Source organism: Acutalibacter sp. 1XD8-36, from assembly GCF_009917525.1.
Classification (GTDB): domain Bacteria; phylum Bacillota; class Clostridia; order Oscillospirales; family Acutalibacteraceae; genus Acutalibacter.
This window is the reverse complement of record NZ_QZDU01000012.1, coordinates 1-48,502: the sequence shown is the minus strand read 5'-3', so window position 1 is coordinate 48,502 and position 48,502 is coordinate 1. Positions and strand designations below refer to the sequence as shown.

Here is a 48,502-nt window from a genome sequence, read left to right as displayed (position 1 = left end):
CGCTGAAAAAAAGTCAATCCCACCGCCTTAACGACCAGATAGCCGCAAAGGAAAAGGAATTGACCAGGATAACCCGCTACAAGCAGTCGCTGTATCAAGACTGGAAAGACGGGGAAATCACCCAGCAGGAGTACCGGGAAATGAAAGCCGATTATGAACGGCAGGCCGCTGGGCTTTCGGATTTGCTGGCCCGGCTGACGGCTGAACGGAAAGAGCTCTCAAACGGTGTTGACCAGCAGCATCCCGCGCTGGTAGCTTTTGCAAAATATCAGAACATCGAGAAGCTGACCCGCGAAATTCTGATTGAATTGGTAGACCATATCAAGGTTTACGAAAACGGCAATATCAGCGTTCACTTTAAGTTTGCGGACGAGTTCCGCCGGATTGCCGAGTACATTGAAATCAACTCCACTGACACCGCCGAGGCGGGCTGATACCCGCCAAAGCATAAAATCCTTTTGACAGTGTGTTTTCCTAATAAAACGCAATCTTATGTATGGTGGGATGGTAAATGCCCCGTCAAGGTACTCTGACAAGTCCCTTGCCTGCGACTTAATCATTGTTACATCACCGTACCGCTCAAACGGCTATTACCACTCCATTTTTGATGGCATGCCGCGATACCGTCAAGAGATAGACAGCTATCAACAGTTAGCCCGCAGAATTACACTGTGGCTTGAGATGAACGAGTGCTGCATCCACGGCTATATATACGACGGGAAGGATTGGTTCAACCCGATAGAAAAAAAGGGCAGGCCAAACCCGTATGCTTCCAGGGCACAGCCCGTTACACAAGACACAGATTCGAAGATGCTGTTTGATTCCATCGTAGCCAAGCCCGCAGGCTCAGCAGAGGGCACGGAAGCAGCGCCTCTTTGATGTGAATATTTCAAAATAGTCGGACAGCAAAACTACCGCCGCACTTAAATTGGGGGCTTGCGCAAGCCTCCAAAACCATTTATAATGAGTGCGGTGATAATCTTGCTTGCTGACGAAAGGAGTAAACACATGGCAAGCAAAAATACAGTTTCTGGCACTTTAGTTGATGATAAAGGCACGTGGACAGTGCGGGGGCGGGTAACTAACCCCATCACGGGCAAAGTGAGAAATAAGTCTAAAAGCACAGGCTATAAGGTGAAGGATAACACCAAGCGCAAGGCTCTACAGGTTATGGCTGAAATTCTCGCTGAGTGGGAGAAAGAGGCGAACGAGACTCTTCCCGACCATGATTTGACATTGCGGTATTACGTGGAAGCGTGGCTCCGGGACAAGGAGACCACCACCCGCCCCAATACAGTCAAAAGCTATCGGGACTATGCCAATCTCCATATACTTCCCGCCTTGGGGGATGTGTCGGTAAGAGACATCACTTGGCGTACCCTCCAGAGGCTCTATGAAGGGCTTCTAAAGACCCATAAGGTAGTGACCGTCCGCAAGTATGACATTGTGGTTAGCGGGGCCTTAGAGGACGCTGTACGCGATGATGTAATACCTGTCAACCCCGCCGCGCTGGTGAAATGGCCCAAGCGGACACAGCCCGAAGCAAGGCCCTTCGACCCGAGGGAAGTCGGTCAAATCCTCGCCATAGCAGAGAACGCCCCGGAACCTATGCACTCCGCTATTATCTTAGGGTTATGCTATGGTTTACGGCGTTCGGAAGTCTGTGGCCTGCGCTGGTTGGATATTGATTTTGAACAAGGCACCATGCACATACGCCACACTGTCACGCAAAACGGCAAAGTGCTGTTGGACGATGACCACACCAAGACCCAGAAAAGCAACCGCACGTTGGCGCTGATTCCCGATACGGTTTCCTATTTTAAGCAATTACGGGCCCGGCATGTACAATATGGCCTACCGCTTGACAAAGTAGTGGCTTGGCCTGACGGTCACAATTTCCGGCCTGACGGCATTACCCGGATGTTCAAGACCTTGCTGAAAAACAACGGCCTAGACCCCGCCATTCGTTTCCACGACTTACGCCACATGGCGGCTTCGGTACTTGCCAGCAGTGGGGAAGCCACCCCCAAGCAGATTCAAGAGTTCATGGGCCACGACGATATTTCCATCACTTATGGGGTTTACGTCCAGTCCGCAAAGGACAGCGGCAAGAAGACCTCGGCGGCTATGAGCAAGGCCCTTGCGGGCTTGATGGAAACCCCCGCAGCTTGTTCGGAAATTTGTTCTGAATTGCGGTTCGGTTAGGCTTTGGCAAAAGGAAAACCGCACTGTATAGGCCGTAAATGGCTCTACAATGCGGTTTTTTGGTCCGAGTGGCGAGACTTGAACTCACGGCCTCTTGACCCCCAGTCAAGCGCGCTACCAACTGCGCCACACCCGGACGACTCTTGTATTATACCTCATCCTGCGGCAAAATGCAAGAGTTTTTTTGTGTTTTTTCAAAGTTTTTTCAGGACTTATCCTTGCGCTGGAGGAGCACCGCGCCGATGATGATAGCGCCTTTAAAGGCCGCGCTAAGATAGGGGTCCACGCCGATAAGGTTCAGGAGGTTATTCATAACCGCCACTATCAGGGTGCCGAAGACGGTGCCCACAATGGAGCCCCTTCCGCCGGACATGCTGGTGCCGCCCACTATTACTGAGGCGATGGCGTCCATCTCGAAGCCGCTGCCCGCGCTGGCGTAGTCCATGGAGCCAATGCGGGAGGTCTGGATTATGGCTGCTATTGCTACCAGGAAGCCGGTGAGGGCGTATACCCGGCGCTTTACGGCCCGGACATTCACCCCTGAAAGGCGGGTGGTGCGCTCGTTGGAGCCGATGGCGAAGACATAGCGCCCGAAGGTGGTCTTCTTTGAGATAACGTACATGGCTGCCGCCAGCAGCCCCCAATAGAGGATTGGCATTAGCTGCTGTCCCCCTATCTCCAGCCTTGCAATGCTCTTATAGGCCTCGGGCAGCTCGGTGCGCTGGGCCTTCATAAAATACTGGGTCACGCTGCGGAGTATCTGCATGGAGCCAAGGGTGGCGATAAACGGCGGCATCCTGCCGTTTGAAATGAGCAGGCCGTTGCCCTCACCCAGCAGGCTGCCAAGGACCACGGCGCCTATCAGCCCAATAAGTATCGCCGGTATGCCGCCAAGCCCCGCCAGGGGCCCGCCGGTGTTCAGCACCACCATTATGAAAGCGCCCACTGTCACGTATACCGAGCCCACAGACAGGTCTATGCCCCCAGAGATTATTACAAATGTCATGCTCAGAGCGATTATGCCTATGCCCGCGTTGCCCCTAAGCAGCGATATCCAGTTCTGCAGCCAGCTCTGGGCCCACTCCCCGAAGGAGCTGAAGCCGGTGTTCATAGACAGGGCCACGGTCTGCACTATCACCATCACCAAAAGGGCCATGCCGGTGCTGAAAAGCGGGTTATTGCGCCACTGGTCCCGCAGCTTTGTAAGAAGCTGTTTTCCTGTTTTTTCCATTTTCTACTGCCCTCCTCTTATTCCTCACGCGCCGGTTGCAAGGCGCATTATCTCCTGCTCAGCCATCTCCCCGGCGGGGAGCTCGCCCTGGACTCTGCCATGGTACATCACTATGGCCCTGTCGCAAAGGCGTATTATCTCCTGGGCCTCGCTGGAGAGGACTATGACCGCGACCCCTCCGCCGGCCAGCTCCAGGATGGTGTCATATATGTCCTCCTTCGCGCCCACGTCCACGCCCTGGGTGGGGTTGTCAAATATGAGCACCTTCGGCCCGGCGTTCAGCCACTTTGCCAGCACCACCTTCTGCTGGTTGCCACCGGAGAGGCTGCCTATCAGGTCCTCCTCCGCCCCCATCTTTATTCTAAGGGTCTCAGCCTGCCGCCTGAAGGCCTCCTTTACCTGGCGCCAGTTTATCAGGCCGTATTTCGCGTGCCTGGGCCAGGTGACTATGGAGCCGTTTTCCAGGATGTCCATATCTTTTATAATGCCGTTCTCCTTGCGGTCCCGGGGGACATAGCCTATCCCCAGCTCAACGGCCTGGCGGGTGTCCCGGACGGTGACAGGCTTCCCCTCAAGGTAGAGCTGCCCCTGGTATTTCCCTCCGCTGCCGAACATCGCCTGGAAGAGCTCGCTGCGCCCGTCGCCCAGAAGCCCGGTAAAGCCCAGCACCTCCCCTGCCCTTACAGAGAAGCTGACAGACTCAAAGTGCCGCTCCTGGGAGAGCCCCTCGGCCCTCAGCACCTCACCGCCCAGCTCACGCTCCCGGCGCAGGGACTGGGTGCGCACCTCGTGGCCCACCATATGCTTTGCCAGCTCGTCCACATTGGTATCGGAGACGTTCCCATTGGCCACCATGGAGCCGTCCCGCAGGACGGTGTACCTGTCGCATATGTCCATGACCTCCCGGAGCTTATGGGAGATGAACACCATCGCCACCCCCTGGTCCTTCAGGGTGCGCATCATGTCGAAGACCCGGTCAATCTCGGGGTCCGTCAGGGAAGTGGTGGGCTCGTCCATAATGATTATCGACGCCTCCATCAGGAGGGCCCGGGCTATCTCAACTATCTGCTTATAGGAAGCGTCCAGGTCCCGGACCATGGCCCTTGGGTCCAAATCCACGTCCATGCGCTCAAAGACCCCGGCACAGCGGGCGCACATTGCCTTTGCGTCCAGAAGGCCCGCCTTGGTCTTCAGCTCCCGGCCTATGAACATGTTCTCATATATGCTCAGGTCGTTCACCAGGTTCAGCTCCTGGTGGATAAAGGCTATCCCGGCGGCAAGGGACTCCGCGGGGCTTTTAAAGGCGGCCTCCCTGCCGTCCAGAAGCACAGTGCCCCGGTCGGCTGGGAGCACGCCCCCCAGTATGTTCATAAGTGTGGACTTGCCCGCGCCGTTCTCTCCCAAGAGGGCGCATATCTCCCCCGGGGCCACAGAGAAGCTTATGTCCCGCAGCACGTCATTTGCGCCGAAGGATTTGTATATGCCGCGCATTTCCAGGGTCATACCCTAAACCTCCTCAATAATTTACAGAAAGGCTATGACGTGTGCGCCATAGCCTTCTGCTCAGGTCAAATAGATATTATTAGTAGGGGGACTTCTCGTCCAGGTAGTCCGCGCAGTTCTCCCGGTCCACAATGGTGGTGGGTATAATCTTCTCCACGTCGGGGCTCTCACCCTTCAGCAGAGCCACTGCCACATCCACAGCGTCCTTGACCATGTCGGGGCTGTAGAGGGCGGACTGAATCCAAATCTCCTCGTTCTCGGGCATCATGTTGAAGTACTCCTGGCACCCGCCGCCGCCGGTGACAACCTTGATGTCGGTACGCTTGGCCTCGCTGATGGCCTGGAGCACGCCAATGGAGGTCTCGTCGTCCATGGAGAACACGGCATCAATCTGGGGGTTGGCGCTGAGCACGTCGGTGAAGTCAGCCAGGCCAGCCTCACGGGTAAAGGCTGTCTCGTAGTACAGGAGCTCCATGTCGGGGGCAAGCTCCTTTATCTTCTCCTCAAAGCCCTTCTTGCGCAGCTCGGAGACGGAGCCGGAGGAGGGGACCTCCAGCACTGCAACCTTGCCGGTGGTGCCAATCTTGTCAACGATGTACTGGGCGCTCTGGGTACCCATATCCACGTTGTCGCCGGCTACATGGTACACGCCCTCAACGTCGATAACGATGTCGAAGTTCACCACGGGAACACCTGCGTCGATAAGGCCCTTAATGGGGTCCTCCATGCCCTCCCACTGGGGGAAGGCCACGACAGCCTGGGCGCCCCAGGTCTTGAGCTCGTCAATCTGGTTTGTCATCTCCTCGGCGTTGTTGCTGGTGAGCAGGCGGTACTCAACGGTGTCGCTCAGCTCCTCGCAGCGCTCCTGGGCGTAGTAGGCAACGCCCGCCACCCAGCCGTGGGTAACGGCGGGGGCCAGAATGCCCACCTTGAACTTCTCGCCGCCGCTGGTGTCGGTGGCGCTGGCCTCAGACGAGGAGTCCTCGGAGCTCTCCTCAGCAGTGGAGCTCTCGGATGACTCGCTGGAACTGTTGCCGGCCTCGCTGGAGCTGCCGGAGTCATTGCCGCAGGCCGCGAAGCAGCCCACTACCAGCATAAGAACCAGCAGCATAGAAATTACTTTCTTCATGTTTGTTTTCCTCCTTGGTACATAATTTACCCGAATTGGTTTACATGCGGCATCTTCCGCATGTACGCGCACATTATAGCACCCCTAAAAGAAAAAAGCAAGGGGGAATTTTTAAATAATTCTTTAACCCTTTCCTTTGCGCCGGGCCCTTCCCAGGCAGGCCCTGCCATACAATACGGCATATTTTACCCTCCTGCTCCTTGACATTACCGGCGCCGCGGGCCTATAATGGAGCTTGGGAAAAACTACTATTTAAGGAGCTGCAAAATGGAAAAGCAAAAGGTTGAAGTAATACCCTACCTGTCCTTTAACGGCAGGTGTGAGCAGGCTGTCTCGGCCTATATAAGCGCCTTCGGCGGGGAGGTGCTGCATATGTCCCGCTGGCCGGAGGAGGCCTGTGAGAGGCCCGAACATGCGGGCAAGGTTATGCACGCGGAGTTCATGCTGGGGAACACCCGGATGGCAGGCGGGGATTCCTTTTGCAGCAACAGTCCGAATACGGATATAAAGCTCATGGTGCATATGGAGTCAAAGCCCGAGGCCGAGAGCACTATAGCGGCCCTGCTGGAGGGCGGCGGCACGGTGCTCTGGCCCCTTCGACCCCACCCCGCCCCCGATGACTCCGGCTGCGGCTCCGGCACCAGGGACCCCTTCGGCTACACCTGGATAATCACCTGCCCAAACCCTGAATATCATAAGGAGGAAAACTAAAATGAAAGACCAGGTACTTCTGCCCAAATCCGGCCTGTACAAGGCCAATCTCCACTGCCATACCACCGTCTCCGACGGCAGGCTCAGCCCTCTGGAGATAAAGGAGCTCTATATGTCCGAGGGCTATTCCATCGTGGCATATACCGACCACCGGGAATACGTCTGGCATAAGGAGCTGGACGACGAAAACTTTCTGGCGCTCCCGGCAATGGAGGCCGACCTCACCGAGCAGCGGGGCTGCTGGCCCATTGAGCGTACCTTCCACTTTAATCTGTTCGACACCAGGCCTTCTAAGGACCGGGAGGGCAGGGACTTTATGCCCCACTGTGACTACCACGACAAGGCCGGTGTGAACGAGTACATAGCCAAGATGGTGGAGGAGGGGTTTTTAGTCTGCTATAACCACCCCTACTGGTCCCTTCAGGACGTGACAGACTACTGCGATTTAAAGGGGCTCTTTGCCATGGAGATATATAACCACGGCTCCCAGCTTGAGGGCATGTACGGCTTCGCGCCCCAGGCCTACGACGATATGCTCAGGAGCGGCCAGCGGATATTCGCCGTTGCCGCCGACGACAACCATAACGTGTTCCAAAAGGGAGACGTGGAGTTCGACGCCCTTGGGGGCTGCACCTATATCGCAGCGGAGAGCCTCACCCATGAGAGCGTGATAAAGGCGCTTAGGGAGGGCCGCTTCTACTGGTCCGCAGGGCCGGAAATGCTGGGGCTTGAGATAAAGGACAACACCCTGCATATAAACTGCTCTCCGGCAGAGAAGATTTTCGTGGTGCAGAACGGCAGGAACTATTACCGCAGCCAGGCGCTCCCGGGTGAAACCCTCACCGGGGCCCAGTTCCCGCTTACAGGGGACGAGGGCTGGTTCAGGGTGGAGATTCGTGACGCCCGGGGGCAGGCCGCAGGCAGCAGGGCATACTTTATCGATGAGCTCCTATAGCTAGTCGCAGCGCTTTGTCATTATCTCGAGAATCTTCCGGTCAGTCTCCCTCATGCCCTCCTTCGCAAGCACACCCACGTTGGCAATGGTCTCGTCCACGGTACGCGTAACTATGCCGTCGCCGCTTTTGAACTCCTGGCTGGACTTATACATATGGTAGCCTAAAATGCCCGCGTCCACGCTTGCGGCTATCTTTGCCGCACAAGAGGGCTTCGCGCCGTCGCAGATGGTGCCGCTGATAATGGCTACAGCGTTCACGATGGTGTGGGCCACCGCCGTGAAGCTGCCGTCCAGCATATAGGCTATCCCGGCCCCGGCCCCCACCCCGGCGCTTACCGCCCCGCAGTAGGCCGAAAGCCTGCCGATACCGCTCTTCTGCTGTATAGTGACAAGGTCGCTTACAAGCAGGGAGCGGTATAGTTTTTCCCTGTCAAGGCCGTAGTGCTCCGCGTACCTGACTACTGGCACGGAGGCGGTGATACCCTGGTTCCCCGAGCCCGAAAGTATGACCACCGGCAGCTCGCAGCCGCTCATTCTGGCGTCGCTGCCCGCCGCGGCCCAGGCCTTGGCCTCGTTCTTAATATCCTCAGGGTAGTCGTTCAAGAGCACCGAGCCTATATTGGCCCCCCAGTCACCCTTTATCCCCTCCCGGGCTATAGCCGTGTTGCAGTCCGCCTGCTGCTCCAAAAGGCACTCTATCCCCGAGAGGTCCACGGTGTCCGCAAACTCGATAATATCCTTCACGCGCATAAAGCCCCGGCCCGCAGTACCGTCCTCCAGACTGCCGCTGTCAGCCTTCTCCAGCAGCACCCTGCCGTCCAGCTCCTCCCGGACTATATTGCTGTGGCTGTCGGCTATCTGCACCAGGGCCCTATGGCCCCCCGCCCAGCCTGTAAGGCAGATGTCAAGGAGCCTTGAGGTATCGGCGCAGATTATGTCGATTGGGGTGGACTCCATGTATCTCCCTATGTCCTTATGCCTGTCCTCGGGCACGCAGGCTATCACCTGGAGCCTCAGCCCCGGGTCCCCTGCTACTATCCCCGCCGCTACAGCGGCCCTTATGCCCTTTCTGCCGCCGGTATTCGGCACAATCACGCTCTTTACATTCTTGATTATGTTCCCTGAGACCCGGGCCTCTACCCTCTCCGGGGCCTCCCCCAGCACCTCCCTGAGCCTTGCTGCACAGTAGGCCAGGGCTATGGGCTCCGTGCAGCCTGTAGCCGGGACAAGCTCCTCCCTCAGTATTGATATGTAAGCGTCCGCCATCTCCTTTTTAAGCATGACTTTACCCCTTCCCATTAAGTTTTCTACGTCCTATCCCATTCCGAGCATGCCCTTCAGCCAGGCCGCAAAGCTGTCGGCGCCGTATACCGCCAGCATTATAAGGGCCAGGAAGGCCGCAACGGACAGCACCTCGCAGGCAATCCGCTTTGCCCCCGGCCTGTTCCCTTCGCCGTCCTCCTCCGGTGAGCGCTCCAGCTCCACCTCTTTTGAGACAGCGGCGGCTATCTCGCCCGCCTTATCAATGTCAGCATAGGGCACGTATATATTCTGGTCCGTGGGGCTGGAGCTGCTGTCGAAGTTAAAATATGCGCTGCCCGCGCTCTCAAGCCTGCTCTCAATCCCAGCCTCTATAAGTGCCCCGTTAATCCTGCCCGCGGCGTACATGTCCGCGCAGCAGAGGAACACCTCGTCCCCCTCTCCTGCCGGGCGGAGCTTCCTGCTCCGGCAGCCGGGGCATTTTTCAATGCCCTCCACGCATACCCGGCGGCATTTTCCGCAATACTGCATATTCCCCCCTATATCAGCTCCTGGCCGTTTATAGCCAGCTTGAACTCCAGCCCCAGCTTCCCCGCCGCCTTGCGGCAGAGCATCATCCGGGCCATGAATATCTCGAAATATTCCATCACCGAGCTGAAGGCCGGGTCCACCTCAAGCTTCAGCCAGATGGAGCCGCTGTCCCTGTCTATCACGGTCCTTGAGTCTGTGACCGAGTAATTCACCCGGTCGTGAATGTCGAAGGTGTGGACGTCCTTACTGCGCACCCTTGTGCGGCGCACGTCGGACTTGTCCGCTATAATAAGCGCCGCGGCCTCGGGGCTCACAGGCACGCCGGTGCCCTCGTCGTGGTTGCCGATGGCTGTGGCGATAAGGGCTATCTCGTCGGGAGGAAAGCCCATATTGTCAAGGAGCCTGAAGGCCATCACCGCCCCGCTCTGGCTGTGGTCCACCCGGTTTACCAGGTTGCCGATATCGTGGAGGTACCCGGCTATCTTCGTCAGCTCCACCCGCCTCTCAGGGTAGCCCAGCTCCGAGAGTATGTCCCCCGCCACAGCCGCCACCCGGCCCACGTGGGCAAAGCTGTGCTCCGTAAAGCCCAGCGCCGCCATGGACGCGTCGGCCTCTGCGATATAGGTCTTAATGGCCCGGTCGTTCCTTATCTGCTCATAGGTTACCATTGCGCTCCCCCAATACTCATTTCAATACTCATTTATATTACCCTTTGAGTTTACCATATTTCCCGGGAATTATCAAGTCAAATCAGGCAGTATATGCCGTAAATCAGGAGCAGGTGGGCGGGGTAAAATATGTAAGAAAAATATCTCGGCAGCCGCCTGCCCCGCCTGCCGTTATAAAGGCATATGGGGACGGCCGCAAAAACCGCGTATATTTGGAACATGCTGCCGTGCTGCCAGCAGTACAGGCCAGTCAGAACTATAAGGCTCACGGCGCAGAGCCAGCGCCTGTCCCTGAATACACAGAAGAAAATACCCATCAGCACGCCGTATATGCCGTACATCGTGCCGAAGGCTTCAGCCAGTACCACAGAGAGGGCCGTTATCCCGTAAAAGGGCCAGCCCCTTTCAGCCGCGAGCTTTATCCCCCAGAGGGCCGTGAAAATAAGCAGCAGCTCGAAAAACACGTTGGACATAGGGTCCCTTATAAGGGATTCCATCCAGCGCCCGCCGCTTGTAAAGAGCTTATATGGTATCTCGGAGAGCAGGGCGAATGCCGCCAGGCGGGAAAGGTATTTCCCCCGGTCCGAGGTGCGGGCAAAGCCCTCGGTGAGCATGAAGACAAACAGCGGGAACGATACCCTGCCTATCATGCGCATAAGCTCTGTGCCGGGGAAAAGCCGGTAGCCGGCATGGTCTATTGCCATGGTCAGAAGGGCGGTAAGTTGCAGGAGGGCTGAGGACATCTAGTAAAACACCCCTTTTTTGTATTATATATTCTCTCTTTTCTCTTGTCAACTGTCGGAAATTGTAGTATTATTAGATAAAACATGAAAAGGACTGATGTAAATGACCACTCAGGAGCTTGCGATAAAGGCCGTTGAGTCCCTGAAGGCCGAGTACCCGGACGCCCTGTGCTCCCTGGACTATGAGGCCCCCCTTCAGCTTCTCATATCCGTGCGCCTTGCCGCCCAGTGCACCGACGCAAGGGTAAACCTTGTGACCCCCGCGCTCTTTGAGCGCTTCCCCACCCTTGAGGCCTTCTGTGAGGGTACCGAGGAGGAGATAGGGGAGCTGATACACTCCTGCGGGTTCTTCAGGGCCAAGGCCAGGGATATTTTAGGGGCCTGCAAAAAAATCCAGGACGACTTCGGCGGCAAAGTGCCGGACAATATGGAAGACCTGCTGAGCCTTCCGGGGGTGGGCAGGAAGACCGCCAATCTGATACTCGGGGACGTGTACCATAAGCCCGCCGTCGTGACCGACACCCACTGTATCCGCATATCCGGGAGGCTGGGGCTCACAAAGAGCAAGGCCCCCGAGAAGGTGGAGCGGGACCTGTGGGCGGTGCTTCCCCCAGAGGAGTCCAATAACTTCTGCCACAGGCTAGTGCTCCACGGCAGGGCCGTGTGCACTGCCAGGAAGGCCATGTGCGAGAAGTGCTGTATGAATGGGTTTTGCCCGAAGGCGGGGGTGGAATGAAAATGAAACAGTATGCTGATTTGCACGTACACACAAGCTTCTCGGACGGCAGCGATTCCGTTTCCCAGGCGCTGGCCCTGGCGGAGCGGAACAATGTCTCGCTCATCTCAATAACAGACCACAACACCCTTGCCGCCTATACCGAGGAGGCCTTTCTGGAGGGGGAGCGGCTGGGGGTAAAGCTTTTGCCCGGCGTGGAGCTGGACGTTATACACGAGGGAAAGCAGTACCATATGCTGGGGCTTGGCGTTGACTACAAAAACGGAAAACTGCTGGAGGCCTGTGCCCATAACGCCGGAGTGCAGGAGCAGTATAACCTGGACCTGCTCAGGCTCATGGAGCAGGACGGCCTGGGGGTGTCTGAGCCGGATTACCATAGGTATGAGATACCGGCAGGGCGGGGCGGCTGGAAGCTGCTCAACTACCTGCTGGATATAGGAGTCACCCAATCCCTGCTGGAGGGGCTTAAATACTACGACCAGTATGGGTTTAAGACCAATTCTATAAAATTCATCAGCCTCAAGGAGGCTATAGATACCGTCAGGGGAGCCGGCGGGGCGGCCATACTTGCCCACCCCGGGGAGCAGATACCTTACGACCAGTATGCCTCCGGCAACAGCCCCTTCTGGAGTGAGCTCGAGGGGCTTCTCAGGGCCGGGCTGGACGGCGTGGAATGTATACACCCACTCCACGGCTTCGGGCTGCAGGAGGAGCTTATCTCCCTCTGTCAGGAGCGGGGGCTGTTTATCTCCGGCGGCACGGACTACCACGGCAGCTTTTTCAGCAGGCAGAAGCAGGTTATCGGGGGGCAGTTCGTCCCGATGGAGCTTGTCAGTCCTGTTCTGAACAATAATATAAAAAACTAAAGGAGCGTATGCAAAATGAAGTATGATTTTGAGACCCTTGTGGACCGTTCTACCCACGGCAGCGGCAAATGGGACGACATGAAACGCAAGAAGCCCGAGCTCTCGTACAGCCCGGTGCCCCTGTCCGTTGCGGACATGGAGTTTAAGAACGCCCCTGAGATAGCCGAGGGCTTAAAGGAGTTTATGGACACCCATATCCTGGGATATACCGGGCCCACAGAGGAGTATCTTGGCACTGTCTGCGCCTGGATGGAGAAGCGCCACGGCTGGCATATAGAGCCCCAGTGGATTGTGGGCACCCACGGCGTTGTGGAGGCACTGAAGGTCTCTGTGAAGGCATTCTGTGAGCCCGGGGACGGGGTCATCACCTTTACGCCTGTGTACTACCCCTTCTATATGGCTATTGAAAACCACGGCTGCGAAATCGTGCGCTGCCCACTTGTCTACAAAGACAACGCCTATACCATCGACTTTGAGCTTTTCGAGGAGCTCTGCGCCCGGGAAAAGAATAAGATGTTCCTGCTGTGCAGCCCCCATAACCCGGTGGGCAGGGTCTGGAGCGCCGCCGAGCTTGGGAGAATCTGCGATATCTGCCGCAGGAATAATGTGCGCATTATCAGCGACGAGATACATTTTGACATTATCATGCCCGGGTTTGAGCATACGACCATACATAACGTGGCTGAGCCCTCGGACAATATAATAGTCTGCACCGCCCCCAGCAAGACCTTTAACCTGGCGACAATGCAGACCTCAAATATTATTATCCCGGATGATGAGGACCGCAGGCGCTTCCAGGAAGTCCTTGGCTTCGGCGGCCCCTCCGCCCTGGGGCTGGAGGCCTGCCGCATTGCGTATACCCGCTGTGAGGAGTGGGCTGACGAGATGATTCAGGTCATTGACGGCAACCGCCGTATGGCTGTGGACTTTATCGGGGAGAGGCTGCCTGAGATAAAGGCTGTTGAGCTCCAGGGCACCTACCTTCTGTGGCTGGACTGCACCGCCCTTGGGAAAACCAAGGAGGAGCTGGAGGCCATGATGGTGGAGGCCGAGCTGTTCCTTGACGAGGGGTATATGTTCGGGGACGAGGGTATCGGCTTTGAGCGGGTAAACCTGGCTGTGCCCAAGGACGTGCTCATGAAGGCCTTAGAGCGGCTGGAGAGAGCCGTTAAAGGCTAAAATCAGAGGCCGAGGGCTTCCCTTGCAAGGGAGTCCGCCATGTCGTTATATTTATCCCCCGAGTGGCCCTTCACCTTCACAAAGCTAAGCTTTATACGCTCCGACGCGGCCCTGCACTGGGCGGCGTAGTCCTTGGTCCCGGGCTTGTTGGCCTTCCAGCTGCCTGTGGCCCAGTGGGCTACGCCCTCATAGTCGTGGTGTATCTCAAGGGCCGGTATGCCATGCTCAAGGCAGTACCGTATGACCGTGAGGGCCCCCATTATCTCCCCCGCCACGTTGTGCATTGAGGAGAGGCCGGGGTCCGTGAAGCGCTCCGAAAAGGTGAGCTCACTGCCTTCGTAAAACAGGACGGCCCCGCAGGAGAAATCCCCTGTGAGCTTGTCGTAGCTTCCGTCCACATAGGCCACCGCGCCCTCGAAAGGGCCCTGCCCGCCATCGGGCTGTGCGCCGCCTGTACCGACTGCTTCCCCGCCCCCTATGAAGGCCTCGGCCTCCTGACGGGTGGGGAAGCTTTTGTATATGGCCCCTGCCACGCCGTGGACCTGGGCCCTGCACTTGTCCCAGGTCTCGTATATCCCTGCGCCGTCCCTGCCTATACGGACGGCATAAAATTTCTTTGCCATATGCTTACCTCCCGGTATTATTCTCAGTCTAAAGTATAGCGGAAATTCCCGTCAAAAGCAACCCTCTGGAAAATCGTGGGCAAATTAACAGTTTATTAAAAATAAATTAAAATATGAGGGGCAAAAGCGGTTGATATACGGCCCCGGATGATGTATAATACTAAGGAATGTATTGCGAGAATCTGGCATAAAGGAGCGCCTTTGCATATGGATAATCAGAACATGGAACATAGACCAGCACCTGAGCAGGCACAGAAGCCCGCCCCGCCCAGGCACGGTGAGCAGAAGCCCCAGTCCCAGCCGCCCGCCGCCCAGCAGGGTAATGGGCAGCAAGGTGCTGCACAGCAAAATGCTGCTCAACAACCGGCTGCTCGGCAGCATGCTGAGCAGCCGCCGGTCCAGCCCGCACAGCAGAATCCACAGCACATGCAGACTGCCGCTCAGCAAAATGCTGCACAGCCTTCCGCCCCCTATGAGGCGGCGCATATGGCGCCCAGGTCCACAAACCTGCCCATGCGCAAGCCCGCTGCCCGCAAGGTGGATAAGCGGCTCATAGCTGCGGGCGTTGTTGTGGCTGTGATTGCAATAGCCCTTTGCGTATGGTTTTTCTGGCTGAAGGGATACCTGGACGCGAAGAACGCGTCCCCTGTGTATGTGGCCCCGGTATCCTCCATCACCGGCGTGATGTCCGACACGGACCCCAGGTACTCCGGGCTGGTGGAGCCCCAGAAGGTGACAAAGGTAAACAAGGACGAGAGCCGTACGGTCTCCGAGGTGCTTGTGTCCGAGGGGGACCAGGTCTATATAGGCGACCCGCTGTTCTCCTATGACACCGGCGAGATAGACCTTTCCATCCGCCAGGCCGAGCTGGAGCTGGAGGGCATAAGCAACCAGCTGACTACCCTCCAGGAGCAGAAGACCCAGCTTGAAAAGGAGCAGAAGGACGCCAGCAAGGACGACCAGTTTAAGTATACCGTTGAGATACAGTCCGTGGAGCTGCAGATAAAGACCCAGGAGTACCAGCGGTCTGTAAAGCAGAGCGAGCTCGACAAGCTGCGCAGCTCCCAGGAGAACACCCAGGTCTTTGCCGAGGTGGAGGGCACCGTGCAGCAGGTAAACCTCACCCCCTCCACCGACGCCCAGGGCAACCCTCTGCCCTTTATAAGCATACTCTCCTCAGGGGAGTTCAGAATCAAGGGCACTATAACCGAGCTGAACACAGGGGCCATTGTGGAGGGCCAGGCCGTGACGGTCCGCTCAAGGGTAGACCCCAACGCCCGCTGGCGGGGCACCGTGGAGTCCATTGAGCACGAGCCCGTCCAGGATAATAACAATATGTACTACGGTCCGGAGTCGGGCGAAAAGGCCTCCAAGTACAACTTCTACGTTGTGCTGGAGTCCCCCGAGGGCCTTATGCTGGGCCAGCACGTGTATATCGAGCCGGACAGCGGGGCCTCCATGACCCATAAGGGCATGTGGCTGCCTGCCATGTACCTGGTGATAGACGAGGAGGACAGCGGCAGCGGCTTTGTCTGGTGCCGGAACGAGGAGGAGAAGCTGGAGCTGCGCCCGGTAATGCTCGGGCAGTACGACCAGGGCGAGGGCCTGTATGAGATTCTAAGCGGCCTTTCAGCCTCCGACTATATCGCCATGCCTGCCGAGGATCTGGTAGCCGGAGGGCCCACCACCACCGACGCCAGCGCCATTGTGACCCCGGATATGGACGGCTCCGACGGCACCACGGATATGGAGCCCGGTATGACCGACCCCGGTTATGACGAAGGCGGGACCGTGACTCCCGAAGGCGGCGACGGCGCTGATACCGGCGACGGCTATACCGAGGGCGGCGATGACACTTATACTGACGACAGCTTTACCGAGGACGGGGAATCCTCCCCCTCTGACGGCGCGGATATGATTATGCCCCGGTCCGAGGACGGAGCTGCTGGGGGTGAACCTGTAGAATGATGCTTGAGCTCAGAGACATCTATAAGACCTATCTGCAGGGGAAACTGGAGGTGCCGGTGCTGGGGGGTATTTCCCTCACCGTTGAGGAGGGGGAGTACCTGGCGATAATGGGCCCCTCCGGCTCCGGCAAGACTACCCTTATGAATATAATCGGCTGCCTTGACAGTGCCACCTCTGGGGAGTACATCCTTGAGGGGGAGGACATAGCCGGGGTCAGCGAGAAGCGCATGTCCGAGGTGCGCCTGCACAGTATTGGCTTTGTTTTCCAGAGCTTCTACCTGCTCTCCAGGCAATCCGCCCTTGACAACGTGGCCCTGCCCCTCCTATACGCCGGGGTACGCCGCAAGGAGCGCCAGGCCATAGCCCGCCGCGCCCTGGAGCGGGTGGGCCTTGGGGACCGCACGGAATTTAAGCCCACCCAGCTCTCCGGCGGACAGTGCCAGAGGGTCGCCATAGCAAGGGCCATTGTAAACAGCCCAAAGATACTTCTGGCTGACGAGCCCACCGGCGCCCTGGACACCCGCTCCGGCGAGCAGATAATGGAAATCTTCCAGAGCCTTAACGACGAGGGCGTCACCATAGTCATGATAACCCACGAGCCCGAGATAGCCGCCCATGCAAAGCGCACGCTGCATATCAGGGACGGCCTGCTGGTAAATTCCTCGGGAAAGCCCATAGCCTCAAAGCCCGCGGCAGGCCCGGCTGGGGCTGGACCAGCTTCATCTGTTGCAAGCCCTGCCCCAGCTGCGGCAAGCTCAGCACCTACTGTATCAAAGGCCCCGGCTCCGGCGGTAGACAGGACCGGGGAGATAGTCACACCAAGGGTCAAGGCCCCGAGACTGCCTAAGCTCCCGAAGCTGCCGAAGCCCGGGAAGCATAAGGCCCCCATCAATGCAGAGGAGGCTCCTGCAGCCCCCGCGCCTTCTGTGCCGTCGCAGCAGGCCCCGCAGGTCTCCGCCCCGGCGGCGCCGAAGCCCCCCAGAGAGGAGATAAGCGGGCAGACCATTATCGAGTCCCTTGAGCGCCAGCTTGAGGCGCTAAACAAAAAGCAGGACCCGTCCGGGCCCGCAAAAGGGGAGGGTCCCGCCAATGAATAAGAAGCTGAAAAAGCGCCTGATTATACTTGGGGTCACGGTCGTTATAATCGCCGGCTCCATTATCGGCGCCGTACAGTATATGAACTACCGAAACGACCAAAAGACCGTAGAGGTCCAGCCCATGGCCTATCTGACCACAGGCTACTGGGGCAGCGACACCTCTACCAGCGGCAACATCGTCTCGGACTATATGCAGGAGCTATTTCCCGACAGCTCCAAATCCATAAGCGAGATATTTGTTGAGGAGGGCCAGAGCGTCGCCATAGGCGACCCGCTCCTCCAGTATAACAGGGAGGCCCTGGAGCTGGACGTGGAGGCAAAGACAGTGGCCCAGCAGCAGGTGCAGGTGCGCATAGACGAGGCCAACCGGCAGCTTAAAAAGCTGCAGAAGACCAAGGCCTATGTTGAGCCCACGCCTACGCCGAAGCCGCGCGTCACCCCCACGCCAAAGCCCACCAAAAAGCCTACCCCCACCCCGACGCCTACGCCGAAGCCCACGCCCACCCCCTTCCCCACCCCGGACGTGAATGTTTACTCTGAGCTGACGCTGGACTCGGTGCCATACAGGGGCAGCGGCACCTCTTCGGACCCCTATGTGTTCCTCTGTAAGGACGGCTATAAGCTGACCCCGGACTTTATGAAGCTGATGATGGGCCTGCTGCCCACAGGCGAGCCCACTATGAGCCCGGAGCCCACTTTCACTCCGGAGCCTACAGAGACCCCCGCGCCGGAGCCGGGGCCTGATGAGACCCCCACTCCGGAGCCCACAGAGACTCCCACTCCAGCGCCTACAGAGTCCCCCACTCCCCCGCCCTTTAAGCTCATCTCCCCCTTTGCGGCGGTGTTTGAGGTCCGGGAGCACGACTCAAACTACGGCGGCCTTATCTCCAAGGTCACCATAGACGGCACAGGCTTCTCTGGCTCTGTAAACCTGCCGGGTATCATAAAAGGGGTTGCGGCCGCTACAGATGTGCTCACAGACGTTGTGAACTCCCCTGCCCAGGAGAAGGCCGCGGCTACGCCGACTCCTACCCCAAAGCCCACCCCGGAGCCGGATAACTATAACCACATGAACTACACCAAGAAGGAGCTGGACGACCTAATTAAGGCCAAGAAGCGGGAGATAACCAACCTCCAGCACGACATGAAGCAGGCCCAGCTCGACCTGGATAAAGCCAACAGGGCCCTGGAGAACTCCACGGTGCTCAGCACGGTGGACGGGCAGGTGCGCACGCTTATTGACATAGACACAGCCACCTCTGAGGGCAGGCCCTTCCTGGTGGTGTCCGGGGCCCAGCAGTATTATGTCAGCGGCACCATCAGCGAGTCACTCTTGGGGAGCGTGAATATAGGGGACCAGGTCACCGTGAACTCCTGGTCAAACGGCATGACCTACTCTGCCCAGATAGTGTCAATCTCAGACTACCCCACCGAGGGCAACTCCTGGTCCTCGGACACCAACCCAAATAACTCCTTCTACGAGTTTACTGCGGTGCTCATGGACGCCGACGACACCATACAGAGCGGCAGCTGGGTGGAGATAACCCTTAGTGTAAACGATACCAGCAGCATGGATGCTCTGTATCTTGAGAGAATGTATATACGCGAGGACGACTCCGGCTACTATGTGATGAAGGCCGGTAAGAACAACCGGCTCATGAAATCCTATGTCACCGTGGGCAAGAGCCTTGGCAGCTATGCCCTGGAGATAAAGTCCGGGGCCACCGGGGAGGATTTCATCGCCTTCCCCTATGGTCAGGACGTTAAGGAGGGCGTGCGGTGCGTGCTCCAGGAGAGCGGCGAGCCCCCATTCCCTGAGGGCAGCGGCGAGGATGAATCCAGCAGCGGGCTTGAAAGCCTCCCGGATACGTCCGGAGGCCTTGCGGATGGCGGCGGCACTATGGATGACGGCACAGGCGCCGTGGATGATATTGTAGACGGTGACGGCACCGCAGACGATACCGGCGACTCAGGGGATACCGGCGCTGCCCTGCCTGATGGCGGCGTGATAACCGGCAGGACCGAGGACGGCGTTACCTTTGAGACGGAAAACGGAGGGGGGATAATCCTTGATTGAGAATATACGCCTGTCATTCCAGGGCATTTGGGCCCATAAAATGCGCTCGTTCCTGACAATGCTGGGCATAATCATCGGCATTGCCTCCATTATCTCCATTGTGTCCACCATCAAGGGCACAAACGAGCAGATAAAGCAGAACCTTATCGGCGCGGGAAACAATGTGACCCGCATACAGCTTTACCATACCACCGACGGCAACTATCCCTATACTATCGACTATGAGGGAATCCCGGACGGCATACCACTTATGACCGAGGAAATGCTTGAGGCAATCGGGAGCCTTCCGAACGTGACGGCGGCGACGGCCTATACCAAGCGCCAGGACGGGTACTCCAGCACCTATTTCTACGGAAACGCCAGCCTCTCCGGCTGCTCCACCTACGGCATTGACGACAGCTATTTCGAGACCTGCGGCTATGTTATCAAAAAAGGGCGCATGTTCGTGCCCAATGACCTTAGCGGCTTCAGGCCGGTGGTGATACTGGACGATAACGCCGCAAAGAGCCTGTTCCAGGGCGAGGACCCCATCGGCAAGACAATCGAGTGCAACTCCATTGCCCTGGTGGTGGTGGGCGTGGTGGAGCTGGACACGAAGTTCGAGCCTGTAATCAACTCCATTGAGGACTACTACACCTATATGAACTCCAGGAACTCCGGTGCGGTCTTCCTTCCTGATGTGCTCTGGCCTGCGCTTTTCTCCTATGACGAGCCAAAGGAGGTTGCGGTGCAGGTGAGCTATACCGAGGCCATGTCCGCGGCGGGCAAGGCTGTGGCGGATTTGCTCAACACCTATAACACCAACACAAACGGTATCCAGTACAAGGCCGAGGACACCCTGGAGCAGGCCAAGGAGCTCCAGGACCTCTCTAACGCCACAAACCAGCAGCTTGTCTGGATAGCCAGCATTTCCCTATTGGTCGGCGGTATCGGCGTTATGAACATCATGCTGGTGTCCGTAACCGAGCGCACCCGGGAGATAGGCCTGAAGAAGGCTATCGGTGCCAAGAAAAGCCGGATACTCTGGCAGTTCCTCACTGAGGCGGCGGTGCTCACAAGCATGGGCGGCCTGCTGGGCGTGGGGACCGGCATAGGGCTTGCGGAGATTATCTCCAGGATAGCGGAGACGCCTGTAGCCATAAGCGTGCCCGCCATAATCTTCGGGGTGGTGTTCTCCATGATAATCGGCATTATCTTCGGGCTGATACCCTCGGTAAAGGCCGCTAACCTCAACCCCATTGACGCGCTGAGGCACGAATAAAAAGCCTAAACGGCATAAATTGACCCCCGGACCTTTAACGGTCCGGGGGTTTGCTTTTGAGCTGTATTAACTATAAATCCTGCCCGGCACTTAAATAGACAGCCTGGCTGAGACCCTGTACAGGTTCTCATCAAAAATCCTAGGCATATTCAGCGCCTCGGTGATGTCAAAATCAACCACCTGCTCGCCCTTGAGGGCCACTACACGGTTGGAGGCGCCGTTATACAGCAGCTCCACCGCATGATAACCCATGCGGCTGGCGACCACACGGTCCCTGAGGGTCGGAGAGCCGCCGCGCTGCACGTGACCCAGGACAGTGGCGCGGCTCTCAATGCCGGTAGCCGCCTGGATACGCTCGGTAAGCTCCTGGGTATGGCCCACGCCCTCGGCCACAACTATAATGTAATGCCGCTTGCCGGTCTGCTGTGCGGCCTTCATACGGTCAACAATATCCCTCTGGAAGTCGTAGGGCACCTCGGGCACCAGGGTGGCCATAGCGCCCACGGCAATGCCGGTATGCAGGGCGATGTCGCCGCAGCGGCGGCCCATGACCTCCACAACGCTGCAGCGGTCGTGGGACTCGGTGGTGTCGCGGATACGGTCAATCATCTCCATGGCGGTGTTCAGGGCCGTGTCGTAGCCGATGGTATAGTCTGTGCAGGCGATGTCGTTGTCGATGGTGCCTGGCACGCCGATGCAGGGTATCCCCGCGCCGCACAGGTCCCTGGCCCCCTTGAAGGAGCCGTCGCCGCCGATGACGACCACGCCCTCAATGCCCTTTTCCCGGCAGAAATCCGCCGCCTTCTGCACACCCTCGGGGGTGTTGAACTCAGGGCTGCGGGCGGTGAACAGGGACGTGCCGCCGTGCTGGATGATGTCTGAGACGCTGCGCATGTTCATCTCCTTAACGTCGCCGTTGAGAAGGCCGTTATACCCGCGCATGACCCCGTAGACGCTCATGCCGAAGGAGATGGCGCTACGCACCACTGCACGGACAGCCGCATTCATGCCCGGGGCGTCGCCGCCGCTGGTCAATACTGCTATTGTTTTTGCTCCCATATTTTTGTTCCCTCCAAGTTTTACCCGGGGGCGTGGAGCCGCCCGGTCATTAACTGTTTTACCCTTTAATTATACCAAATCTGCCGGAATTATCAAGGGGTTAGTTGATATTTTAGGGGGGCATATTTGCGTTTTAGCAATATTTTCGGCCTCCCCCTCAGCCTCCATCAACATACCGGGCGTTCCCGCTGCCCAGGAGCCTCCCCAGCGCCGTCATAAGCTGACGGCTGACCTCCACCCTGTACTTTGCCGGGGCGCGCGCCACCTTCCCGGTGTCCCTGAACATTATAAACACGTCGTAGCGCCCGCCGTCGAATATATCCACATACTGCATGGCCTTTTTAAGCCTCGGGTCCGCCTCCGAGTCCACCCGGAGGTACAACCCCGGCGTGGAGGATTTTTTTGTGCCCCTGGCCTCCCCGCCGGGCTTCGGCGGCTCCGAAAGCCTGTCGCACAGGAGCTCCGGCTCCTTATCCTCCTGGAAGCTCAGCCGCCCCTGGGCCTCCACCACCGCCCCCTCATAGAGCAGGTTGCCGTACTGCTCAAGGACGCTGGGGAATATCAGGCCCATTACGGCGCCGGACATATCCTCCAAAGTGGCAAAGGCCATGGTCATTCCCGAGCGGGTGTCCTTCCTGCGCACTGACGTGACTATGGCCAGCATTGACACCCGCTGCCCGTCGGAATAGACCGTATCCCCGGCCTCCTCCTGGGCGCTGAGCAGGATATCGCTGCTCCTTGCGTACCTGCCCCCGGCGTACAGCTCCGCGTAGGCGGACATGGGGTGCCCGCTCAGGTACATGCCGGTGACCTCCTTCTCCTGGGCCAGCTTCTCCAGCTGGGGGAAATCCTCGGCCCTTGTCAGCGGCTCCTCACCCTCCACGCCGGAGAGCTGGGGCGAGTCGAAGAAGCCCATCTGGCCCTCAATGTTCCGGCGGCGGTCCCCGTCCAGCTGGGCCAGGATCCCCTCGAGCCCTATGAGCATTTCCCGGCGGTTGTTCCCGAGGCCGTCCAGGGCCCCGCACTTTATAAGGCTCTCAATGGCCCTGCGGTTCATGTCCTTGCCGGTCATGCGCTTGCAGAAGTCCCTGAAGGAGGTAAACCTGCCGCCGCCCTCGCGCTCCTGCTCCATCCTGACTATCACCGAGCGGCCCAGATTTTTCACCGCCGCCAGCCCGAAGCGCAGGCTGTTGCCGTCCACCGTAAAGCCGACACCGCTGTAGTTCACATGTGGAGGCAGCACCGCCAGCTCCAGCCGCCTGCACTCCTCCATATACTCCGCCACCTTGCCGGTGCTGCCCAGCACGCTTGAGAGGAGGGCCGCCATATACTCCCTGGGGTACCGGCATTTTAAGTAGGCCGTCTGGTAGGCCACCACAGCATACGCCGCTGCGTGGGCCTTGTTAAAGGCATATGAGGCGAAGTCCTGAATCTCCCGGAACAGCGCCTCGGCTGTGGCCTCGTCCACGCCCCTGTTAACGCAGCCCTCCACCTCCCAGCTGCCGTCCTCCCGGCGCTGTCCGTGGATAAATATCTGCCGCTCCTTCTCCAGCACATCGTGCTTCTTCTTCGACATGGCCCTGCGCACAATATCGGCCCTTCCAAGGGAATACCCGGCAAGGTCCCGGAATATCTGCATTACCTGCTCCTGATAGATAATGCAGCCGAAGGTCACGTCAAGTATGGGCTTTAAAAGTGGGTGCTGGTACTTGACCTTCAAGGGGTCCCGGGTGTTCTCAATGTACATTGGGATAAACTGCATGGGCCCCGGGCGGTACAGTGAGATTATGGCTATCAGGTCCTCTATGCACTTTGCCTGGGACTGTACCACCAGCCGGGTCATGCCAGCGGACTCAAGCTGGAAGACCCCCACAGTGTGCCCAGCGGCAAGCATTTCAAAGGTCTCCCTATCGTCCGGCGGCACGCTTTCCATGGAGAAATCCGGCTGGGACCTTCGTATAAGCTTTTCGGCGTTGTCTATGACAGACAGGTTCCTAAGCCCCAAAAAGTCCATTTTCAGCAGCCCCAGCTCCTCCACCGTAGTCATGGTGAACTGGGTAACTACCACGTTGTCGTTCCTTGCCAGGGGCACATATTCCATCACCGGCCTGTCCGTTATGAGCACCCCCGCCGCATGGGTCGCCGCGTGCCGGGGCATTCCCTCCACCTTCATTGCCATGCCCACCAGGGCCTTTACCTGGGGGTCGGACTCACATCTGTCCCTGAAATCCCTGGAGGACTTCAGGGCCCTCCCAAGGGTCATGCCAAGGTCGGGGGGCACCAGCTTCGCCACCTGGTCTACCTTGTTAAAGGGGATAGCCATGGCCCTGCCCACGTCCCTTATTGCCGACCTTGCAGCCATGGTGCCGAAGGTGACTATCTGGGCCACGTGGTCCGCACCGTACTTCTCCAGCACATACTCTATTATCTCATCCCGGCGCTCGTCGCTGAAGTCTATGTCGAAGTCGGGCATACTCACCCGCTCGGGGTTTAAAAAGCGCTCGAAAATAAGGCTGTAGCGCACCGGGTCGATGTTGGTGATACCGATACTGTAGGCAGCTATGCTCCCCGCGCCAGAGCCCCGGCCGGGGCCCACTGGAATTCCCACGCTCCTGGCGTACCGTATAAAGTCCCAGACTATCAGGTAGTAGTTTACATAGCCCATCTGGGTTATGGTGCTTATCTCGTACTCCAGCCGGTCAATAAGCTCCCTGCCGGGGTTTTTGCCGTACCTGTTTTCAAGCCCCTCCCGGCAGATACGCTCAAAAAACTCCTGGTTCGGGGAGCCGTCGGGGGTGCTGAACTTTGGCAGCTTGGTCTTGCCGAACTCAAACTCCACATTGCAGCGCTCAGCTATTTTAACCGTATTGTCCGCGGCCTCGGGGTACTCAGGGAACAGGGCACGCATTTCCTCCTCGGTCTTTAAATACAGCTCCCCCGAGCCGAATTCAAGGCCGCCCTCCTCCTCGATGGTGCGGCCTGTCTGTATGCACATGAGCACCCGGTGCATTTCCTGGTCCTCGGGGGCGATATAGTGGCAGTCGTTGGTGACTACCAGGGGGATGCCTGTCTCCCGGGACAGCTTTATAATACTGGGGTTTACATAATGTTCATCGTTCAGCCCATGGTCCTGGAGCTCAAGAAAGAAATTCTCCGGCCCGAATATCTCCCTATAGCGCAGGGCGGCCTCCCTGGCCTCCTCATAGTCCCCCCTGAGAAGGGCCCGGGGTATCTCGCCGGACACGCAGGCCGACAGGGCGATAAGCCCCTCGCTGTGCTCCCGCATAAGCTCAAAATCTATGCGCGGCCTGTTGTAGAAACCCTCTATCCACCCCTTTGACACCATGGCGATAAGGTTGCGGTAGCCCGTCTGGTTTTCGCAGAGCAGCACAAGGTGGCGGTTTTCCCGGTCCAGGTCGCTGACCTTGTCAAAGCGGGTGCGCTTGGCCACATAGACCTCGCAGCCGATTATGGGCTTTATCCCCCGCTTTCCCGCCGCTTTGTAAAAGTCCACCACGCCGTACATATTGCCGTGGTCCGTTATCGCCACCGCCTCCTGGCCCAGCTCCTTCGCCCTGTCCAGAAGTCGCTCTATCCTGCAGGCCCCGTCAAGGAGGCTGTACTCAGTGTGCACGTGCAGATGTGCGAAAGCCATTTTCCCGCCACTCCCCTCTGTACCGTAATTTACATAACCTTATATAAAGCTACATAACTCCGTCTACGCCCTTCTCCTTCAGTATCTTCTCCCCCTGCTCCAGGAGCTTCTGTAGCCTATGGTTCACCCCGCTCCTGCTGACGCCCAGCCGCTCACCCAGCTGCCGCAGGGTGAGCTCGGGCTCGTTGAGCCTCAGCGCCGCCAGCTCCTGCAGGTTCTCCGGCAGGGATGAGAGGCCCACGGTGTCGCTGATGGCGGCTATTGCTGCAATCTGCCGGGCCGCGGCGGAGTAGGTTTTGTCCATATTCGCCGTCTCGAAATTGGTCTTGCGGTTGATATTGTTCTTTACCTCTTTGTACATCTTCACCTGCATTAGCTCCATAGAGGCCCCTGTAGCCCCCAGGAAGGTGAGCAGGTTTTCGATTTGCCCGCTGTCCTTCAGGTACACCCCATACCCTCCTGGGCGGCGCACCAGGCTGGGGCTGATTCTAAAGGCCTCGGCCTCCCCCAACAGAGCGTACAAATCGTTTGCAAGGTTTTTATAGGGGGCGGCAAATTCCAGATGATAGCCCTTATTGGGGTCGGTGGCGTTGCCGCAGGACAAAAACACCCCCCGCAGGAAGGCCACCTGGCAGCAGCTGTCCTCCAGCGCCCCGCGGTTTATGCGCAGGCTGGGCTCAAGGCCGCTGTGCCCGAACTCATTCACAAGCCTCCTGCGCTCCTGCTCCTCGGGCAGGGTCACCTTATAGGCCGGCTGCCTGCGGCGGCTCACGGCGTAGGTGAGCTGTGCCGAGGCCCCGGCCCCTGCCGCCGCCAGCTCCAGCATTCTGCGGGCCACGTGGGGGTTCTCTGTGGTATAGCTGCCCTCCTTCAAGGTGAAGCACTTGGAGAACAGCCATGCTCCATAGCACTCGGCGCGCAGGCAGCATGGCTTCTTCAGCTCTATTTTACATAATTCCGATTTTACCTGAGATGTAAACGACATATCCTTAAACCTGTTATTCAGTGCCTGAGCATGTCCCTATGGGTGACACTGGCCTTCACGCCCTTCTCCATAAGATATCCGCAGGTGTACTGGGCCAGGGCCACAGAGCGGTGGTGCCCGCCGGTACAGCCTACGGCCACCACCAACTGGCTCTTGCCCTCCTTCTCATATAGGGGCAGCAGGTAGTCGAGCAGCGCCGTGTACCTCTCCACAAAGCCCCTGGTCTCGCTGTTCTCCATCACATAGTCCCGCACGTCCGGGTCAAGGCCGGTCTTCGGGCGCAGCTCCGGGTCGTAAAAGGGGTTTGGCAGGCACCGCACGTCCATTACCAAATCCGCCTCCATGGGTATGCCGTGCTTGAAGCCGAAGCTTATACAGTGCACGGACATGGAGTCGCTGGAGCTTGTTAGGAACTGCTCGGCTATCCGGCCCTTCAGCTGGGCCGGGGACAGCCTGGTGGTGTCAATCACAAAGTCCGAGTTCTCCCGCACCGGCCCCAGCATGTCCCGCTCCAGCTTCACCGCCTGCTCTAAGGAGCCTGCCAAATCGTCCGAGAGGGGGTGCTTGCGCCGGGTCTCCTTAAAGCGCCGCACCAGCACGTCCTCAGAGGCGTCCAGGAACAGTATTTTATAGGGCCTGCCCTCCATCTTCAGGGCCTCCATAGCCGTGAAAAAGGACTTGAACAGCTCCCCGCCCCTTGTGTCCGACACCACCGCCACCCGGCCCATGGAGCCCTCGGACTTGGCGCATAAATCATAGAAAACCGGTATCAGCGCCGGGGGCAGGTTGTCCACGCAGAAAAAGCCGATGTCCTCCATGGAGTGCATGGCCTGGGTCTTGCCCGCGCCGGATAGCCCAGTGAGTATGACAAATTCCATTTTACACATCCCCTTCCCTTACTATTAGCCCCTCAGTTCTCCCCGATGACCCGCACCTCCGGCTCAAGCTCCGTGCCGGTCTCCTTGAGCACAGTCTCTCTGACTATTTCCATCAGTTCCAGCACGTCCTTACAGGTGGCCCCGCCGGTGTTCACGATAAAGCCCGCGTGCTTCTCGCTCACCTGGGCGCCGCCCACTCTCCGCCCCTTGAGCCCGCACTGCTCTATGAGCGCGGCGGCGTAGCCGGTCTTCGGGCGCTTGAAGGTGCTCCCGGCGCTGGGCATGTCGTAGGGCTGCTTCTCCAGGCGGCGGTCCTTGAGCTCCTTCATCTTCGCGGCTATCTCCTCTTTATTGCCGGGGGCCAGCTTAAACTCCGCCTGGGTGATTATCCTGCCGCCCTCCATAAAGGCGCTCCTTCTGTAGCCAAAGCCCAGCTCATCGCCGGTGGCGTCCAGAAGCCTGCCCTCCGTGTCCATGTACCAGACCCGGGTGATAACGTCCTTCATCTCCCCTCCGTAGGCCCCGGCGTTCATGTATACCGCCCCGCCCACTGAGCCGGGTATCTGCCAGGCAAACTCCAGGCCGGTGAGACTCTCTTCCTTGGCGTATGCACAGGCACCGTTCAGGCTCATTCCCGCCCCGGCATACAGTGTCACGCCGTCCTGCATTATGCCTCCATAGGTAAATTCCAGCTTTAGGGCCACTCCAGGATAGCCCTTATCCCCCACCAGCAGGTTCGAGCCCCTGCCCAGCACAAAGTATGGCAGTTCTATGTGGGCGAGGCCCCGGAGGATTCCCGAAAGGGCTCTATCGTTGAAAACAGTAATGAGCCTTGCGGCGGGGCCCCCTATCTTAAAGTTTGTGTGCTTGCTAAGCGGCTCGTCCCGAAGACTCTCACAGTCAAGCTCCGACACAAGCCGGTCCAGCTCCTCATATTTCAAAGCGTCCATACCGGGCCCCTTTCTGTTGTATATATTTTATATACTGTGTAATTCTACGGTCTGTGCAATTCTATGGTTATACAGTCCACTAAATATATGCGCTCCTCGGCTTATATATCCAAATCCATCTTCACATCCTTGGGCTGGAGCTCGTCGAAGTCCATGCCCATATTGGCGAGCAGCTCCTGGGCGGCGTTATAGCCCATCTCCTTCTGGCGGTTGTTCATGGCCGCTACCTCGATTATCACCGCAAGATTCCGCCCGGGCTTTACCGGGATGGTGATTACCGGCACACGTATGCCAAGTATCTCTGCGAACTCGTTCTCAATGCCCATGCGGTCGTAGGCCTTTGTGGCGTCCCAGGGCTCCATCTTAATGCAGAGCTCTATCTTCTGGCTGGGCTTCACCGCCCCCGTGCCGAAGATACGCTGGGCGTTTATCACCCCGATACCCCTCAGCTCAATAAAATGCCTGATATTGTCCGGCGCCGAGCCCACCAGGGATATGGCGGACACCCGGCGTATCTCCACGGCGTCGTCGGCAATGAGCCTGTGGCCCCGCTTGATAAGCTCTATAGCCGCCTCGGACTTGCCAACGCCGCTGTCCCCCACCAGGAGTATCCCCTCGCCGTAGACCTCCATAAGCACGCCGTGCCGGGTAATGCGCGGGGCAAGCTCCACATTCAGGTAGGCCACCAGGCTGGCGACGGCCCCCGAGGTAGTGTCCCTGGAGAGCAGGAGTGGTATCTCATAGCGCTCCGCTGCCTCCAGCATGGCGTCCCAGGGGTGCATGCTCCTGGCAAGTATCACCGCCACCGGGTGCAGGGCGAAATAGCGCTCTATCACCTCTGTGCGCTGCTCCTCCCCGAAGCGGTTCAAAAGGCCCATCTCCGCCCGGCCCATTATAGCCACGCGGTTGGTGTCAAAATACTCGTAAAACCCGTTGAGCTCCAGCCCCGGACGTATCACGTCCCTGGAGCGCACGATAATATTCTCCGGGTCCCTGGGCATATAGAGGGGCTCAAGCTCCTCATGCTCTATTATTTTGGATAGGGGCAGGGTATATTCTTCCATCATGGCTTTTTCATCCTCCTATAATCCTTCATGTCCTTTGCCGGATAAGGCCCGGAAATGCCAATATATTATACCACAAATCTCGGATATTGGAAAGCCCATTTGTAAAAACTTTGGTCCCGGAAAATTTTTTCTAAAAATTTGAGAAAAGGGCTTGCAATTTCCTTTCAGGTGTAGTATAATAACTAAGCTGTCAGTTTGAGGCGGCTTATATCGCGGGGTGGAGCAGCTCGGTAGCTCGTCGGGCTCATAACCCGAAGGTCGCAGGTTCAAATCCTGCCCCCGCAACCAAAAACCCCCGGAAACACTAGGGTTTCCGGGGGTTTCATTTTGCATTTTCCCTTTGTTTCCCTTACCTGACCCATGCGCTGACCCATACGGGGAAACGACCGGGTACTTCTAAACGCTGCCGGATAGTAAGTTGTCCATCGTCTTGGCTGCCTCTTTCTGTGCGGCGGTGGTGACGTGTGCGTAGGTATCCAGAGTAAATCCTGCGCTGTAGTGGCCCAGCATACCCGACACCGTTTTGATGTCTACTCCATTTTGGAGTGCCAGCGTTGAAAACGTGTGCCTCAAATCATGAAAACGCAAGGGTGGCAATCCGGCTCTATCCAGTACCCGGTGTAGCATATGCAGGACACTGTCCGGCGAAATTGGCCCGCCGTTGGGCGAGGGAAACACATACTCGCCAGCCACTTTGCTCCTCTGCTCTCTAAGAATTTCTATCGCGTCTGCTCCGATGGACAGCGTGCGGTAGGAATTTTTCGTTTTCAACGGAGCCTCCACCACTTCCCCATCGATCCTGGCTACCTGCCGTTTCACTTGGATAACACCTATGTCCAGGTTGATATCGTCCCACTTCAGGCCCAGCAGTTCGCCACGGCGCAAGCCTGTTGCCAGCTCCAGGTAGTACATCTCGAACACGCCGCTGTTCTTAGCCTCGCGGAAGAAAGCGGCCAACTGGTCAGCGGTCAGTGTTTTCATCTCCTGGTGTTCAACCTTTGGTAGGGCACAACCGTCTGTGGGATTGCTTAAGATAAGTTTCTGGCTTTTGGCAAGTTCCATTGCGGACGAAATCACCTGGTTTATATTCCGTACCGTTTTTGCGCTCAAACCTTTGGGCTGCTGTTTGGATTCCGTCCGCTCTACCCTACCGTTGGTGAGCAACTTTCTGTAAAGTGCCTGCACTTCCAGCGTAGTCAGCTTACTGAGCGGGATTTTGCCGATGCTTGGCTTAATGTGATTTTCAATATAACCTTTGTATGTTTTGTGTGAAGATGGCCGCACCTTGATTTTGGCGTAGTTCTCAAACCATACGTCCATCCACTGCCCTACCGTGTACTGACTCGCTTTAACGATATCCAAGCCTTTGTTGTCCTCAATGGCCCTGGCCAGTTTCTCCTTGACCTCTGCTTGAGTCTTACCAAGCACGTTCTTGTAAATCACCTTGCCGGACTCCGGATCACGGCCTGCAGTGTACCTGCCCTCCCAGCGGCCGTCCTTGCGCTTGCGTATATTGCCCTCGCCATTTGCTCTGCGTTTCGCCATATCTTGGCCCCCTTTCTGACTACCAACACTACCACACAGTACCCGCCTATGTCCACTGACATTTTTCTTACTTTTTCTGGTTTTTCCCAAACCGTATTCTTTGTTTTGCACCGCAAAATTTGAGGTAACTACATCCTCATCCCAAAAGCCTCATCGTCATCCATATCCTGTTGGATACTGCGCTCTGTTTTCAATCCATGGGCCACCTTCTTCTGCTCTATTTTACTTCTGAGCTTGCTATCTATCTGAGTATTCAGCCGCTCTATCTTTTTGCCATAGCTCTTTGAAATCAGCTTGCATAGAGCACTGACCACTGACTGAATCGAACCACCCACATCATACGTTTGAGAGTGTTCCGCCTCCATAATCTTCATTGCTAGCGTCGCGCTCCGTACGATAATGTTCTTGATACTGCGGAACTCAGGGTTATCCTCCAGGGAAATGTCCGCCCCCTTCTTCTCAAAATAGAGTGATAATTTCTCCCGGTTAGCCTTATTCCACTCCGAATTCAACTTTGCGATGTCATCGCCTTTTGCAAGTTCAGCCACAATTCTGTTGACCGTGTCCTTTATATCTTTCGGCAGATAGCCGTACTGTTTGCGCCCCTTGCAGGTCTTTAGCTGGGAAACCAGCTTCAGAAACAGCACCTCCACTTCAGAAGTGGGCGCATATGACTCACGGATTTTAGCAAGCAGCCTTTCAATTTCCTCTCGGCTCTCCTTCTTCAGCCGGTCACGGAAGTCTGTTTCCATCGTGAGCAGCTTGTACTGCTCCAGCCGAAAGATGTCGTTGCCCAGCGCACTTCGCAACTCCTCGATCCCCTTTTTCGTCAGCCAACCCTGCCTTATATCCTTGGAATAGACCAGCAGGTGCATATGAGGGTGGTGTGTGGTATTGTGAAATGCTCCATACCATTGCAGGTTTGTGAGATTAATTTTCTGCGCCTCAGCCAGTTCGGTGACGTTGCGCCGTACCAATTCTCGCCATGCCTCAGCCTTGTTATAGCCCAATCGCTCCGCGTCCTCACGGTGCAAACTGATAACGTGTGTCCAGATGATCCCCTTGTGCTGGCCTACTTCCTCGGCAACCGAATCCAAATCTATCTTGCCATCGGTCTGGCTGAACAGCCCATGCGGACCCAGTTTCTCCACTCCCGGGCGCTCCGCCATGTAGCTTACCAGCTTATCCAACTCACCGATACGGTCGGCGTTGCGCTCTATGAAGGCGTCTATAAACTCGCTGGCGTTGCTCTTGGTGGGAGAGCTTTCGTAGTCATGGTACTCGCCATAGTCTTTGGCAGACGGGTCAAACTTAATGATGTCCTGCACCAACCTCTGCTGGCGGACGGTGGCCGGAGCGTTGTCAACACCATCAGCCACCTTCTCAACCCCCTCGCGGGTGCCCATATACTTCACCAAGTTCGTCGCGGAACGCTTTGGTGAGTTCCGCATATACCTGCTGGTAACAATTATTTTCGCCATAATCACTCACCCCCGTTCTGCCACTCGTTAGCGTCCTCGAAGGTCAAAATCCCATTCATCCTCGCTATCTCTTGGGCGACATTGAGCCGTAATGCGCCCAGAAATTCATCAGAAATATCATTGACCGCCGCCGTGATATTGCTGTTGATTCCAATTTCTACTGCCAGCTTGAACAGCATTTCACACACATCCTTGCCGAGGGAACGCACCTCGCTCTTGATTGCTCCTGCTAACATCGGAGCCAAGAAATTAATATTTTTCTGCTGCCTGAGATAACCAATGTAGAACTCCACCGCCTTGCAAACAAAATCTCCTTTCGACATAGCGTTCGCCTCCGGCAGCATTTCCTCAATCTCCGCGACCATCGAAGGCCGCATCCAGTACGCATATTTTTGCTTTTTCTCGCTCAAAAGCGCTCCTTTCCGACCGACCCCTGATTTTGGAGGCCGGTAATTCCTGATTTTTCCCTAACGACCGGCTCTGCCGGACGATGTGAACCGCGCGGTAGACTCCGCGCTTTAACCTGCTTGTCTTTTTGACCGCTTTCTGCATCCTGCTCTGGCGGATAAAGTTGCAAACATTTGCATATTTGGGGCGGTTTCCGTCCCCGTGGACACCGCCCTCACAAATCGCCACAAATGCCCCACACGGCTGTTCTAGGCCGGTTGCCGCTAAACTCCCTCGACCTCCGGCTCCAATCGCCCGACACGGCCCTCACAGGGGCCACAAACGGGTCATTTCCACAACTGGCACTCGTTGTGGTACTCGATTGCTCCCTGGATGGGTAGAATCGTAAAAATCAAGTTGCCGTTCCGCACCTGACCGCTGGCGCTTTCATACTTTGTAGGTTCCGTGAGAATTAGCGTTTTGTACTCAAGCTCCCGCACATATTTCCTCACTGTGTTCTCGCTCATACCCACCGCTCTGCCAATAGTTTTGTAGCTCGGCCAGCATTGATGCGACTTCCTGTCCTCGCAGTACATAAGGTAAGCATAGACTGCCAGTTCACCTGTTGACAAACCTAAACTGAAAATTGCATTTGGCAGAGGAAAGAAATTCTTTGCTCCGCTGCATGATGCTCTCAGAAAACTATTCACGCTATATACCTCCCGTCTGACTCTCGACCCACGAGAGAAATTGTTCCTTGGGAACCACCAGGCGCGAACCGATTCTCAACACCGGGAAGTCTTCCTGATGCAACAATTCGTAGGCTCCCGCAACTGAGATCCCTAAAACCTCTGCCACTGTTTTCGCGTTGAGAAACAGTGGCAGTTCTTCATAATGCTTGAACTTGGATTGAACCACTTGGCACCTCCTAAAAAATGTCTTGACTTTTCCGTTTCCTTGTTGTAGACTTACTCTTAAAGACAGTTTGATTTGCCCGACTGTCTTATGGTAACATATGGCTATACATTTGTCAAGGACAATTTCAAAAATATTTTTAATTTGTGAGGGAGAACGGTTAACATGGCGGCTTATGAGTTCTACACCTACTTTGCGGAGGGCCGGGAGTATTTCGTCTACAAAGATTTGACGCTAGAACGCCCAAGGACAATAGAAAAAGACTTCCCATTTCTGGAAAGCCTCTTGCGTTTCACCTATCTGGACATCTGGCCGATGGAGGATCTGTTTAAGAAAATGGATGCCGCTCTGCTGAACTTTTATCAGAAATCCGACTTCGATTCTCAGGCCGTTGTGATGAGCACGTTGAAAAAGCTGGCGAAAGAGCACATCTACTTCGAGTTTCTGCGCCTTGACTGGCAGTCGCGGTTCCGCTATATTGAGCAGCACCCTGACAAGGATATCCAGAAGCATCTGCCCCACAAGCAGCTGCGGCACATCCCTAGTGACATCGACACGCTCCAAAAACAAATCATGCGTCTGTTTGAGGATGTGCTGGATATCGACGACGGCAAGAAGAAACCCGTGAAGGAAAAGCTGAAAGCTTATCTCCAAAGGGAGAAAAACCAACCGCTTTATGCTTACAAGTTCCAGCCTATTTCCACCACCTATGAGCAAACTGGCGAGGGAACCTTTGCAGAAGTTTTGCACCCAACCTCCATCTATAACATGGTGGAGTTCTCAATCCGCGAGTGCGTCAAGCGCGAACAGCGTATGCGCATCTGCTCCTACTGCGGAAAGTATTTCGCAATCCCCCGGCGCAACACGGCGGAGTTCTGCAACCTTACCGTAGATGAAAACGGTTACACCTGCCGGGAAGTCGGCGCGAGGAAACGCTGGGCAGAAAAGAAAAACTCAGACGAGCTGTTCAAGGAGTACCGCCGGGAATACAAGAAACGCTTTAACTGGATTAAGGCGGGGAAAATCAGCCCCGGCACATTCTATGCTTGGAGCTCCACTGCCAAGGGCAAGCGCGATGAGTGCGCCTCTGGTAAAATGTCTTTTGATGAGTTCAAGAAGTGGCTGGCTGAATCGTGAACCGCTTTTCTTTGTTTTGCAGTGCAAATTTTGACACTGCTATAAGTTTCTAAAACAAGTACCGACTATTCATCCTCCCTTCCCAACAGCACGATTGGCTCTATGCGCAAGCCATGATAAACCATAATCACAGAAAGCCCCCACAGCCAATAGAACCCCAAACGGCAAAGTAATGTAAATCACATTCTGAATTGGACTCTCGCTGCATTCGAGATAAACATTAGCTTTGCTATCGCCGTTCTTACAAGTAATATAAGCGCTAAATGTAAAGTTGTGCTAAAGCCCTACACACATTGCCTTACACCCACAATGCTTCGCTCAGAACTTTCTGTCCTTTGACATCTTCAATACATACCATTTTTACCAGCAGCCATGCTCTTTCTTCTTCTGTCATTACGGTTATTTTTTCCGCGGTTTGAGAACCTTGCAAATTACGAATAATGTTATCCAGACATTCTTCTTTGTATTTCGCAGAATCTATTGCTTCCTGCCATGCCTGCCGTTTCTTTTCAAGCATTTCAAGCAATGGTGTTTTCGATGTTTTCCCATCAATGATCATCTTGATCTCATCAAGAGAAAAACCTAGTGCTTTTAACTCTATCAGTGCATTTAACTGCTGAACCTGTTCTGCTGAATAGTAGCGGTATCCATTCGTGGTATCTACTTTCACCGGCTTAATAATACCTTTCTTTTCATATAAACGCATTGCCTTTCTTGAAATTCCAAAAAAGTCTGCAATTTCACCAATCAACATGAGTTCATTTTTCATAAAATCCTCCTCTTTTAAGTATTATTTATGCGCCTATTCTTCTAATGTATTAATTTGTGAGGCTTCTGGTATGATAGCGGGCAGCCTGCACGGGAAAAAAACAGCTGTTTTCTTCATATTATACGTTCCTATTAAGCATTCTGATTTTCATACCACTGTGCCTGTGACATGAACAAAACATAATATGTGCCTTTTTTATGAATCAGCTCATCATGGGTTCCGATTTCTGCAACACGACCATTCTCCATAACAACGATTCTGTCTGCAATTCGGGCACTTCCGAGTCTGTGAGTTACAAGCACCGTTGTTCTTTCATCGGATATCTCTTTGAACTTCTTATATATCTTTGTCTCCTCAATGGGATCGATTGCGGCAGTAGGCTCGTCCAACACGATTACCTTACTGTCTCTGTTGATACCTCTTGCAATAGATACCCTCTGCCACTGTCCGCCTGAAAGGTCGACGCCGTCAAACTCACGGGAAAGCATGGTTTCCAAACCATCGGGATAAGACTGTGATTCCATATCCACATCTGCTTTCTTTAAGATTTCCAGCAGAGTTCCGTCTTCCCTTTCCGCATCAAGATTGCTAATCCTAACGTTTTCACGAAGAGTCATCTGATATTTCTGGAATTTCTGGAACACACCGGACATAAGTCCGTAAAGGCTCGATGACTTAATATCCTTTGTGGGTATGCCGTCTATTGTTACACTGCCACCGGTGGGCTGATATATACCTGTAATCAGTCTCACGAGAGTTGATTTTCCGGCTCCGTTATGTCCCACAATTGCAATGGTTTCACCCTTATTAATTGTCAGATTAACATCTGTCAGAGATTCCTCTTTCGCTCCCGGATATGTAAAGGAAACATTCTTAAGTTCAATCTTTTCACAGAAATCATGTACCTTTGTTTCACCGTCTGTTTCGGGCATATCTATGAAATCAAGAAGATTGTTGATTGAACCGCTGTTTTTACCTATATCGCCCACAAGATGAATCATTTCTCCGACCATTTCCTGCATCTTTACGATTGCCGTGAATATGGCGGCAAATGTACCCGCCGTAATATCACCTGTAAGCAATGCTTTCACAAAAAGCAGAAGGACAACCAGATAACCTGCAAGGCCGATTCCTTTTCCCGCAAGATCAAACAGACAGGCTCTCTTTGCCACCTTAAGGCTTCTCTTATTCAGAACAACCATTGTGTCATAATAAAGCTTCTTAAAATAGTTCGTTACGCCCAGGATTCTCGTTTCCTTGAAATATTCCTTGGAGCAGATGGTGCTCTCATAATAATCATAAGATCTTCTCAGCGGAGCAATCTCATCCTCAAGATTCGCGTACATACTTACCTGCACAAGCTTTGTCAGAAGACAGGGCACCATGGAAATAACAATTACGATTGCCAGAATCGGCTTAATAGTAAAAATCCATATTCCCATAAACAGCACATAGGGCAGGAAAAATGCCATCATCATGATAAATGAAAATACCATGTTGAAGATATGATTAATTCCCATCTCGGCCTTGTTGATGCTGTCCAGAGTTGACGCATTTTCATATTCGATGGCTCCAATTTTAGATATCTTAAGATGAACCTTCTGCATCAATTTTCCGATAACCTTCTGGTTAAATGGCAGATACAGGAAATTGTTAAGTGCGTTAACAAGCTCTGCCAGAATAATAACCACGCCGTACACAATAAGAGAAATATATATGGTTTTTATGCTTCCGCTTGTATTGATTACTTCACTGGTAGTATTATAAAACTTCTGCAGAAACAAAATCTTTACTGCCCATGACAAGCCATGGAGTATTGTAATTACAATGAACAATCCAAAAAAGAAAGGCGTTGCCTTACATACAAGAGGCGTTATTCTCTTAAGTATCTTAATGGGACTTATTTTCTTTTCACTCATTGATACCACATCCTCTGACTGTCATACATCGTATAGTAAAGCTGCTTTGCGGCCATTAGCTCGTTATGCGTTCCCTGTTCCTCTACATGTCCGTTATCAATTACGTAAATATAGTCTGCCAGCTTAACCGAGCCCAGTCTGTGACTGAAGAACAATGTGGTTCTTCCTTCACAAAGCTTTGCAAATTCACTATAAAGGTTACTTTCCGCAATGGGATCCAACGCGGCTGTGGGTTCATCCAGTACACGAATCGGTGTTTCACTTACAAAGCATCTTGCAAGGGCGATTCTCTGCCATTCACCGCCGGAAAGATCCTTGCCTTCTTGTGCCAGCTTACCCAGCAATGTATCCTTACCATCCTCAAGGCTTTCCATAACCGAGTCCAGTTTAAGGGCAGTTATGGCATTGTTGATTGTTTCATCATCCGCTCCGCCAACGCATCCTATGGCGATATTATCCCAGATTGAAATGGAATACCTTGCAAAGTCCTGATAAACAACTGAATAAAAGGCTTTAAGCTGAGCTGCCGTATATTCTCCAAGGTCCTTTCCGTTAATAAGTATCCTGCCCTCATAATCCTGATAAAGGCCTGTCAGAAGTTTGGCAATAGTACTCTTTCCCGCTCCGTTTGCTCCAACGAAGGCATAATGCCTGCCGGCTTCTATCTTCATATTCATATCCTTAAGAATATAGGTTTCTGTACCGGGATATTTGAAAGTTACATTCCTGAATTCCAAAGACTTAAATTCTATACCGCCTTCAGGTACAGCATCCGCATTATCATACTGTTCAAATGCTGCAAACTTTGTAATCTCCTTAAGGTATTCGATATGTGTGGATACAGCCTCGATTAATCTTGTGAGTGACCATGACATGGTGTGTACAAGCTCAAAGGTTGCATTTATCAGTGAAAAGAACATACCGATTGTAATAATTCCCGCTGCGACAGGGTTGATAAGCATTGCTGCAATAAAGGTACACAGAAATGCTGTTATCACACTTCCGGATTTAAGCTTTACAAACCATTTGGCACGTGTTCTTGTTTCCATTTTTCTGGAAATCTCATACTGCTCAAACCACTTGTCGTTCAGCTTTTCGTTATATCCGAATACCGTTCTCTCATCAACATTTTCTCTTCCCGTCATTACGGTAGTGAGATATTTGTATCTTCTCTGATATTTGGTAATCTCTTTATTGGCCTCATAGGTTGCCTTTCCGCTTATGAACGAAAGATAGAGAAGCGGTATGGCAACAGCTATAATAATCAGTGCAACCCAGGCAATCTGTGTAATAAGGACAATAAGAAGTCCCGTAATTGTCATAAACAGCGATATCAGATTGACTGCATTTGTAAAGCCGTCGATAAACTTATGCTCCATTGTGTCGGCAACACGGTTCATTAAATCCATACTGTCCGTATTTTCAACATACTTAAACGCAATCTTTGAACATTTTTCAACATATGCGCCCTTGAGACCGACCCTCATATCCATCTCGATTTTGTTGGCAAGATATGCCTTTATGGGCTCAACAAGCCATTGATATGCTATAATCCCGATAACGATCGCCAGTGAAATATATACCGCTCTTTTTGTTGCGGAGCCGTCTATAAGTCCCAGCGCATTATCAATAAATCTTGCATTAACAATGACCTGGTAGGTTGGCAGAATTGCAACAGCAAGAGACAGGATCAGATACAATACCGTACACACGGGTGAACTGATTATAGAAAATCTCAGGGAGTCCCAATATGTATACTTTTTCTTAACAAAACGCACTTTCATCATTTTCTTCTCCTAAATTAAGGCAATACCGCACAAAGATTGTGAATGAGAAGTTGCGCAAGAGTTAATCTTCGATTAACTCTTCAGATTATTTCGTCAGAGTGCACAGGCTGAGTGTAGGCAATTTGACAATTGGTAAGCGAAAACTGTGTGCTCCGAGGGAAAATATGTAAGCAAATCGTATGCAAAGGCAGTAGGCCGGTCTTTGTGCAGTGTTGCCCTAAGTTTCTTATAGTATAAACCATGTCCCAAGGTCAATGTCAAGTGGAAAAAATTAATATCTGAGGCTGTCCCCTAGACTGTGCGATAAATTCCAGCTTGTAGAGCAGTTATCCATCACAGATACTATCACAGCTATTTGCAATCGGATTCAATCACTTTGCGCAAAACACAATATTACCATCAATAAACTTGCTACTTCATTAGACTTGCCGCCATCTTCCATCAAAAATATCTTGTATGGAAAGAGCATGGACCCGAAAATTTTGACCATCAAGAAGATTTGCGATGGTCTAGGTATCACGCTGATCGATTTTTTTGATTCGCCTGAATTTGCCGAATTGGAGCAGGAAATAAAGCCCACACCATTAGCAGGTATCCATCCTGCGTATAGGGGACAGTTCCAGCTGCCACCGCATAGACCGGCTCGCCGTAGCAATTAGCAAATGAAATGTCGATACCGTTGTGACCTGAGTAAGTGTCCCAGGTATGGCCGGGAAACGGATATGCAAACCGTCCATCTGCGCTAGCGCTGGCATCGCCCATACCACCCACGTTACGTGTCCATATACTACTCCGGCGCCGAGGCCGCCCGGGAGCGGTCGCGGATTTACTACCCATTGGGTGAGTATAAGCAAAAGCTGAAAGAGGAATATGAACAGGTGACATTGGGGTTCAGATGTTTTGGATAGCTGCGTGGCAAAATGAATATGCGCTTTCTTTGTTTATGCAGCGCAAATTTTGACTTTAAAAAAACCTTTCTTTTTCGTATACCTTGTGGTATACTATGAGCAGTAAACTGGACTTTGCGAGGCTTTTCAATGAATGAATTTGCAAAAACAGCATATTGGCTGGACTGCGCGGATTATGACCTGCAAACAGCAAAAGCGATGCTGCAAACAAAACGCTTTCTATATGTGGGATTTATGTGCCACCAGACGATTGAAAAGGGGTTGAAGGCAGTTTTTGTCCATCGGGAACCTGACGGCGAATTGCCATATATCCACAGCCTGGTGCGCCTTGCCAACCTGTCGAAGATTTCCACTGAAATGTGCGAAGATCAGCTTTCGCTTTTGGATGTTCTAAGCCCGCTAAATGTGGAGGCAAGGTATCCCCTCAATAAAGAAAAGCTCTTACGTTCCCTAACCGAATCCCGGTGTGAAGATTTGATCCGTAAAACGGAGGAATTATTGTCATGGATAAAAACGAAGTGTTAAAGCTGGCAAAAAAGTATGCTGACGGGGTCCGTGAAGAACTCAAGGTTCAGTCTGTTGTCCTTTACGGCTCTCAGGCAAAAGGGACTTCCAAAGAAAATAGCGATATTGATATTGCCGTTATTGTTGATGATATTCCAGGCGACTACTTGGACAGTGTCGCTCTGTTATGGAGGCTTTCCAGAAAAATCAATGCGGATATCGAGCCTGTCCTTTTGACTGCTGCCGATTCTGACAGCGGCTTTTTCCATACTGTCCGTGAAACCGGGATCGCTGTCTGACCCATAAGCTGACCCAGAACCGGAAAAACTCAGTGGACTGGACAGGGTCAGACCTTCGGGTTTTGGCCAGAAAATCGAGCAAAAAGGGGCAGAAACGCCTAGAAATGGCTGGAAAGATCGGTTCACCACAGCTCATAACCCGAAGGTCGCAGGTTCAAATCCTGTCCCCGCAACCAAATTTCCCCGGAACTTCTAGGAGTTCCGGGGGTTTATTTTTGTGTTTTCCCTTATTTCCTCTTGCCTGACCCATTGGCTGACCCATACGGGGAAACGACCGGGCACTTCTAAATACTGCCGGAGAGCAAGCTGCCCATCGTCTTGGCAGCTTCTTTCTGTGCGGCGGTCGTGACGTGGGCGTAGGTGTCTAGGGTGAATCCTGCTGAGTAGTGGCCCAGCATCCCGGATACCGTCTTAATGTCTACACCATTTTGTAAAGCCAGGGTCGAAAATGTGTGCCCATAGGATATAATAAAGACAAGTCGGAAATCCCTAGGAAAATCAAGGGAAATCGGGTTTGTCTTTATTCTTTTTCCAGTAAAAAACGAGTGGTAAAGTCTAGAAAAAGAGTTCAATAAAAAGGGTGATGTCACATTAACGACAACAAGTTTGTAGTTCAAACAAATCCAGTCTGTCAAGGGAAAGGAGATATTCTATGGATAAAATAATTGCAATCTGCAACCAAAAGGGCGGGGTTGGCAAGACCGTCACCACCGTAAACCTAGGCATTGGCCTAGCCCGCCAGGGCAAGCGCGTCCTGCTGGTGGACGTTGACGCGCAAGGCTCCCTGACCGCCAGTCTGGGCTGCCAGCACCCGGACCAACTGGAAGAAACCCTTGCCACTGTGCTGGGAAAGGTCATAGAGGACAAGCCACTGGAAACCGGCGAGGGAATCCTACACCAGGAAGAAGGGATAGACCTGCTTCCCGCCAACATCGACCTAGCCGCCATGGAGGTCACACTGGTGAACATTATGAGCCGTGAAACCATCCTTCGGGAATACCTAAACACCGTCCGCGACCAGTACGACGTGATTATCCTGGACTGCTGCCCCTCGTTGGGTATGCTTACCATCAATGCCCTGTCTGCGGCAGATGAAGTCCTGATACCCATGCAGGCCCACTTCTTGTCATTGAAAGGCATGGAGCAGCTCATGGGAACAATCGGGAGAGTGAAACGGCAGATCAACCCCATGCTCACAATCAGCGGCATTTTAATCACCATGGCAGATATGCGGACTACCTATTCGCAGGGAATCGTGGAACTGCTGCGGGGTACATACGGCGACCGGCTAAGAATTTTCGACACCATCATTCCCCGCTCCATCCGCGCGGCTGAAACCAGCGCCGAGGGCAAAAGCATCTATCTACATGACCCGTCCGGCAAGGTATCAGCGGCATATGAGGCCCTGACCTTGGAGGTCGCGTCATGAAAGGGAGCGCGGCAAAAATCCAAATGACCAGCCTGGACGCGCTGTTTGGCGGAACTGTGGCCCAAGCTGCTGGCGGCCAGATTCAAGAAATCCCGCTGACAGAACTGCATTCGTTCAAAGACCACCCCTTTCATGTGATGGATGATGAAAAGATGCAGGAGATGTCTGAGAGCGTTGCTCTATACGGCGTTCTGGTGCCGGGAATTGTCCGTCCCAGGCCAGAGGGCGGCTATGAGATTGTAGCGGGCCACCGTCGCAAGAGGGCCAGTGAACTGGCGGGAAAACAAACTATGCCGGTCATTGTCCGAAATATGGACAATGACGAGGCTACCATTATCATGGTAGACAGCAATTTGCAGAGGGACAAGATTCTGCCCAGCGAAAAGGCTTTTGCCTATCGGATGAAACTGGATGCCATGAAACGTAAGGCGGGCAGGCCAAGGAAAGATAATTGTGTGCCAGTGGCACACAATTTAGCCGGGAAGAAATCGCGGGATATTCTTGCGGAGCAGGTTGGTGAAAGCCAAGACCAGATACGCCGCTACATCCGCCTAACATACCTAATTCCTCCCCTGCTCCAAATGGTGGATGAAAACAAATTGGCGCTGCGTCCAGCCGTGGAACTGTCATACTTGACACGAGAGGAACAGGCGTTATTATGGGAGGCAGTGGGTAGGTGGGAAGTCACGCCCTCCTTGGGGCAAGCCCAGCAGCTAAAAGAGCATAGCAAAAACAAACAGTTAAATGGGGAAATAATGGAGGATTTGCTTTCCAATGGGAAAGCTGCCACGATACAAGTCACGCTTAAAGGAACGCGCCTGCATCAATTTTTCCCGGAAGACTACACCCAACAGCAGATAGAGGACATCATCCTTTCCCTGCTTAAAAACTGGAAATCCCAACAGAAAGGAGCCGTGCCAAATGACCACGATGGCTAAAGCAATCAGTGTGAAAGATACCGCTTTCGGACAGGATATGCTGGAAGTCTTGGCAGAACGGCAGTTAGAAAGGATAGGGTATCGAGAGCTGGACATGGCCCATTCCATTCAGACCTTAAAGGAGTATCTGATTAAGAAACTCAGCCACGGAATCATTCGGCCAGCCCCCGGCCTGTGCCAGCCGGAACTGCGCTGCCTATACCCCGTCTACTTCGATTCTGTGCGGGTTCTGCTGGCAGAGTGCGTGGCAGAGTTCTTCCAGACCGGCAAGGTTTACATGGCTGTGCTGGACATCTCCCGCATGGAGTACGTGGAGCATGAAATCCGGCGGCTGGTACTCACGCCAGAGGACACGGCAGCACTTCTGCGGGTACTCCGCAAGGTGCAGAACCCGGCTCATGACCTGATAGCCAGATGGAAAGACCCTGCCGACCGTGGGCGATGGATGGAGCATATACGGGCGCTCTATCAGACCATAAGCCAATTACAATAGAATACAACCTTTGGCCCCAATTACTTTTGTGATTGGGGCTATTTTCATGCCCATTTTTAGGAGGTATTGACAACGAAAGACTTTTATCTTGATATTTGCAACTGCCCGGAGTGCAGTTATTTTGATATGGACAAGGCTCATTGCTGCGGCCTGCCGGAGCGGATAACTCAGCGGGATGTTTCACGTATCAAAGACACCATACAGAGCTGCCTTTGTGTGAACCCCACGCTCTGGCGGCATTATGAGAGCTTGGAGGTGAGCTAGTGGCGGATGATGTACGCGCCCCGGCGGACGATATTGCGGATGGCAAAATGTACCTGGGGCTTGCGGAAGATATCGAGCACCTGATAGAGGATTTGAAACTTCGGCATAAGGCCACCCACGACCTGGGGACTTATTACCGGATACAGGATTTGAGAAGAATCCAGCGGGAGCACCGGAGAACAGCGCGGCATTTGCTGGAACGGGGCGAGCGCAGGATAAGGGAGAAAGGAGAGATTGATTGAGCGATTTTCATGTAGTTTCTGTTTCAGGAGGCAAGGATTCTACCGCCATGCTCCTGCTTATGCTTGAGCGTGGTATGCCCATTGACGCTGTATACTATGCTGACACAGGCATGGAGTTCCCGGAAATGAAAGAACATATGCAAAAGCTGGATGAGCTGCTATTCCGGGAGCGGGGCCTGCATATCACCACCCTGCGGCACCCCAAAGGCTTTGAATGGTTCCTTTACGATACCCCCCTAACTCGAAAAAAGGCCATCGAACGGCGTGTTACCAAAGAGCTGCCGGTTATTGGCTACGGCTGGCCCGGCCCCAGGGCGAGATGGTGTACTGGACACCTTAAAACAAAACTGGTGGACAGGGCTTTGAAACAGGTAAAAGAGAAATGCAGCGCTATACAGTATGTGGGAATCGCAGCAGATGAATCCCATCGATGCAAACAGGACAAGGACAAACGATACCCTCTAGTGGAATGGGGAATTACCGAGGCCCAGGCTCTGCAAATCTGCTATGACAGGGGCTTTGACTGGGGTGGACTGTATGAGATTTACAACCGCTGTTCCTGCTGGTGCTGCCCGCTGCAGAGGATTGGAGAACTGCGAAAGCTGCGGCAGCACCACCCTGACTTGTGGCGGCGGCTCCTGGATATGGACAAGCGGGCCATTGCAATGTTTGGTGATAACCCTTTGGGAAGATTCAGAAAGAATTGGACCGTGAAGCAGTTGGACCAAAGGTTTGCAGAGGAAGAAAGGAAGCAGGCAAATCTTGATAAGGAGGTGACCCGGTGAACTTCAGGAAAAACGCAGGCTATATCATCACGGACTCTATCCATGTAGGCGAGATAGAGTTTGTTCTTGGGGTGCATAGCGAGGCCCCTTTTCAGTTTGTGACCTGGGCTTGTAAAGACGGAAAGGATTATTATTGGGGCCACAATCATTCCGACCTGATGTCCGCCACAAAGGACCTGATAGGACGTGCAAAATGGGAGCTGGAGTTCTGCATGAGGCGCAGAGAACAGGCCCAGGCATCCAAAAAGGGGCCGGAGGATATGTGCCTATGATGATTAGTAAATGTGTCTGCAAATCGGGTTTGCCCGATTTGCAGACCGGCAGCTATGCCGCCGGTCCGAATCGGACCACATTAACGAAACTTCTGCTGGGCGGCTCGCCCTGCACCCATTGGAGTATCGCACAGTCCCGCCACAGAGAAACCAGGCCAGAGGGACAGGGCTGGGAGCTGTTCCGCAACTACCTGATTGCCAAGGCGCGGTATCAGCCGGATTACTTTCTATATGAAAACAACAAGAGTATGGCCCCGGCTATCCGGGAGCAGATCACGGCAGAATTAGGCGTGGAGCCTATCCTCATAAACTCCGCGCTGGTGTCAGCGCAGAGCCGCCAGCGCTTGTATTGGACAAACATCCCCGGCGTGGAGCAGCCGGAGGACCGGGGACTGGTGCTGCGGGATATTCTGGAAAGCGGCCTGCCGCTGCGGGAAAAGGGCTACACCCTAAAAGCAAACTATGCCAATGCAAGTGCCGCAAACGCCAGCGGGCATTTCCCTGCGACTATGGCAGCGGAGCCAGTCAACAAGAGAAATCTAACGCAGAAAGGATGGTATCATGAACGGAAATTTTGATTTTAGCCAGTATCTTGCCTACCAGAAAAAGCTCCGGGAGGAAACCGGCAGGCTGACCGCCGAAACCGTGGAGGGGGTTTGGGGCGATATGGAGCAGTTCCCCCGCCTGCTGGACGTGGTGGAGCGGTTTAACCTTGCCAGCGGGACCCTGGGCGGGGGCAGCGCCAATGCCCTGCTGATTTACGCCCAGTGTCCGGGCGCGACACGGCTGGGCTCCTTTGAGGACTGGAAAAAGGAGCAGGCGTACATCCGCAGAGGCGAAAAGGGCATACGCGTTTACGTCCGCTCCCCCGGCAAGGAGGATTCCAAGACCCACCGGACAAAGTATTACTACAATGTGGAGCACCGCTTTGACATCAGCCAGACCACGGCCCGCTCCCAGCCAAGGGAAGTGTTCTGGACCGAGCCCATGGACATTATCCGGGCCATTTCCCTGGCCGCTGACTTCAGCATTGAGTACGATTCACAGATTCCTGACGGTGTGGACGGGACCTATATCCCCGCCCTTAACGAAGTGCGCGTCCGGGAGGGACAGGACGCGCAGCGGATGTGCTTTTCCCTGCTCAAAGAGTTCTGCCACTATGAGCAGCACAAGTTCATGGGCAAGACCTATGAGCGCAATCCTGTGACCAACTTTGTGGCCCTCTGCGGTGGGTATGTGCTGGCGCGGCGGTTCGATATCAGCACCGAGAATATTCTATTCCAGCGGGAGGTGTTCCCGGAAATCCCCAGCGGCAATGAGCAGGAGAGGTGCGGCGCTGTCCGGGATTTGCTTTCCAGCGTTATCCGGGCCAGCGGCATGGCGGGGCAGGAGATTCAGAGGGGGATTGCGGAGATGGAGCGGCTCCTGGGCCTGTATGTTTCCAGCCCACGGTACAGGCCGGAGGATGCAAGGGATAATACCCTGGCGGTATGAAACCCGGACAGAACAGACTGCCCGCCATAGTGGTGGGCATAGCCGGGGGGCTTGTGGCTGTCTGGCTGGGTATTGCCCTAGCGCCGGGAATAAACAGCGGGCTGGCGGGGATGTTTTCCGCTCTCAACAGGGCTATGGCAAACCCGTTCCGGTTTCAGCTTGTGCCGGACACCCCGCGCTGTGTGCTGGTGTGCCTGTTCCTCTATGGGCTGGCAGTGCTGCTCTTTGTGTCCTCTGGCATGAACTTCCGGCGCGGAGAAGAATATGGCAGCGCCAAGTGGGGCAGTCCCCGTGTCATTGACCGGAAGTACCGGGACCGTAAGAATCCCAATTCCAACCTGATAATGACCCAGCACGTTGCCATTGGCAGCTCCCAGGAGAGCATGTACAGGCACCGGCGAAACCTTAACACCGTGGTGATCGGCGGCAGCGGCTCCGGCAAGTCTACCACTCATGTACTTATCAATCTCTTGCAGGCCAGCCACTCCTATGTGGTGCTGGACCCGTCCGGCGAAATGCTCCGGGCCACCGGGAACTATCTCAAGGAACACGGCTATACCATCCATGTTCTCAATCTGGTGGAGCCGGAGCGCTCGGACAGGTACAATCCCTTTGTATTCCTGCGCAACGATGACGATGTAGACAGGATGGTGGAAAATTTCTGGAAAGCCACGGCGGTGCAGGGTGCGCAGAAGGGAGAACAGATTTGGGACGATATGGCGAAGGAGCTGCTTTCAGCTCTCGCCTATTTTTTGTACTATGAGGCCCCGCCGGAGGAACAGAACTTTCCCACCATCCAGTTTCTGCTCCGCAATATGGCCCTGGTGGAGGGGAAAAGGATTCAAGCCCCGTGGAGCAGATATTCACGGAACTGGAACAGCGGGAGCCGGAGCATATCGCGCTCAAGCATTACCGGGCCTACCACTCTGGCGCGACCAAGACCTTGCAGAGTATACAAATCACCCTGCTGTCCCGGCTGGGGAAGTTCAACCTGGAATCCATTGAGCGGCTGTCCACCACCAACTCGGACGATCTAGGGCTGCTGACCGCGCCGGAAGAAAGGACGGTGATTTTCGCGGTCACGCCAGTTGCGGATTCGTCCTTCAACTTTTTCGTGAGCCTGCTCTATGGACAGCTCTTTGAAATCCTCTATGACTACGGAAACCGTCATGGCAGGCTCAAAGTTCCCATGCACATCCTAATGGATGAGTTTGGGAACATCACGCTCCCAAAGGATTTTGAAATGCGACTGGCTACGTTCCGCAAGTACGGTATCTCGGCATCCATCATCTTACAGGACATGAGCCAGCTCAAGGCCCTCTATGAAAAGCAGTGGCAGGCCATGATGAACAATGCCGACCTGCTGCTCTACCTGGGCGGCAACGAGAGCGGCACCCATGAGTATCTCTCCAAGCTCCTGGGCAAGCAGACCTATCCGCACCAACACCTTTGGGCAGTCCAAGGGGCGCTCCGGGAGCTTTTCCAAAAACGAGCAGCAGTTAGGCCGGGAGCTGTTGACCCCGGACGAGATTCGTATGCTGGATAATAAGCTGGCTTTACTGTTCGTGCGCGGGGAGCGGCCCATCCTGGACGGAAA

Annotated in this window: 48 protein-coding genes, 2 tRNA genes and 3 pseudogenes; 29 read left to right on the top strand and 24 right to left on the bottom strand. The window is 54.6% G+C overall.

Translation table 11 applies throughout. The features are described from left to right. The 3 genes from D5270_RS14545 to D5270_RS14535 all read left to right on the top strand — a co-directional run. Positions 1-434: DUF4368 domain-containing protein (locus D5270_RS14545; protein ID WP_166544771.1), on the top strand; the 434-nt coding region annotated here is incomplete at its 5' end. A gap of 70 nt (positions 435-504) precedes the next feature. Continuing rightward, positions 505-879 carry a hypothetical protein gene (locus D5270_RS14540; RefSeq protein WP_166544770.1) on the top strand — a complete coding sequence of 125 codons (375 nt, stop codon included), beginning with the start codon at positions 505-507 and terminating at the stop codon, positions 877-879. Positions 880-1,008: 129 nt separating this feature from the next. Further along, on the top strand, positions 1,009-2,205 hold the full coding sequence (locus D5270_RS14535; RefSeq protein ID WP_166544769.1) for a site-specific integrase: 1,197 nt from the start codon (positions 1,009-1,011) through the stop codon (positions 2,203-2,205). 60 nt (positions 2,206-2,265) lie between these two features. On the opposite strand, the gene D5270_RS14530 is transcribed toward D5270_RS14535, so the two are convergent. The 4 genes from D5270_RS14530 to D5270_RS14515 form a co-directional block, all read right to left on the bottom strand. Then, a tRNA-Pro gene (locus D5270_RS14530) sits at positions 2,266-2,341 on the bottom strand. A gap of 69 nt (positions 2,342-2,410) precedes the next feature. Continuing rightward, positions 2,411-3,436 (bottom strand): ABC transporter permease, encoded by a 1,026-nt coding sequence (locus D5270_RS14525; protein WP_166544768.1) that lies wholly within the window; start codon positions 3,434-3,436, stop codon positions 2,411-2,413. Positions 3,437-3,460: 24 nt separating this feature from the next. Next, positions 3,461-4,939: a sugar ABC transporter ATP-binding protein gene (locus tag D5270_RS14520; protein WP_166544767.1), complete on the bottom strand. Its 1,479-nt coding sequence runs from the start codon at positions 4,937-4,939 to the stop codon at positions 3,461-3,463. Positions 4,940-5,018: 79 nt separating this feature from the next. Then, complete coding sequence (locus D5270_RS14515) at positions 5,019-6,068, bottom strand: ABC transporter substrate-binding protein (RefSeq protein WP_166544766.1); 1,050 nt, start codon at positions 6,066-6,068, stop codon at positions 5,019-5,021. Between the two features lie 267 nt (positions 6,069-6,335). Here D5270_RS14515 and D5270_RS14510 point away from each other — a divergent pair, with 267 nt between their 5' ends. Beyond that, positions 6,336-6,779: a VOC family protein gene (locus D5270_RS14510; RefSeq protein ID WP_166544765.1), complete on the top strand. Its 444-nt coding sequence runs from the start codon at positions 6,336-6,338 to the stop codon at positions 6,777-6,779. Between the two features lies 1 nt (position 6,780). After that, positions 6,781-7,734 (top strand): CehA/McbA family metallohydrolase, encoded by a 954-nt coding sequence (locus D5270_RS14505; RefSeq protein WP_166544764.1) that lies wholly within the window; start codon positions 6,781-6,783, stop codon positions 7,732-7,734. Here the strand turns inward: D5270_RS14505 and D5270_RS14500 are convergent, their stop codons facing one another. The 4 genes from D5270_RS14500 to D5270_RS14485 form a co-directional block, all read right to left on the bottom strand. After that, positions 7,735-9,015, bottom strand: coding sequence for an L-cysteine desulfidase family protein (locus tag D5270_RS14500; RefSeq protein ID WP_166544763.1), 1,281 nt, complete (start codon positions 9,013-9,015; stop codon positions 7,735-7,737). It lies immediately after the preceding gene. Positions 9,016-9,048: 33 nt separating this feature from the next. Continuing rightward, on the bottom strand, positions 9,049-9,525 hold the full coding sequence (locus tag D5270_RS14495) for a hypothetical protein (RefSeq protein WP_166544762.1): 477 nt from the start codon (positions 9,523-9,525) through the stop codon (positions 9,049-9,051). Positions 9,526-9,533: 8 nt separating this feature from the next. After that, positions 9,534-10,193, bottom strand: coding sequence for an HD domain-containing protein (locus D5270_RS14490; protein WP_166544761.1), 660 nt, complete (start codon positions 10,191-10,193; stop codon positions 9,534-9,536). A 77-nt stretch (positions 10,194-10,270) separates the two neighbouring features. Next, positions 10,271-10,936: a TraX family protein gene (locus D5270_RS14485; protein WP_166544760.1), complete on the bottom strand. Its 666-nt coding sequence runs from the start codon at positions 10,934-10,936 to the stop codon at positions 10,271-10,273. 103 nt (positions 10,937-11,039) lie between these two features. Between D5270_RS14485 and nth the strand changes: the two genes are divergently transcribed. Genes nth through D5270_RS14470 form a run of 3 tightly spaced genes read left to right on the top strand, consistent with a single transcriptional unit; the run spans position 11,040 to position 13,717 of the window. Then, positions 11,040-11,672: an endonuclease III gene (gene nth, locus D5270_RS14480; RefSeq protein WP_166544759.1), complete on the top strand. Its 633-nt coding sequence runs from the start codon at positions 11,040-11,042 to the stop codon at positions 11,670-11,672. Then, positions 11,669-12,538: a PHP domain-containing protein gene (locus tag D5270_RS14475; RefSeq protein ID WP_166544758.1), complete on the top strand. Its 870-nt coding sequence runs from the start codon at positions 11,669-11,671 to the stop codon at positions 12,536-12,538. The genes nth and D5270_RS14475 overlap by 4 nt, the downstream gene beginning before the upstream one ends. A gap of 15 nt (positions 12,539-12,553) precedes the next feature. Beyond that, on the top strand, positions 12,554-13,717 hold the full coding sequence (locus D5270_RS14470; protein WP_166544757.1) for a MalY/PatB family protein: 1,164 nt from the start codon (positions 12,554-12,556) through the stop codon (positions 13,715-13,717). 2 nt (positions 13,718-13,719) lie between these two features. On the opposite strand, the gene D5270_RS14465 is transcribed toward D5270_RS14470, so the two are convergent. Beyond that, positions 13,720-14,340 (bottom strand): ribonuclease H1 domain-containing protein, encoded by a 621-nt coding sequence (locus tag D5270_RS14465; RefSeq protein ID WP_166544756.1) that lies wholly within the window; start codon positions 14,338-14,340, stop codon positions 13,720-13,722. Positions 14,341-14,547: 207 nt separating this feature from the next. On the opposite strand from D5270_RS14465, the gene D5270_RS14460 reads away from it, so the two are divergent. From D5270_RS14460 to D5270_RS14445, 4 genes are read left to right on the top strand one after another with little or no spacing between them, the layout of a single operon-like run. Further along, positions 14,548-16,308, top strand: coding sequence for an efflux RND transporter periplasmic adaptor subunit (locus D5270_RS14460; protein WP_166544755.1), 1,761 nt, complete (start codon positions 14,548-14,550; stop codon positions 16,306-16,308). After that, the gene (locus tag D5270_RS17300) at positions 16,308-17,405 is read left to right on the top strand and encodes an ABC transporter ATP-binding protein (RefSeq protein ID WP_207709399.1); all 1,098 of its coding nucleotides are present in this window, start codon (positions 16,308-16,310) and stop codon (positions 17,403-17,405) included. Before D5270_RS14460 ends, D5270_RS17300 begins: the two co-directional genes overlap by 1 nt. Beyond that, complete coding sequence (locus D5270_RS16635; RefSeq protein WP_207709398.1) at positions 17,398-19,482, top strand: HlyD family efflux transporter periplasmic adaptor subunit; 2,085 nt, start codon at positions 17,398-17,400, stop codon at positions 19,480-19,482. Before D5270_RS17300 ends, D5270_RS16635 begins: the two co-directional genes overlap by 8 nt. A gap of 40 nt (positions 19,483-19,522) precedes the next feature. Continuing rightward, positions 19,523-20,743 carry an ABC transporter permease gene (locus D5270_RS14445; RefSeq protein WP_442858609.1) on the top strand — a complete coding sequence of 407 codons (1,221 nt, stop codon included), beginning with the start codon at positions 19,523-19,525 and terminating at the stop codon, positions 20,741-20,743. 90 nt (positions 20,744-20,833) lie between these two features. Here D5270_RS14445 and pfkA read toward each other — a convergent pair whose 3' ends face one another. From pfkA to hprK, 6 genes are all read right to left on the bottom strand, one after another. Beyond that, a complete protein-coding gene (gene pfkA, locus D5270_RS14440; RefSeq protein WP_166544752.1) occupies positions 20,834-21,802 on the bottom strand; it encodes a 6-phosphofructokinase in 969 nt (322 codons plus the stop codon). A 157-nt stretch (positions 21,803-21,959) separates the two neighbouring features. After that, a complete protein-coding gene (locus D5270_RS14435; RefSeq protein ID WP_166544751.1) occupies positions 21,960-25,457 on the bottom strand; it encodes a DNA polymerase III subunit alpha in 3,498 nt (1,165 codons plus the stop codon). Between the two features lie 49 nt (positions 25,458-25,506). Then, on the bottom strand, positions 25,507-26,442 hold the full coding sequence (whiA, locus tag D5270_RS14430) for a DNA-binding protein WhiA (RefSeq protein ID WP_166544750.1): 936 nt from the start codon (positions 26,440-26,442) through the stop codon (positions 25,507-25,509). A gap of 17 nt (positions 26,443-26,459) precedes the next feature. Beyond that, the gene (rapZ, locus tag D5270_RS14425) at positions 26,460-27,320 is read right to left on the bottom strand and encodes an RNase adapter RapZ (RefSeq protein WP_166544749.1); all 861 of its coding nucleotides are present in this window, start codon (positions 27,318-27,320) and stop codon (positions 26,460-26,462) included. Positions 27,321-27,352: 32 nt separating this feature from the next. Then, positions 27,353-28,270: a UDP-N-acetylmuramate dehydrogenase gene (murB, locus tag D5270_RS14420; protein WP_166544748.1), complete on the bottom strand. Its 918-nt coding sequence runs from the start codon at positions 28,268-28,270 to the stop codon at positions 27,353-27,355. 101 nt (positions 28,271-28,371) lie between these two features. Continuing rightward, positions 28,372-29,337 (bottom strand): HPr(Ser) kinase/phosphatase, encoded by a 966-nt coding sequence (gene hprK, locus D5270_RS14415; RefSeq protein ID WP_161474641.1) that lies wholly within the window; start codon positions 29,335-29,337, stop codon positions 28,372-28,374. Between the two features lie 211 nt (positions 29,338-29,548). Here hprK and D5270_RS14410 point away from each other — a divergent pair. Continuing rightward, a tRNA-Met gene (locus D5270_RS14410) sits at positions 29,549-29,625 on the top strand. Positions 29,626-29,733: 108 nt separating this feature from the next. On the opposite strand, the gene D5270_RS14405 is transcribed toward D5270_RS14410, so the two are convergent. From D5270_RS14405 to D5270_RS16930, 5 genes are all read right to left on the bottom strand, one after another. Next, on the bottom strand, positions 29,734-30,882 hold the full coding sequence (locus D5270_RS14405; RefSeq protein WP_166544747.1) for a tyrosine-type recombinase/integrase: 1,149 nt from the start codon (positions 30,880-30,882) through the stop codon (positions 29,734-29,736). A gap of 128 nt (positions 30,883-31,010) precedes the next feature. Next, complete coding sequence (mobP3, locus tag D5270_RS14400) at positions 31,011-32,363, bottom strand: MobP3 family relaxase (RefSeq protein ID WP_166544746.1); 1,353 nt, start codon at positions 32,361-32,363, stop codon at positions 31,011-31,013. Between the two features lie 2 nt (positions 32,364-32,365). Then, the gene (locus tag D5270_RS14395; RefSeq protein ID WP_166544745.1) at positions 32,366-32,773 is read right to left on the bottom strand and encodes a hypothetical protein; all 408 of its coding nucleotides are present in this window, start codon (positions 32,771-32,773) and stop codon (positions 32,366-32,368) included. Between the two features lie 324 nt (positions 32,774-33,097). Beyond that, positions 33,098-33,460, bottom strand: coding sequence for a helix-turn-helix domain-containing protein (locus tag D5270_RS14390; protein ID WP_330587538.1), 363 nt, complete (start codon positions 33,458-33,460; stop codon positions 33,098-33,100). Position 33,461: 1 nt separating this feature from the next. Further along, complete coding sequence (locus D5270_RS16930) at positions 33,462-33,668, bottom strand: helix-turn-helix domain-containing protein (protein ID WP_166544744.1); 207 nt, start codon at positions 33,666-33,668, stop codon at positions 33,462-33,464. 162 nt (positions 33,669-33,830) lie between these two features. Here D5270_RS16930 and D5270_RS14380 point away from each other — a divergent pair, with 162 nt between their 5' ends. Continuing rightward, positions 33,831-34,802: a DUF6076 domain-containing protein gene (locus D5270_RS14380; RefSeq protein ID WP_166544743.1), complete on the top strand. Its 972-nt coding sequence runs from the start codon at positions 33,831-33,833 to the stop codon at positions 34,800-34,802. A 298-nt stretch (positions 34,803-35,100) separates the two neighbouring features. Here D5270_RS14380 and D5270_RS14375 read toward each other — a convergent pair whose 3' ends face one another. The 3 genes from D5270_RS14375 to D5270_RS14365 form a co-directional block, all read right to left on the bottom strand. Beyond that, positions 35,101-35,571: a MerR family transcriptional regulator gene (locus D5270_RS14375; protein ID WP_160579905.1), complete on the bottom strand. Its 471-nt coding sequence runs from the start codon at positions 35,569-35,571 to the stop codon at positions 35,101-35,103. Between the two features lie 131 nt (positions 35,572-35,702). After that, positions 35,703-37,490, bottom strand: coding sequence for an ABC transporter ATP-binding protein (locus D5270_RS14370; protein ID WP_166544742.1), 1,788 nt, complete (start codon positions 37,488-37,490; stop codon positions 35,703-35,705). After that, complete coding sequence (locus D5270_RS14365; RefSeq protein WP_166544741.1) at positions 37,487-39,277, bottom strand: ABC transporter ATP-binding protein; 1,791 nt, start codon at positions 39,275-39,277, stop codon at positions 37,487-37,489. The genes D5270_RS14370 and D5270_RS14365 overlap by 4 nt, the downstream gene beginning before the upstream one ends. A 278-nt stretch (positions 39,278-39,555) precedes the next feature. Between D5270_RS14365 and D5270_RS17080 the strand changes: the two genes are divergently transcribed. The 3 genes from D5270_RS17080 (at position 39,556) to D5270_RS14350 (ending at position 40,988) form a co-directional block, all read left to right on the top strand. After that, complete coding sequence (locus D5270_RS17080; protein WP_330587539.1) at positions 39,556-39,936, top strand: helix-turn-helix transcriptional regulator; 381 nt, start codon at positions 39,556-39,558, stop codon at positions 39,934-39,936. A gap of 378 nt (positions 39,937-40,314) precedes the next feature. After that, positions 40,315-40,710, top strand: coding sequence for a HEPN domain-containing protein (locus D5270_RS14355; RefSeq protein WP_166544740.1), 396 nt, complete (start codon positions 40,315-40,317; stop codon positions 40,708-40,710). Continuing rightward, on the top strand, positions 40,689-40,988 hold the full coding sequence (locus D5270_RS14350) for a nucleotidyltransferase domain-containing protein (RefSeq protein WP_160579909.1): 300 nt from the start codon (positions 40,689-40,691) through the stop codon (positions 40,986-40,988). Before D5270_RS14355 ends, D5270_RS14350 begins: the two co-directional genes overlap by 22 nt. Positions 40,989-41,272: 284 nt before the next feature. Here D5270_RS14350 and D5270_RS14345 read toward each other — a convergent pair. After that, a pseudogene (locus D5270_RS14345) lies at positions 41,273-41,443 on the bottom strand (tyrosine-type recombinase/integrase); the annotation flags it as partial. A gap of 197 nt (positions 41,444-41,640) precedes the next feature. Between D5270_RS14345 and D5270_RS14340 the strand changes: the two are divergent. The 12 genes and pseudogenes from D5270_RS14340 to D5270_RS17295 all read left to right on the top strand — a co-directional run. Next, positions 41,641-42,417 carry a ParA family protein gene (locus D5270_RS14340; protein ID WP_166544739.1) on the top strand — a complete coding sequence of 259 codons (777 nt, stop codon included), beginning with the start codon at positions 41,641-41,643 and terminating at the stop codon, positions 42,415-42,417. Then, a complete protein-coding gene (locus tag D5270_RS14335) occupies positions 42,414-43,355 on the top strand; it encodes a ParB/RepB/Spo0J family partition protein (RefSeq protein ID WP_166544738.1) in 942 nt (313 codons plus the stop codon). Before D5270_RS14340 ends, D5270_RS14335 begins: the two co-directional genes overlap by 4 nt. Then, complete coding sequence (locus D5270_RS14330; RefSeq protein WP_166544737.1) at positions 43,348-43,848, top strand: hypothetical protein; 501 nt, start codon at positions 43,348-43,350, stop codon at positions 43,846-43,848. The genes D5270_RS14335 and D5270_RS14330 overlap by 8 nt, the downstream gene beginning before the upstream one ends. 66 nt (positions 43,849-43,914) lie before the next feature. Further along, complete coding sequence (locus tag D5270_RS14325; RefSeq protein WP_166544736.1) at positions 43,915-44,112, top strand: hypothetical protein; 198 nt, start codon at positions 43,915-43,917, stop codon at positions 44,110-44,112. Continuing rightward, positions 44,112-44,354 (top strand): hypothetical protein, encoded by a 243-nt coding sequence (locus D5270_RS14320; RefSeq protein ID WP_166544735.1) that lies wholly within the window; start codon positions 44,112-44,114, stop codon positions 44,352-44,354. The genes D5270_RS14325 and D5270_RS14320 overlap by 1 nt, the downstream gene beginning before the upstream one ends. Next, a complete protein-coding gene (locus D5270_RS14315) occupies positions 44,351-45,139 on the top strand; it encodes a phosphoadenosine phosphosulfate reductase family protein (RefSeq protein ID WP_279286510.1) in 789 nt (262 codons plus the stop codon). Before D5270_RS14320 ends, D5270_RS14315 begins: the two co-directional genes overlap by 4 nt. Continuing rightward, positions 45,136-45,411 carry a hypothetical protein gene (locus D5270_RS14310; RefSeq protein ID WP_166544734.1) on the top strand — a complete coding sequence of 92 codons (276 nt, stop codon included), beginning with the start codon at positions 45,136-45,138 and terminating at the stop codon, positions 45,409-45,411. Before D5270_RS14315 ends, D5270_RS14310 begins: the two co-directional genes overlap by 4 nt. After that, positions 45,408-45,989, top strand: a complete 582-nt coding sequence (locus tag D5270_RS14305) for a DNA cytosine methyltransferase (protein ID WP_243150385.1) — start codon at positions 45,408-45,410, stop codon at positions 45,987-45,989. The genes D5270_RS14310 and D5270_RS14305 overlap by 4 nt, the downstream gene beginning before the upstream one ends. Continuing rightward, positions 45,973-46,905 (top strand): ArdC-like ssDNA-binding domain-containing protein, encoded by a 933-nt coding sequence (locus D5270_RS14300; protein WP_166544733.1) that lies wholly within the window; start codon positions 45,973-45,975, stop codon positions 46,903-46,905. Before D5270_RS14305 ends, D5270_RS14300 begins: the two co-directional genes overlap by 17 nt. Beyond that, positions 46,902-47,711: pseudogene (locus tag D5270_RS17075) on the top strand (type IV secretory system conjugative DNA transfer family protein); the annotation flags it as partial. The gene D5270_RS14300 and the pseudogene D5270_RS17075, both read left to right, overlap by 4 nt. Before the next feature lie 44 nt (positions 47,712-47,755). Further along, positions 47,756-48,331 (top strand): annotated as a pseudogene (locus tag D5270_RS16630) (type IV secretory system conjugative DNA transfer family protein); the annotation flags it as partial. Continuing rightward, the coding region (locus tag D5270_RS17295; RefSeq protein ID WP_442858608.1) for a type IV secretory system conjugative DNA transfer family protein at positions 48,258-48,502 on the top strand (245 nt) is incomplete at its 3' end. The pseudogene D5270_RS16630 and the gene D5270_RS17295, both read left to right, overlap by 74 nt.

What these genes read in the sequence shown, in the direction of transcription:
- D5270_RS14405 (WP_166544747.1), bottom strand. Translation starts at nt 30,882, where the DNA reads ATGGCGAAACGCAGAGCAAATGGCGAGGGCAATATACGCAAGCGCAAG.
- D5270_RS14470 (WP_166544757.1), top strand. Translation starts at nt 12,554, where the DNA reads ATGAAGTATGATTTTGAGACCCTTGTGGACCGTTCTACCCACGGCAGC.
- D5270_RS14525 (WP_166544768.1), bottom strand. Translation starts at nt 3,436, where the DNA reads ATGGAAAAAACAGGAAAACAGCTTCTTACAAAGCTGCGGGACCAGTGG.
- mobP3 (WP_166544746.1), bottom strand. Translation starts at nt 32,363, where the DNA reads ATGGCGAAAATAATTGTTACCAGCAGGTATATGCGGAACTCACCAAAG.
- D5270_RS14510 (WP_166544765.1), top strand. Translation starts at nt 6,336, where the DNA reads ATGGAAAAGCAAAAGGTTGAAGTAATACCCTACCTGTCCTTTAACGGC.
- D5270_RS14330 (WP_166544737.1), top strand. Translation starts at nt 43,348, where the DNA reads ATGGCTAAAGCAATCAGTGTGAAAGATACCGCTTTCGGACAGGATATG.
- D5270_RS14505 (WP_166544764.1), top strand. Translation starts at nt 6,781, where the DNA reads ATGAAAGACCAGGTACTTCTGCCCAAATCCGGCCTGTACAAGGCCAAT.
- hprK (WP_161474641.1), bottom strand. Translation starts at nt 29,337, where the DNA reads ATGATGGAAGAATATACCCTGCCCCTATCCAAAATAATAGAGCATGAG.
- D5270_RS14475 (WP_166544758.1), top strand. Translation starts at nt 11,669, where the DNA reads ATGAAAATGAAACAGTATGCTGATTTGCACGTACACACAAGCTTCTCG.
- D5270_RS14495 (WP_166544762.1), bottom strand. Translation starts at nt 9,525, where the DNA reads ATGCAGTATTGCGGAAAATGCCGCCGGGTATGCGTGGAGGGCATTGAA.
- D5270_RS14300 (WP_166544733.1), top strand. Translation starts at nt 45,973, where the DNA reads ATGAACGGAAATTTTGATTTTAGCCAGTATCTTGCCTACCAGAAAAAG.
- D5270_RS14535 (WP_166544769.1), top strand. Translation starts at nt 1,009, where the DNA reads ATGGCAAGCAAAAATACAGTTTCTGGCACTTTAGTTGATGATAAAGGC.
- pfkA (WP_166544752.1), bottom strand. Translation starts at nt 21,802, where the DNA reads ATGGGAGCAAAAACAATAGCAGTATTGACCAGCGGCGGCGACGCCCCG.
- D5270_RS14540 (WP_166544770.1), top strand. Translation starts at nt 505, where the DNA reads ATGGTAAATGCCCCGTCAAGGTACTCTGACAAGTCCCTTGCCTGCGAC.
- D5270_RS14460 (WP_166544755.1), top strand. Translation starts at nt 14,548, where the DNA reads ATGGATAATCAGAACATGGAACATAGACCAGCACCTGAGCAGGCACAG.
- D5270_RS14365 (WP_166544741.1), bottom strand. Translation starts at nt 39,277, where the DNA reads ATGATGAAAGTGCGTTTTGTTAAGAAAAAGTATACATATTGGGACTCC.
- D5270_RS14355 (WP_166544740.1), top strand. Translation starts at nt 40,315, where the DNA reads ATGAATGAATTTGCAAAAACAGCATATTGGCTGGACTGCGCGGATTAT.
- whiA (WP_166544750.1), bottom strand. Translation starts at nt 26,442, where the DNA reads ATGTCGTTTACATCTCAGGTAAAATCGGAATTATGTAAAATAGAGCTG.
- D5270_RS14485 (WP_166544760.1), bottom strand. Translation starts at nt 10,936, where the DNA reads ATGTCCTCAGCCCTCCTGCAACTTACCGCCCTTCTGACCATGGCAATA.
- D5270_RS14500 (WP_166544763.1), bottom strand. Translation starts at nt 9,015, where the DNA reads ATGCTTAAAAAGGAGATGGCGGACGCTTACATATCAATACTGAGGGAG.
- D5270_RS14305 (WP_243150385.1), top strand. Translation starts at nt 45,408, where the DNA reads ATGATGATTAGTAAATGTGTCTGCAAATCGGGTTTGCCCGATTTGCAG.
- D5270_RS14380 (WP_166544743.1), top strand. Translation starts at nt 33,831, where the DNA reads ATGGCGGCTTATGAGTTCTACACCTACTTTGCGGAGGGCCGGGAGTAT.
- D5270_RS16635 (WP_207709398.1), top strand. Translation starts at nt 17,398, where the DNA reads ATGAATAAGAAGCTGAAAAAGCGCCTGATTATACTTGGGGTCACGGTC.
- D5270_RS14445 (WP_442858609.1), top strand. Translation starts at nt 19,523, where the DNA reads ATGCGCTCGTTCCTGACAATGCTGGGCATAATCATCGGCATTGCCTCC.
- nth (WP_166544759.1), top strand. Translation starts at nt 11,040, where the DNA reads ATGACCACTCAGGAGCTTGCGATAAAGGCCGTTGAGTCCCTGAAGGCC.
- D5270_RS14375 (WP_160579905.1), bottom strand. Translation starts at nt 35,571, where the DNA reads ATGAAAAATGAACTCATGTTGATTGGTGAAATTGCAGACTTTTTTGGA.
- D5270_RS14335 (WP_166544738.1), top strand. Translation starts at nt 42,414, where the DNA reads ATGAAAGGGAGCGCGGCAAAAATCCAAATGACCAGCCTGGACGCGCTG.
- D5270_RS17300 (WP_207709399.1), top strand. Translation starts at nt 16,308, where the DNA reads ATGCTTGAGCTCAGAGACATCTATAAGACCTATCTGCAGGGGAAACTG.
- D5270_RS14435 (WP_166544751.1), bottom strand. Translation starts at nt 25,457, where the DNA reads ATGGCTTTCGCACATCTGCACGTGCACACTGAGTACAGCCTCCTTGAC.
- rapZ (WP_166544749.1), bottom strand. Translation starts at nt 27,320, where the DNA reads ATGGAATTTGTCATACTCACTGGGCTATCCGGCGCGGGCAAGACCCAG.
- murB (WP_166544748.1), bottom strand. Translation starts at nt 28,270, where the DNA reads ATGGACGCTTTGAAATATGAGGAGCTGGACCGGCTTGTGTCGGAGCTT.
- D5270_RS14340 (WP_166544739.1), top strand. Translation starts at nt 41,641, where the DNA reads ATGGATAAAATAATTGCAATCTGCAACCAAAAGGGCGGGGTTGGCAAG.
- D5270_RS14490 (WP_166544761.1), bottom strand. Translation starts at nt 10,193, where the DNA reads ATGGTAACCTATGAGCAGATAAGGAACGACCGGGCCATTAAGACCTAT.
- D5270_RS14370 (WP_166544742.1), bottom strand. Translation starts at nt 37,490, where the DNA reads ATGAGTGAAAAGAAAATAAGTCCCATTAAGATACTTAAGAGAATAACG.
- D5270_RS14515 (WP_166544766.1), bottom strand. Translation starts at nt 6,068, where the DNA reads ATGAAGAAAGTAATTTCTATGCTGCTGGTTCTTATGCTGGTAGTGGGC.
- D5270_RS14465 (WP_166544756.1), bottom strand. Translation starts at nt 14,340, where the DNA reads ATGGCAAAGAAATTTTATGCCGTCCGTATAGGCAGGGACGGCGCAGGG.
- D5270_RS14350 (WP_160579909.1), top strand. Translation starts at nt 40,689, where the DNA reads ATGGATAAAAACGAAGTGTTAAAGCTGGCAAAAAAGTATGCTGACGGG.
- D5270_RS14520 (WP_166544767.1), bottom strand. Translation starts at nt 4,939, where the DNA reads ATGACCCTGGAAATGCGCGGCATATACAAATCCTTCGGCGCAAATGAC.